Genomic DNA, 53,284 nt, shown 5'->3' on the forward strand with positions numbered 1-53,284 from the left:
ATTCAAATACTGTCATTTTAGTTTCCTCCCAATCCTAGCTCACTACGTGATACCAGGTATTCAGTGTTTAATAATGTTTGAGCCTGCATTTCTTCAAGCGTTGGTTGAGGTTCTACAGGAATAGGTTCTGGAATGTTAGGTGCTGTAAACTCACCTGTTTCGCTGTTGTAATCCCAGCCTTCTTTTACGTCAGGTTTGTTTGTAATATCAACTAAAATAATACTTGGTGCGAACTCTGGTTTTTCATCCACTTCAAAAATCCAATGTGCTTTATCGTATAAGATTTGTGCGTATCTTTTCATTTACTATTCCCACCACTCTATAATAAGAATTCCGTTACCTCCGGCACCACCACTGAATGTTGCAGAACCATTAGATCTATAACCACCTGCTCCACCTTGTCCGATTGTGACGTTGATATTGGTAGATGGAGTAACCGCTACAGATTGTTTATAAACGAATGCTCCTGCTCCACCTCCAGCTCCTGCACATCCGCCTCCACCTGAACACAGAGCTCCTTTACCTGCTGTACTATTCGTATTAGAACCTGCGACACTGCCTTTACCACCGGAGAACCAACCACCGTCCCCTCCGTTACCGCCCAAGGAAGCAGATTGCAAAGGTGCTCCTGAACTTCCTCCGACTCCACCAGAGTTAGCTGCTATATAAGCGCCACCTTGACCATTGGAATAACCACCAGAACCTCCTGCTAAAGAAAGTAATGCGCCGAAACTAGTAGTACCTCCTGAGTTACCGTTAGAATAACCAGCAACAGCGTCGCCACCTCCGCCACCCCCTGCTCCACCTCCAGTTATATAAACTTCAGTAACTCCTGCAGGTACTGTGAAAGTGCCGTTTGATAGGTAAGTTTTAGATTTTAATATTTTCCCTACGTTCTTATTTGCAATTTGATTGCTAACGTTAGCAATAGATGTTTTAATAGCTTCTTGCTGTTCATAACTCGGGAAATTTCCATCGATATTCATCTACATCACCTCTCGAATGCTAAATGTCATACAGCCTAGTGTCGGATTATAACCAAATCCAATCTGATGCAGTTTACCTTCATGCATAAATTGATTGTGTTGAGCCTTACCTTCCAAATGTGCAGTAAGTCGCCCATCCACTTGATCGATTTTCGATAAGTCGATACTACTAACGGCAGTTTTAATCGCACCATCCGTCGCTGTAGCCAGCGCGTTCATATCACGCACAACGTCTGCGGTCATATTTCCGCTAATTGTCGGCAAGTTATAATTAGGAGTCGCCACTCAATCACTCTCCATTCGTTATCAATTCGTTATAGCTAAATGTTGTCGCCACCACGTCGTTATACGTTGCGTATGAGCTTTTAAAAATGCCGTAAGTTACGAATTTAAACTCGTACTCTATCGCTAAATGTGCCGGAATAATCTCGCGTAATATCGCTTGTAAATCACTTAAATTCGAAGGTATGCCATAACTGCTCGTAAATTTAATAACGATGATATATTCGGAAAATCTTTCGGTAACTTCCGTCTCACCACCGTAATATCCGTCTGCTACATTCTTAATGTGTTGCTTTGTAACAACGCCGTATCCACGCAAACGAGCCTTTACGTTACTTCTGCGCTCGCCTAACGTCTTATTAGCATCAGAAGCAATTCCGCAAATACGTTCCCATTCCCACAGTCCCCAAGTCGCTGTACTTACGTTGAATTGCAGTAGCAAGTCGTCAATATTAGCATTAAGGCGAGCAAACTCGGCATCTTCTGCGTTTAATAGTTCGCTAGATTCAAGCAATTCCTCGTAGTATGACGGTACATAATCGAGTAATCTGCGGTCATACGGCATTGACATTCACCGTCCCTAGTACCGCCACTTGCTCGTCAGTAATTTCGATATTTGAAGTACCGCCATTTACGGTTAGATTGGCGTAGTCTACAACGCGAGGAATATCGAGTAAGACTGCAGCAATTCGTGTATAGCGGATTAGATTGTCTTTAAACGCAAGCGAATCTAAATACGCATGAACGCCTTTTTCAATATCCGCCTTTACTTCGTCGATTAACGCGCCACTTGCTAGCGTTAAATCTGCGGTAATATTAATCAGAACTTCTGCAGCGCCATTAACGGTCAATCCATCGCCAGGTCCTACAGGTCTTTCAGCATTAATATGCGCATAGGCTGCGTCAATTACTGGCTGTGAAGGCGCTCGTTTATCATCGCCGAGCAAGACGACTTTCACGGTGCCAGGTCCGTTCCATACTGGGTAAACTCGCGCAGCACCTACTCCGCTAACTTCTCTCGCCCATTGTTCGTAATGATAAACGTTACCACTCGTTGCGGGCTTGCGGACTTTGTCGTACACCCGTTGTAACAATGACTCGTCTGATTCTTCATCTACTCCGTTATTGAATGCTTTTTCATTCGTAGCTGATACAACGCCAGCTAAATCGCCAACTACGGTATTAATTTCGCCAATAGCTACGTTTCCACTGACGCCACCTTCGACTGCCTCAATGGTTACAGCCGCTGTTCCTATCGTTAAAGTTACGTCATTAAGTGTAATAAAGTAAACGCCGTCGTCTGTCCGTACTTGCGTGTCTTTCGGAACTAATTGACCGATTGGTCCGGTTAACTTTACAGGGTCTTTTGCCTTTACCGAAGGCTTACGATCAACCCCGAAGTCTGACGCAGCTAACGTTAGTAAATCTGATGGCATATCCTCGTTGAGAAATGCGTAACCGAGCGTTTGATCGAGTGCTATATATGCTTGCGCGAACTCTTGCGCTGCAGGGTCAGATAAATCGTGAGCTATGTCGCCTTGTCTTTTGCTGACATCATCTCGCATAGCTGTTAAAATACGGGTAAGTATCACTTCTTCTGTTTCGTTTGTAAATCGCGGTGTGATTGCCATTAAATCGCCACCTCCTCCGTTAGTAATTCACCGTCAGTCAATTCGACTGTTACTGAGACATGAATGCCGTCCGAACCATATTGTGATACATCTACGGTAGGTACTGACGCAATTCTGTCGTCATATATAATTGCTTCACGTACAAGTCGCGGGATTTCTACGTTCATTAATTGAGGCGTTAAATTATGTCCGATTAAATCTCGAATTTCCTCGCCATAATAATCGTCGTAGATAAGATAATGATTACGCGCAGTCATTAATGCTTTTCGGATATACTGGCGAATCGCCTCTTTTCCGTCAATGAACGAACCTATGCGGCCGTTTTCTAAGTCGAATTTCCAAGTCATCGATGGCTCCGCGTATATCTCTATTTCTTCGGTTAAAAGCTCGTCGTCGATTACTGCGTAATTAATAGGCGTCAATGCCACGTTAACTCACCGCCTTGTCGAGGACATAAATAAGTTGACCGTCATTAACTACTGCGACAATGACGCGGTCTCCTACTTTTAAATCACATTTAAACGTCAATTCTCCGTCAACGATGTTTAATGACGTTAGCTCACCGCCACCCGAATACGTGTCTTGCACTTGTCCCGTAACTGTTCCGCCCGTAATGCTGATGGTACGAGAATGCTCCGTTAAGTGCTCTGCGACGATAATGCCTTGTTCTGGCGTATCTACCGAATCTCCGTCGACTCGAACCGAGATAGGGGCGACCGATTGAATAGTCGCATTTGTGATTGTCGTCGGTTGCGTCTTATCTCCGTTAAATAGTTGGAGTAAGCGTGCTGCACCCGTTCCTTCTAATTGCGTCATTTCTTCGTTGCCCCTTTCTTAGTCGATTTCTTCGTCTTAGGTTTAGGTCTCGTAATCTCGTCCGAGTTAATTTCGATAGATGGTAAGTCGTATGTCCGAGTTAACTCTAGCGACATAGTGTGCAATCCTGCGCTATATTCGTGATTTATAGAAGTTACGTAATAGCCTCCGTTAGTGGAAGTCATTCCATTAACGATATAAACAGGAGTACCAACGTCTACTTCGGACACTCCAAGAACCTCAACGGATAATTGCTCGGACACAACTGACTGCTCTTTTAATAACGCTTGTGCTCGTTGCTTAACTTGTGCCGGCGTAGCCTTTTCGTCCATTTCTTCGAGCACTTGCAATACTCCGTACTTTTTGCGTTTAGCATCGTCTTTTGCTATAACCGTGGTCTCTTTACCAGACTTTCCGCCGATTACCTTTACTTGCGTTTTTGTATCTTCGATAGAACGCGAATAAGACGCAGAAATTAAATTCTCTCCGTCCTTAAAAAGAAATTTAGTATTCGAAGCGCCCTCAGTAAGTGTTAATTTACCGCCCTTATTACCGATGAAAAATCGTTTGTTTGTCTGTTTACGCGTTATTGTTAACGCTTTTAATATCATATCGTGTAGCGTATTATTACTGAGGCGTAAGTAGGGAATTACGTAACCTGTATCAGCGATGTTGCCCACCCATACTCCGAAATCAGTCGCTAAGATACGAATAATATCGCTTGCTTTCTTATTTACGAATATTCTAGTATCGTTGGACTTCGCAAAGTAGATATTACTATCGTGTGCGGTAACGCTAATCGAGCCATTTGACGATATTTCGTACGCAAAAATAATTCCGACAAATTGTAGCACACTGTCATATCTAAACGAGATTGGATCGCCTTCGTTAATTGTCAGCGATCGTTTTCGTCCATCTTCGGTTGCGACCAACTTTAGAGTGAGAGTACGATTAAATTTCGAAGTATCTCCGCTTAAAGAAACTGATTCGATATTTGTCGAGACATTAACGTTATTTATAATTACGCCAATACTCACGCTATCACCAACTTTTGTCCAGGGTATATTTTGTCTGGATTTTTGCCTATAACGGACTTATTAGCTTCGTAAATTTTGCGCCATTGATTTCCGTCACCGTAGACTGACTTTGCGATTTTAAATAACGAGTCACCTTTCGCAACTGTGTGCGTTTTAGGCTGCGCTTTATCAGTTTTTGGGCGCTGTTCCTGTTTCGGTGTATTTGCTGCGGTAACTAACTGCCTCGCCTTAATTGGACGGTACTCTTTCAACGTAATCGAATAATATACGTCACCTGGTGCGCCAGCTTTTTCGGGTTCGAGTGTAAATTCTTCGACAAATACCGGAATACTAATTGGAGTGCCAACGATAATCAAACGAATATTACGACGATCATCTCGCCAATCTTCGATTTTTTTAACCCATTCCCACGGTAATGGAAAGTTGTCATACTCGCAGTAACTTGCGTTATAATCGCGTGGAAAGAACGAGGAAAATGATACTTGCTTTAATCCTCGCTCTCCGGGAATTGCGACTTCTCCGAGATTTGCGATATTAACGGTATTTAATCCGAAAGGAGACGAATACTCAATCGATTCCGGATTGACCGGCAATCGCATATATACATTGTGACGATCTTTAAGCCAAAACTCTACGTGATTTCTAGCCAACTTGCATCGCCTGCCTTTCGATTAATTTCGCTAGACTATAGGCAATCTTTTCGATGTCCGCATCTTCCCGGACAGTAAAGTTGTTGCCGGTAATTACGACACCACTTGCTGAACTTCCGCCATTGCTTTGCGAATATTCCTTATTCTCTTGCGCGGTAAGCACACGTTCTCCTTTGTGAAGTCGCGCAGAATAGCCGTCATATGGAACGGAATCTAGTCCGCTGTAGTGCGATTTTTTACCGCCTTTGTCTCCGCCTATCATGTTTCCGACGAATGAGACTGTAGAGTTGATGCCTTCCGATAACCAGTCGGGCATCTTAACCGAACTTATAAATCCGACGAAATCCTTAATGTTATCGTAAACAGTCGAAATCCATCCGCTTAAAGACTCGAACCATCCTTGCACACCCGATAACGCTTCTGTAAATATATCCAACGCATTTTTAACGCCAGTTAATATAAACTCAACTAGAGGTCCTAGTGCATTATCCCATAGCCACTTTATGACATTAGTAAGTAACTCGAATCCCTTTGCAAGGGCATTAATAATCGGTTGTGCAATCGTCCATAAAGTTGAGAATAGCTGCGCGACTAACGAAAGGGCCGGCGCAATTACGTTGTTAAACACTAGCACTACGTAATCACCAAGAATTTGAAGAATGTTCCAGAGTCCGCTCAAATACGGCTGGATGACTGACCAAACATTCGAAATTATGCTAGAAATAGTTGTCCATATTTTTGTAAACGCCTCTTTCAGCCGTCCAAATACAGAGGAGAATTGCGTAACTTTTTCTGTAACATACGCTTTTACTTCCTCGAATTTCGCTTTAATATTTCCGGACGAGCCTTCGCCGAAGATTTCGTCAAATACTCCTTTAACTCCGCCTGTTTTAAACGAGGTCATCAAATCGGAGATTTTCGCCTTTATGGCGCCTATTACTGAGTTCACTTTTTTAGCGATATTGGGAGGAAAAATAGCGTCAATTAATCCGCTAGTGCCGCCAGTTTTAAATGCGCCTACTAACGATTTGACTTTCCCGATAATACTGCCGATAACACCTCGGAAAGTTTCGCTATTATCGTAGAGCGCCTTTACTCCGACTGCCGCAGCGGCAATTCCTGCGGCGATCAATCCGACTGGGTTAATAAGGGCTGCGATGACCCCTACGACTGCAAAGGCGCCTAATGCTGCGGTAATAGCTCCGGCTACGTATGCGATAGGCTCTTTCCACTTCCAGATGAATTTACCGAAGGCTATCGCTTTGTCCACGATGCTTGCAAGCTTTTCGTCTAGTTTCGCAGCAATCCCGTCTAAATCTGCGTTATCGAATGCGTCAACGATTTTCCCTAACGTGTCACCTAGTTTTGAATTTCCGAGACTACCTACTTGTCGGAGGAATTTTTCTACACGTTCCCCAATCTGCGACCAATACCCGAGAGTTGTCGAACCCATAGCATCGACTGTCTTTTGCGTGATTCCCATACCATCAAGCAACGAATTAATCTCTGAGAGTTGTTGAGGTATCGCTAGTTTTTTAATACGATTCAATTCCTTTTTATTCAGACCGAAACGTTCGACCATTGAGAGTGAATCCCCTTGCCAAAGCTCCTTCAAAGAGAATGCTGCTCCGTCAGTTCCTTGTGTCGGATCAAGCACCATTAGCTTTTCGATAATTGACCACGCTTTTCCGAGTTCGTCCACGTTTTTAGTCATCGCTACTAAGCCTTTTGAGGACGCTAACATCTCAGTGGAGTTGAGTAACGGACTATCAATCGCCATCTTATCGACTAACTTTAAATATGCGTCGGATTTATCGTCGTCATTAAATATCGCCTTTACTGCGACTTCCGACTGTTGATACCTCGCAGCAGCGCCGATAGTGGCGTCGAACGCTTTAGCAGCGCCTTGAGCAGTTAAGTAAGCGCCGGCTAATCCAATAAGCGTACTTTGCATGCCTCCTAACGATGCGCTAAGTCCACTAGAGCTAACATGTAACCGACTAACTCTCGCAGTAAATCCGCCCATCCGATTTGAAGTCGTTGAAACAGCGTTGCCTAGTCGATTTGTTGCTGTTTGTGCTGCTGTCATGTTTTGACTAGTTGCTCGGCTTGTTTGATTCATGCGATTCATCACTTGCGCTATCTGCCGAAGTCTTGAAGTGCCTTGATCGCGAACACGAAATATCGCTGTTAAATTTACTGCCAACTATTTTCCTCCTTTCTGACGCTCTCTTTCAGCCTTTTCTTCTTCTTCAATAACAACTATTTCTGACGCATAGATGAAGTTTTTATGTCGCCTATCTAGCGTGTAAATCTCATGGGGGAATTTGTGTTTGTCTTGCCATATGCGGTGCAGCAAGTATGCCTCGCCGCCCGCCTTTATTAGTTTTTTACTTCTTCGAGTTCTTCCTCGTCATTAAAGCCGGATAACAGTAAAATCTCATTCTGCAACGTAGAAATCTCGCCTGCCAACAGCGCTTTTTGTACGCATCCTCCTTCGTCAGTTGCGCCGAAATGTTTAAGTAAGTCAGCATTAGCAAAGTTCGGCTCAACTACTGCTTTTACGATAAGTAAGCGTGCTACTTCTTCTTCGTTAACTTTTAACTCCGTTTTCTTACCGTTCTTAACTGGGTATGTCGCTTGATCTCGAATTTTATCGATGTCCTCTCCAGTAAGCGCCTTAATGGTAAAATCCGTACCTAAACGTTTGATTTTTACTTTCTCAGTGATTTCAGATGCTGGCTTTGCGCCTAATAATGCTTGTAATGCGTCCATATATAAAACCTCCGTTGAGTTAGTTTTCGAATTTAAAAAGACGCTAAGAGCCGAAACTCTTGCGTCATGATTGCGTCATACTATATTTTGATTTCCTCGAACCCTTCGCAAACGAACTGCAATTCTTGTTCAAGAGGACTTCCATGTTCAAAATTAATTACCGGGATATTCGTAAATTGAACACCTTTAACCCGAATCTTTTCGCTAGCTAAGTCCTTCGCTTCGGGATCTTCTACTGAAACAATCAATTCCGTAAAATAAGCGCCTTTCGTATCATCCGATATTTGGCGTATCTTTTTCGTGAAATTGTTATTCATGTGATACGATTTGATTGTTCCACTATAAGAAACGCTCATAGCTTTGTGTCCTACAGTTCGCGTTCCAGAACGCTTAATTTCTTCGTAGTTAACTTCCCCGGAAATCTCAACGCCGTACACGTTTGTAACCCATTCGCCGTCTACTATCAATTTACCGTAGGAACCGCTGGCTACCGTTGTCGAGTTCATTGCCATACATTATTACCTCCTGCGTCATATTTGCGTTAAAAAGACAACTACTATACAGTAATCGTCAAGAAAATACGTTCCATACTATCTACTTCCGTATAAGCAACCGCTAAGAATACTTTGTCACCTTCGGACTTATATCGAGGGTCAAGCGTAACTACCGGATTCATTAGAACATTGTCCGTTTCCATTAGCTCAAGATACCCTTTGATAGCGCCGATTAATGAAGCCTGCCCATTCGGATTATTGTCAACTTTGCCGATATAAGAGTCGCGAGCAGTCGCTGGAATGTCCGAGGCCACCGCTTGTTTAGCGCGAGTTGTACGGATTTTACCTCGTTCACCTGCGTTTGAGTCCGTTGTAACCCCTTGCTCAATTCGGACTTTATTTCCGTCTTTAATGATTACAAGTGATCCGCTAATTAACGCCGTGTTTACTTGCGAGTTTTTAAGTCGTAAAGTAACGTTAGCAACTGGCATTTCCGTATAAGTTATTGACTTATTAATCGGAGTTCCGGCGATAAGTCCAGCGATGAAAGGCGTATACTCTGCCGATTGGACTTCTGTGCCGTCCGCTAAGACTACTCCAGTTACGAGATTGACGATATAAGGATCTTTTAAAAGTACTGAGCGTGCGTTACCCGCTGTAATATCAGCGTCACTTGCAGCATCTCCTCCTGCTACGTAAATAAAGTGCTTACCTTCTTCACGACAACTCTCTACCCAGGCTTTAGTCGCTGTTTGCTCCGAGGCGTCAATCGTAGTTGGATATACAAAGACGTTGAAGTCTTGAACCGAAAACGCGTCGCGTAGATTAGCGTATTGCTGCGTTGCTGTACCTTCGCCTACTGCCGGCACTGCGTAAACTAGCGCTTCTTTTGCACCACCTTGTAAAATTCGAGTAATCGGCGTCGCATTTGCGTTACCAACCAGTTCGACACCCTCTGAAACGGTTTCAATCGTGTAGAACTTGCCAGACTCCGCTGTTCCACCAGTGTACGTAAATATCGGAACTGCTACTGTCCCTCGAGTACCTCCCGCAATGGATGCGATAGCCGCGTCGCGGAAGTTAATGAAAAGTCCCGGACGTACCGGTAAGGAAGTAGCCTCCCACGTTCCCCCATTCGCCATAATTAAATTCCTCCTTTGTTAATAGCTGCATGAATTTCTTGCATTTTTTCGTAATGTGGTTGCGTATAAGCTTCAAGCAACGAAACGCTAAGTACACCAACAACCGCATAAACTCCGTCTGTGTCCGTCTTAAAGGGCGCAGACATAGAAAAAGACTCAAACGTCATAAAATCGTTAGAGTCTCGAATTTGTACTTTTTTCGTTAAGTAATCGCTTAGTTTCGAACGAATTACTTTCGTTTTATTTAAACAATCTATCTCGTTATTGCCGAAATAGATGACTTGATATGGTCGATTAATTTCGTAAGCTGCTTGCGTAAAATCCTCGTCACTATCGCCTTGCCATCGAATACCAATCGTATTGGCGACGTAAACCTTCGGTAGGTCTTGTTTATAGAAGCGAGTGACACCTACGGTCGCCAGTAAATCGCCAATTGTATTAATTTCTCCGATTATGTCCGCCATAGATTACCACCCCGCCCTCCTAAGTTCCGATCCGACTTCCTCTTCAATCCATCTCGCCCATTTTTCTTGATTTTGTTGCGCTGGTCTATCGAGGAATTTCTTCTCACCGTTTACGTTTGCGCCTCCTGCATCTTCTTCGTGAATATAAAAAGCGTAGTTAAATCGCCTTGATCCACGCGTCGCATTTGCAGAAATTTCAACGCCTGGTCCCGAACCTTCCGTGAATACTTCCGCAGTTATTTGTTGACGTAAATTGCTCGTATCAATTGGCGCAGCATCAACCGATTCAGCTTTCCAATCGTTCTTAACGTCTGTGAGTCCGTTTCGCAATCCTCGTGCCGTTGCGTCAACTGACCGCGCCATTGCTTGCGACATTATGTCAGAATTAAAATAAATTTCACCGGCCATTTCGTCACCTCACAAAAAAACGGATGTCAACGTTGCTTTACCGTTAATCATCCGTGTGTATTTAATCGAGATAGGCTTGCGCTCGATTGTGTGGCCAAGTTCGTTTGTATACGAGAACATGTCGTCATATCCAACGTCGGGCATTTTATCGAACATTAATTTAAGCGATGCTGTAACTTCTTCGCCTAGCTGATTCGTGACAACCTCGAAGCGTTCCGTAGCTCTAACGGCATATTCTACTGGCTCTGCGTAATCATCAGTCGCCCAACCATCGTTACTGTCTGCGATGTATTTACGTACTGTAACCTCCTGCTTTAATGGAATAATCGCCATTACAACGTCACCCACTTTATGCGTCCGTTATTACTATCCACATCCGGATTAGCTTCTGCGATTAAATCCCGAGTATCATCCGTAATTAAGTCGTCGAGTTCCTTCTTCGCCCAATCCTTAAACGTAAATGAAATTCCATCTACGCTAAATCCGGCAACCCCTCGCTGTGCCATAACTGTCGTATCGTTGAAATTAGCGTTAAGCACGCACGCAAATAAGTACGTAGCCTCAATCGGTATTACGTAGCCTTTAAAAGCCCGTCGTAAAGTGCGCTGTGAGACGTTTAAGAAGCGTACCTGTGCGATTGTGTCAGACGCTAGAAAGTCCTCGTTATCGACAGCGTTATAAAGGCAGTACGAAGTAGCTTCCGTTAGATTCCATTCGCCTACTATTACCGGCAATTCTTCCGGGTTGCTTGGCGCTATAGGATCGCCCCACTCGTCATATTGCGTCATCTAAATTCACCTCCGTTTTATTTAGCGGAGGCGGTACGTTTAGCTGGCGCCTTAGATGCGGGCTTTGCCTCCGTTGTTTCTGCTTTATCGATGCGTTTTGCATCTGTGATTGCGTCTAACACTGCAATTTCGTCAACATCTTCCGTTGTGTAAGTGCCGTTATTAAATCGTTTTAATTCGCCGTTGACGTAAAATCCTAACGATTTATATCGTGATTCGTATTTTGCCATTGTTGAGCTCCTTTCATATTAATTAGCGTTAATAGTGCGGTAAAGGCGGTGCAAGACCGCCACTTACGCTACTATTTTTTAAGCCCTTTAATACGAGCATGCGCTTTTTCTTCGTGGAACTCTAGCGTATATTCGCCTACGATAGCACCAGTGTAATTATCGCCAGTTTTACCTAGATACTCATGTGTAAATTGACGAGTCTGTAACGGGCGAATTTTAATGCGGTCAATGTCCACGATGAAAATTTCGTCGGCTTCTAAATTCGGGTTTACTACGATTTCAGATTCGCCGAAGTCGCCAACAAAGTAATCGACTACTTGACCACGGCCGTTGTCTTGACGTGTTAAGTTGATTTTGTCAGCATCCATACGTGAGATAGCACGTTTTTGCTTCGGAGAAACGATAATTTTATAGCCAGCACCAACGTTTTGTCCCGTAGCCTCTGCGATTGTTTGGAACGCGTCGTTAAGTTTCTCCGTATCAATCGCTGCACCGCCGCCAAGTAATACGTTCGTTTTGACGAATTGACGAATGCCGCCCATTTGACGAACTAGTCCGTTTTCAGACGTATATTTAACGCCGGAAATTACTGCCTTTTCAAGTTGTAGCGCTAACTCTTTCTCTTTCTTCGCCTTTTCGTATGCATATAGGTCGTCAATGCCGTGTTGAGAAACTGCTGCAGCCGTACCTGTAATTGTGATGGATCCGTCGAAGATTTGAGTTACGTTCGTATGTCGTGAACGCTTCTTAAAGCGAGCCTTACGCGCGTCTGCGCCCTCAACGCCTTCTACGAATTGGAACTCAACTTTGTCGCCGACAGCAACTGCTGCTTTCGTTGTGCCTGCGTACCCTCGCGTTACCGTTAAGTCGTTATCTACAACTGCAGTTACTAACATTAATTCCTCGCCGACTTTAATTACAGTTTTAGCTTCGAAAATAGAACCGTCAGCAACCGTTAAAGAAGTAGCTGAATCAGTCGCAATTGCAGACGCAGTTGTTTTCGTTGCATAAGTTTCATCCTCATACCATACGATTTCATCTTGCGTAGTTGCTTCACCATAACCTACTAAGTCGAGCATCGGCGCTTCTTGTGGCGATAACAATAACGTATTCTCGGTTACGTCCTCACGCTTACCTACGATTAACGTAGAGTCGATGCCTGCGAAAAATTGAATGTCTAATAGTAAAAATGCTTTAAATTCGTTAGTTTTCATAAAGGTAAAACCTCCGTGTATTTGTTTTGTTGTGCGGATTTTCCGCAATATAAAAAGCCGTCAACTTTACGTCAACGACTACTTACCGTACTGTTTGCGTGCTTTATCGTAAGCTACGCGATCCTCAATGCGTCCACTCTTACGAGCCTTATTGCGGAGTTCTTCTAAAATTTGTTCGGCTGGCTTATCGTGATATTGTTGTCCACCGCCGTTTGTAGCTGCTCCGATAGGTTGCTTCTGTTTCTTCGCCACCAGGAACGGTTTATTTTCAACAAGCGCTTTAACAACGTCATCCATTCCGACAACTTTCCCGTCCTCACCGATACTTACCGCGGATAAGTCTGCGAGAGCAATAGCGTCGTCAATGTATTCGATGTTTGCGCTTGATGCTACCTTAGTAAATTCGTTACAGATACGCTCTTGTTCGGATTGCTTGCGTAAGGCTTCGAGTTGAGCCGTTAGTTCGTTCTTTTCTTCCTCGAATTGTTTCGCAATCTCTTGCGCTCGTTCCGTTTCGGATAATTCGGCTTGACGTTTCGCTTCAAGTTCTGCAGCATACTCGTCAGCCTTCGCTTTTAACTCGTCATAATCAGCGAATTTCTTACGCTCACGTTCAAGACGTTTTTTCAACGCTTCCTCAAACTCTGTTTGCGTTAGCATCTTTTCTTGCGATTTATCTGCGCTCTCAGACGATTCGACTTGCGTTTCTGCGGATGATTGTCCGTCTGGAGTCGTTTCAGACGCTTCTTGCTCGCCTTCTGCAGCGAAGAATTGCAAATTAAGCGTTAAAAATGCGTTAAATTGTTTAATCATCATCGTACTACCTCCGTTTGAGTGCCGTCGCACGTAGATTCCGTTATTATTTAACGTCCTTTCCGTTTGGACATAAAAATACCGCAGCTCATTCGAATTATGAGTGCGGTTAAGAAATATAGGATTCTGCAATTTCAATTTCAAGTGACATATCTACGTTTGGAAACTTTTTCGCTAGACGCTTTATAGCCTCTACGTAATTTCCACTTGGAAACTTATACGCCAAGTCATCGAAGATTGAGGATACCCAATAAATCGCTTCTTCGGAACAGGATTGTAGAAATTCAATAGTTTCAGATTCGTTAGTGAACTCTACTACGAGTTGTTTCCAACAATTCTCAATCTCTGGATCGTTTGGGTCGAGCATCTTCAACTTATCTACAATGTTCAGTACATTGTCATTGTTAAGCAATTTATTCATCCTCCTTTAAATGTGTTTGTTTGTTAGTTGGAAATATGGTATTGATTTGTTTATTGTTCTCTACACTTAGGAATACACCAATCTCAATGTTCTTATATATGCCAAAAATTTTGAATCCATCTACTAACTTGTTGTTTGGATCATTTGCAACAAACAATCCCGCATCATTTATATCTTTTGGTGTCCAATCCTCTGGGAACCATGACTGTCCTATCCCATCTTTCTTGACTCTAGTTTTATGAATAGGAACATTCCCAATCCTAACTCCGTTAGAAAATGTTTTTTCGATATTATATTCGATTTCTTGCGCAATTAAAAATTCGATATTATCTTCTCCGTGTCCTCCGCCAGTCATCCTGGAGATTTGCTTTGTTCTCGGGTTCCTTGTAAACTCACCGAGAGTTGCGTGACTATAAGTAGATTTTGTAGTATTTTTTTCATAAATAAAATTAGGTTTACGACTGTCGAACCTTTGCGGATTACGTAACGGTGTAATTATATGCTTACATCTAGGATGCCATATCTGTCCCGACGTTCTAACTTCATTATACGTCAAATAGTCGCCGGGAGCATCATCAACTAACTTTATAATCCGCCCTTCGTGAAATCTGCACGCATCTTTAGCGCCATGACTTGAAATTCTTGCGTAATAAGATTCTTCCGAAAGAGCTTCGGTTATACTCGCCTCACGATGCGCATTCATCATATTTGTTCGAGCAACGACGTCAGCATAATTTCCGACTTTCCAACGGTTGCCTTTAGCATCAATAATCGCTGCGTCTGTCGCTTGAACAATTCGCTGACGGATTTCCTTCGCAATGTCCTGTGTTGCGTTATTTCCGCGGGTAAGTGTATGTCGCATAGCTTCTGCGGTTGCTTTACGAATAGCTAACTTTGCCTGGCGCTCGATATTTTGAGTAACCGCAAGTAAATCTGCCTGTGTATCGGCTATTGCTGCAGCGACTAGTCGTTTGTTTAATGTATTAAATCGAGCAATCTTTAGAGCATCTTCGTATGTTGGCGCAAGACCTAGCGAATAAATCGTCGATGCGACGCCTTCAATTGCTGATTTAGATACGGCGGCGGAAGCCCATTCATCGCTAAATTTGGTCATGTCGGATAATATGTTACGAATATTTCGTTCTGTAGCGATTAGCTGTGCGCGTTCGAAATCCGTAAGAAATAAATCGTTAAGCTCTCGCTGCACATCCTTTAGCGCATGTTCGTACGCTTTGACTACTTTAGTTACATCGTAATCGTAGTTTGGTTGCGGAGCTTCTCGCATTAGCCGTCAGCCCCTTTGTTAAATATGGAGGCATCTACGGTTCCTAATTCGCGCTCTGTGTCTGCGTCGATTCTTTCGATAATCTGCGCAGCTTGTGTATCGTCCAATCCGTCCAAGCGCTTAATTGCTGTCGCCTGGTCAATCGTCGGTTTATTGCCAGAACGTATCGCCATTATCTCCGCCTGCTCTTTTTCGTTGTGCGGTAAGCCGTCTTGCCACTGAATTACCGGGTATACTGGCTCGAACGTTTTCTCTCCGTGAGCAATATCGATTAGCTGGCAGTTATATAAAGCGTCACGTAAAGCACGGTCGTAATGCGTTCTAATACGCGCAACCTTCGTCAGTATCGGCATGAAGCGAGCTTTAATAGCAGCACCATCCGTATGTGACGTTCCTGTACCTCCGCTATTTTGGTCGCCGAGTACAGTTCCGAATAGCCATTGCGGAGTCTCTGCGATTTGGAATGCCATTCCGATTAACGTTTCGAGTTCTTTAAAAGCGCTGTTTAATTGGCCGTCCCATGTCATATAGCCCGGCGTTTTATCTTCGTTAGTGACCGGAATATATGCGCCAGTTAATCTTGCTGAACTTCCACTACTGCCAAGTTCGGGACCATACGCTGTCGGATCGCTGTGTTTCCAAAGTACGTAATCTAGCTGTGCAAGGCGGTCGTTAATCGCAATTAATATCGTCTCTAACGCTTCTAACGTTCCTTTACCTTCCCACTGATCGTCTGTAGATTTATACGGGATATGGTGAACCAGTAAATGCGGAACTCCCGTTGCTACTACGTTGCTTTCTCCGACTTTTTCTGCGATTTTAAATAGCTGCACCGCGTAACCGTAAGTGCTATCTACTCCACCTTCGTACGTTATGAGCTTGTAGCGTTCATTTATAATGTAGCCTGGAAGATGATGCTCGACGTTTAAGTACGGAATATCTTCCTTTTGCGACACAACCCATTCGACGCTTGCGATAACTATCGACTTGAATTTCTTAACGTTACCGTTGCTCGTAATCGGGAATACGCAGTCTGCAGCGACGTGCTCGATGATCGGTTCCATTTCGGCATCTTCCGGAATTGGCCATCCTCTCGATGTTAGTGCGCCATAGTCTTGACGGTAATCATAACGAACCTTAATCCAAGAGTCTCCGCGGTATCCGTTAGCAAGCGCTGATTCGTGAATGAGTTTAACTAAGTCGTTTTCCTCAACGTAGGAATTAATCGCCACTTGCTGCTCCGTATCGTCGGCCAGTCCGCTATCGAAGATTGGCGGTTCACCTACGAGCAGATCGCTAGGTTTTGTACAAATTATATCTGCGATATTTGCTGCGATATATAACGTTTGTAACTGTTTTGCATGCGGAGTATCTTTTAATAACGACGTAGTGCGGTCATATAATTCGGCTTGCTTGCCGTCATACAGCTTTTTCATTCGTCGATACTTTGCAATACGCTCAATCGCGTTAGCTGGCGGAAATTGTTCGCCTGGCTTGAAGGTGTCATACGTATATGTGACGGTTCCGACTTCGTTCATTTCTGCGTCGGTTTTGCGTCCTAATTTGCTCCACATTACCACTCTATTGTCGCCTCCTTTGCGTAATCTACAGCCATGCTGGCTTTTGTATTAAGTCGCGTTTAGCGTTTTTGCTTACGCGAATTGACATCTCGGTAGCGTCGGGCAAATCATCATGTGCGCCTTGTCCGTATCGCTCAAACTGTTCTAGTAGCAACGAATGACTTCGCTTGAACCGAATTTTTCCGCTTTCTATGTCCGGCAACATCGACTCGATACGCAAGTCTTTTCGTGATCGTTGCTGAATCTTCTTAACGCGGGCATGGGCCGGATAGCCTTCGTGCGATAACTGCTCCTTTAATATGTCAACGAAGAACTCTTGCGCCATTTGCGCCTCTGCAGCGATAGCATCCGGCGTATATGCACGAACCTTATCGCTAATTACGTCCAGAAACTTATCGGGGGTGATTCGCGCGCCGTAAGCATCGATTATATAATGAACGCCAGTCTTACGTTCTGTGGCCGTAGTTACACAGGCGCTGAAATCTCCGCGCTGCTTGCCCATCGCAAAGTCAATACCCATCGTAATGACGTAATCACTGCGAGGAAACGTCTTATTCGGCTCTGCGTCGTCCCAATATACGAAGTTCTCCGGAGCAAATACGCGAGATTCTTCGTCAATTGGGTTGTTCATATATTCGGTATTGAACGCTTTAGAGCCGTTGTTCCATTTCCACGTCATCAACTTCCATATCGGCTGAAACTCTTGCCACAGTACGCGAACTCCTTCGTCCATAGCGTCTTTATTCGTTTTATAAAACGATTCTGCGTCTGCAGCACGGTTAGGATTATCGAAATCTACGTATATCTCTCGGCATTGCTCCCAAAGATGTTCGTTAACTGGCGGATCGATTATCGCTCGATATACTTTTGATTCGAAATCCGAACGCTTATACAAGATATTAAGCAACAAACAGTCCAACGCTACAGCCGTTCCCATGTAAACAACCGCAGTCTTAGCGCCTTTCGGATCTCCTAACGGCATAACTACCGAAGCGAACCAATCACGCAATTTAGCACGTTGTTCCGGAGTTGCTGCATTCGTTTTTGCGTCCTCTAAGTCATCACATACGATTAAATCCGGACGAACACCTTGCCAATTTCGTCCTCGTAGCGCTTGTCCTGTCGATGCTGCCTCAACCTTCGTTAATTGGCGCTTACCACCATCCTGCGTCGGCTGCCATGCGATAAACTCCGAACTATTATCCTTATCGTTCTCCTGCTGACGAGGCGATAATAATGGACCGAAGTCCTGGCGCAACTTTACGTTATGTTTAAGCTGTGTAGCGAGCCATTCGAGGTTAGGTCCGGATACTGACGGCGTTTCCGATATGATAATGATATATTTTCGCTTACGGTAAACGACCTGGTGCAACGGAAAGCCCTTCGTTAAATACGTTGATTTCGCGTGAGAACGAGGTGCGGCTACAGCAATCTTAGCGTTTACCTTATCAGTTGATACGACGTTAAGTATATCGGTAATCTCACGATGAAACTGTGGCGACTCTGACGGCTTAGTAATCGCAAATCCGTCCCAATTTCCGGCATTGCCAGGATTCTTAGCTTCGCTGAAATATTCGATGTCGAACGCTAATGTATCTAGTTCGCAGCGATGAATGCGTTCTAAGCGCTTTAATTCGGTTAATCTTGCGTAATAGTCATCGATAAGTCCGGCGCTAATAATGTCGTCAATAACGACTTCGCCGGTGGAATCCGAATACTTAGCGTCGATCGTGTCGATATATTCGCGATACACTGCGATTAGTGCTTCGCGTTTACTGCGATTTATCCATTCTCCGTCTACCCACGCCATATTAGCGCCTCCCTTCGTGTTTTCCCTATGTAAATGCGTTGATTTAGCGTTTGTTTTTGCGTACCGTACAATCTATCGTCTTGTTGAGTTAAACGGCGTATAGGCTGCGTTAGTAAAGCGAATTAAAGGCGACAGGCATTGCGTTGCTGTTCCGCAAAGTCAAAGTGAATTTTTGATACGCCGATTTATTCAGCGTCAGAACAGCGGTTTGCCAAAAACGGGCTTGGGGGATTACGAAAATTTACGCAATAAAAAACGATCAAGCGAGTTTGCTCAATCGTTAATAAGTTTATTTTCTTTTCGCTTTCTTCTTTCTCTTGCTAAAGTTGCAACTGAAATTCCTGTTGTTGCTTCAACTTCTTTATAACTATTGCTTTCGAGTAACTTCATTGCGTTATCTAAATGCTTCTTATCGAACTTCTTCGGTCTACCTTCTCGGAAATCTTCACGCTGCTTTGCTATCGCCTTACCTTCTTGCATACGTTCAACTATTAAGTTGCGTTCCATCTCAGCCACCGCTAATAGGGTAGTGAGGAAGAATCGCCCCATCGTTGTATTCTCCAGTAGCCCTACGTTTAGTACATATACCTTCACGTCCATAGAGAATAGGTGCTCTATTACCTCTATGCCCTCTTTGGTGTTACGTGCCAGGCGGTCCAGCTTCGTCACTACTAGCGTATCTCCTGCTTGTATTCTCGACATAAGCTCGTCAAATACCGGACGGCTAGTAGTGGTGCCCGTAAACTTCTCCGTTAGTATTACGTCACAATTCTCGTCTTGTAGCGCTTGTATCTGCACTTCTAATTCCTGCGTAATAGTAGATACTCGCCCGTAGCCGTATTTCGTCATATATTCTGCCTCCATTTATGATAATTAGTTATGATAACGTATATAGCGCTATCTTATCACGTTGGATTAGCTTTGTCAAAACTACATAGTTATGATAACGGAATATATGGCGATCAGCTACTCAAAGTGTTTGAGGTGCGCGTCCATTTCGAGCGTCTGCCCGATAAATCTCCGACACAACGTAAACCTACGGCAACTTACCGTTATGACTTTCTACTATTAAATGGCGTAATATCTCGCTACTGTCCGCCACGCATTCGTTCAATATCCGCCCTAATCGCATCAATGTCATTTCCGTTAGCTTGCGCAGTAACTTCGACTTTCTCCGTCAGTAAACCTTGTGCTTGCAATAGCGTCCTAAACATCGCAGCATTGCCGTCATTAATAATGTGGTCCGGAATAGACGCCATTACCTCCGGCAACCTTTCGATTGTATCACGCATAATCTGACGTTTAAGTTCGTCATTGAAATCGTCTCGCTTACGCCATTCCGCTAATGTAGTACGGCTGACTCCGACTTCTTCCGCAACTTGTTCGTAAGTAAGTCCGCCACGTTTCGGCTGTGATAATATCGCAATAGCTGCGTATTGCTTATCGTTTAATTTCGCCATCTATATCGCTCTCCTTTCGTTTTATAGGTATTACCGTTATTCTTTTACAGCGTTATATCTTTAATGTATTAATGATATTCATTGGATTTTCGATAGAAAAGACAATAGAGGACTTGTGAAAACAAGGACTCGTAATCTTTAAAAGACAAAACCTTCCGGGCTATGCCCTATGTGCCGGCAAGCCGTCCCATGATTATCAATATGATTACAATAAATAATCTCACCAAGCAGTATCGTCTATTATCTGTATTGGCGAAGGTTTCCGTTATTCCTTATAAGATAAAGAGGTCGTAGACGCCTAAAATCGACTTTACGCTTACTCCCCGTAAGGTTTATCGATGTTTTTAACTATGCAATATTCGTGCCAATATACGCTCTAACTATGCAATATTCGTGCCACTCCGAAATCAGTACGGTAAGTCATCGCTATCAATTCCCGGCAATTCTCCGTGCAGTTCGTAGTTTCTGCGCAATTGAGCGAAGTCCTCACGTACACTTTCCGTATACTCATCATACTCGTTCTTTTTGCGGAACATCACGTCCGGATTAATACGATATAGCTGGTTGCCGTACGATTCAACGGACATTATAAATCCGTATCTGCGTAACTCTCGCATAGCCTCATTGATCGTATTTCGACTAACGTTGACCATTTCGGCAAACTTGCGGTGTGATAAGTGCCGTATCTTACTTGCGTCAATCTCGTTAGGATTTTCGCTTAAATAATAGTGTGCGTAATTAAAAAACGGTAGCATCTTATATAGGATGCCAGCCGAATGTATCGTTAAGTTGGTGATATCCGTGCGTGTCTTCGTTTGATACAGCTTAGTAAACGCTGCACCTTTCACAACGTTACCCATCGAATGGTAACGATCATTGACGCCATAAACAAAAGAACGTCCGACTTTTTCTCGGAATAGAATGTCATGCGTAACCAACGTAGCTAATATCGTCTGAGTTTGACGTAGCTTTCTTCCGATTGCTTTAGCGACTAGTTGCGCTGTCATACGCTCTGTTCCGTAATATAAATGACCATCCGTATGCATACGCATATACGGAATTAGTTTCATCATTGTGCCGAGTTCTTCTACGCTAAGAATGTCGTTTAGCTCTGCGATTGGTTCGTGATAACAGTTAACGTAGTATCTGTTCGGACCAACCGATAATTCTCGACGCTTTTTATCTTCTCGCCATTCTTCTAACTGTTCGTGCGTTTGTATCGATACTTCGTCAGAATAACCGTAAACTACTTCGCGTCCATGTTCGTCAATGTAGCGTTGAATTGCCGTATTCATTTGTGACTACCTCCGATACCTTTTGCACGTACCTCACTCCGTAATCGAGTAATTATTGTATGCATATGGTACGCAAGAAACGCATAACTAGCGTAAATGCGGTTGTCACTATTTGAGTACATAAATGCCATTTTACGAGCCAGGCCTTCTACTTTTTCCGGTTTTAACCGTGAGACAGCTTGTAAATCAACGTTTTTACGAGCAAACTCTCTCATAGGCTCGTAGACGTCCTTACCGTCCCATTTAGTAGTATAAGCATTGACTAATTTACGTGATGTGTTACAGAATAAGCCGACTTCGTTAGTACTGTCTTTCGTTACGCTAACCACGTGCTCTATCTTGCAATGCGTACAATAAACGATTTTCTCCATATGAAAACCTCCAATTTGAATTTAGATTTAAAACGACTCGGCGTGCGGAACATTATGCTTGCGCAGCAATTACCCGTCACATGCGGTTACCAAGCGAATAATAAAAGGCGCAGCACTCGTAAGTAACTGCGCAATTAATGGCGAAGTGCTCGTAAGCTATCTCCGCGCGATCCTTTAATTTCGGCTCCCTTATACTCACCGCCGTAGTGAGTGCTTTATCGCGTTTAAAGTCCGGTATGCTTGGACTGACTATACGTCTAACCCTCGGAATGTCCTCCGGATAGACCGCCGTCACGCTCGATAGTTAATTCAGACGATACAACTCCGGCAGACCTCTTGGTCAGTAGTAAAACGCTCGATATGGCGCTGAATTGTCCGGTTATTGTTCGTCATAGATTGGAATGGACGTAGCAGCAATCGCCTTAACTGCGCCTCTTACTTCCCTAAATAGCGGTTCCTAATAACTAGGATACAAACTCACCCGAAATGTAGGTTATTACAGGCTGTACCGCAGTAAATTCGTTATATTTGCGTCGTCTTTCCTTGTTGCGAATCATCGCCTGTTCATCCCGTAGCAAATCTTCGTGGATCGAGCGCTTTCTACGCTTCGGAACGGCATAATTTCGCCCATTTGTTGCGATAGTTTCCGCATTTATGAACGGAGCTTCGCCTTTTTGCACACCAGTATTCCTTTCATGTGCGCCTTCTGAACGCCTAGCTAGTTGCATATCGCTAAGAAACGGATACTCCTCCTCGCGGACCTTATATTGCGACTTATCGGTTAGTTCCTCATGTAGCGCTAGATTCGTCAATTGTTCGAGTAACTTAGCGTCATACTGTCGCAATGGGCGCTCTGTGCTCTTTTCTTCGGCTAATCGACGCTCTCTTTCGTATTGTGTAGCGTGAGCTAGCGCGTACTGATCGCTCGCCTTCTGTATGCGGATAAGGCGCTGCTCGCGCAGCAATAAGCCTGCTCGCGTTTCCTTGCGAATTGCTTCGATTTCATTGCGTAAATCATCTACGTAGTTCATGCTGTTACCTCCGTTTCTTCTTTGAAATCTTCCGACGTCAATTCTCCGTCCATCCACGCCCACATTTCGTAAACTTCGTCCAGTTCCTCGGTAGCCTTGCGAATATGCTCCGTGATTACTTCGCGCGCCACGCCCATCTCCGCAGCAGCTTGCTTTTGCGTCAATCCTACGTCATATACCAACCGAATAGCCTCCGACTGCCTTTTCGTTAACTTCGCTAAGGCTAGAGCGCGCTCAAAGTCGATTAGCGTGTCGCTGGCGTCTAAATCGCCGACATAACGGCGTTCCTTTAATGCGTGTAAGTTCGATAATATTGCTTTAGCGGTTGATTTTCTTTTCATTTCTATTCCTCTTTTCTTTTGCGTTGATTTTGCGTTTCTAATCTGATATACTTACCGTAATAAATAACGTAAATTTAACGCTAATAAACGGAGGTGTTACGCATGACTGTTGCGAAATTTTATACGCTTGAAGATTTACTGCCGATAATCGACGAATCTGCACGCTCATATTGCGAATCTGTTGCCGATACTTATGTCGCAGGCATCGAATTTAATAACGAATTGTATCCGATGATTACCATAGACGAGCCTGGCGAAGCTGACGCATATTGTGCGGAGCTTGATCGCTCGCTAGAATATCACTTTAAGCCCGTACCTACAGCGGAATTTGACGATGAAGAAGCGCAATTACTCGCTGGCTTTACGTTTGTTCCGAATAAAGGTATGTCGCAGATTTACGTCGGCAAGCGTAATCGACTATATTTGAAAGGCGACGTACTGTCGCAGCTAGGCATCAAGCCTCGCTCTCGCGTCCTTATTGCGTTCAATCCTGCGGAAAAGGCGTTTGCTGTGGTTAAGCCGACTGCTCCGTCACTTAGCGAGGAAATGCGATCCGCAGGCTACTTCGTTAGTGCGAAGAAAGACGTCACTGCAGCGAAGTTATTCCGTCAATTTAAGCTAGATAAGTACGAAGGTAAGACGTTTTACGCTGATACTGCGTCACTTAGCGGTAATGTCGTTATCTTTAAGCAGTAGGCAATCGCTTGCTGCTTTTTCGTTATAGATACGTTAGTAAGCGCTCTCCAATCGCTGTAATTACGTTTGTTGTCAGCCCGTTGCCCGCGAATTTGTATAGGCGACTATCGCTGAATTGCGTTGAAAGTGCGTCGATAACGTCATCCGAAACGGATTGTAGACGTAGACATTCTGTTGGAGTTAGTTTACGGATGCGATATTTAGGCGATATACCAATTGCTACACCATGACGATCTTGTGTCGTAATCGTATGCGACTCGGCATCGTTCCCTTTGAAGCGAGGACCGTTCTGGCGCTTTTCTTCTCGGAGTGGTGTCAAACATGGTCGGACTTCTTCTGCAATTTTAGGCTCGCGATGACCTCCGCCCATTGTCGTTAATGTCGGGCCTTGCCCTGTCGGGCCTTGCCCTGTCGGGCTATAGACCCTTCTAATAGCGTCATGACCTTTTAATTCGATGTGACCGAGCATATTTGGGTCACGTTCATCTACCGCTGGATAAGTTTTTTCTAATTGTGCTACTAACTTAGCTGTTTTCTCCTCGTCAATATAGTACTTCTCGTCCACTTCTGACTCTAAGAAATCGCGCAATCGCTTTCTGACTTCCGTCTGTTCTGGCCAATCGAAGTTAAACGTCTTTGCGCCTTCTTCCTGGTAGCGTTTCTTCGCTTTCGGTAGCATCGTAGTTCCCTTTACGCCACTCCACGGCTCAGGCATAATCAAATCGTCTCTTACTGCGATAAGATATACGCGTTCGCGATTCTGCGCTACATCGAAGTATTTCGAATTTAAAACGGTAAAGTCAACGGTATATCCGATTTCATTGATCGCGTGGATAATCGTGCCCATCGTATTTCCTTTATCGTGATTGACGAGGCCTTTGACGTTCTCCATAAAGAGAATCTTCGGCTTCTTCGCTTTCGCGATTCGCAGCGCCTCGAACGTCAATGTACCGCGAGTGTCATCGAATCCACCACGTTTGCCTGCGACTGAGAACGATTGGCACGGCGGAGTAAAGCAGAATACGTCAAAGTCCGGCAGCTCGTCCGTATTAGCCTCGCAAATATCGCCGTGTACTGGAATGCTCGGATGCAATAGTTTATGAGCGTCCTGTGCATATTGACGTCGTTTCTCCGTTGAGTCGTATTCCCAAGCGATAACTCCCTCGCCACCTAACGGTTTAAGTCCAAGTGTCATTCCTCCGATTCCTGCGAATGCTGATGCGTATGTGAACGATTTTATTTCGTAAATTTTTTTCGTTGGTTTTACATTAGTCAATTCAATTTCCTCCGATTCCCCTTCGTAATGTAGCTCCAAAATCGTCTTTGGCGCTTTGTAGTCCGTAGCAATTAAACACGGAACTAAATCGTCAAAGAAGCCTTTAAATTCGTATTTCTTCGAAAATGGATGATGCCCAACTCCGATAACTTTTATCGTCAATATTTTCGCCTCCTAAACGTCAAAACTCGCCTATCTCAACGGATAATTCCGAAGGATAGGCTTATTTGCTATTCGAGTGTATAGCGTTATTTCTTCTTCGACTCTACGTAAGCTAGGAGTGCGTAGCCTGCTAAATCTTGTAACGTATCGCCTACGCTTTCTGCCACTTGCGCTTGCTCTCCGCCTCGTAACGTCTCTAATCGTCGCATCTTATCGTCCATGCGGATTAAAGCGCTCATAAGTCCGTATTTATCGTACTGCTGCGAAAAGCTGTCGCCATAATCGTGGTTCTTGCGCACTAACAAGTCGGCTAATTCCGAGCACGCTAAACGGATTAGATTCTCTTGCGTATCCGACCATTTTGACGGCTCTAATTGCGTTGGATTCGCGGCATCCTCCTCGCCAGCTTTGCAGTGGATTTCATACTGATCGTCATAAACGTAACAACCAACCGCACCTACCAGCATTTCAGAATGTACGAACTCAACTCCTCCATTTTCATGACTTCTTGAACCAGGTTCAAACCGTTTAATCACTTCGAAAATATCTCCGACACTAGAACCTTGCCCCCCTTTCGGAACATTTGTAATTCGAATCAAATCGCCTACTTGCGCTTTTGCCATATATCATCACTCCTAATATGTTATTGATTAGATATAGCTAACATCGTACTTTCCTAGTAATTTTCTAGATTCGTTAATAGCCCGATAAACAGTATTTCTAGAAATATCAAAATGATTAGCAACTGCGGATGCAGACGAAAAAATTTCATCCGTTCCGTCTAATGTGACAAGTACTCTGCTACGTCCTACAATTTTGTCTTTAAATTCATATTGCATATGTTCTTGTCCTGAAAACCTCCACCTAAAACCTTTATGAGTATCCTTATTTAAGTGACAACACCTCAATATTGCAGATGAATCGTATTTATCCCCTAATACTCTTTTCGGATCTTTCGAACTGCTCCATATTTGTATGACTTCACCTGTATTGACGTCTATTTGTGATATTGGGCGAGCATTTTTCATCCCATTATCTCTCAAAGTATCAACATCAGCTAAACCAGTCCTAATAGCATGCTCTTTATTCTCTTTGGCAGTTACCCACTCCAAATTTTCAAGCGTGTTGTTAGATTTATCTCCATTTATATGATTTATTTGAGGTTTATTTAGCGGATTCGGTAGGAATACTTCTCCAACCAAACGATGAACAAGTTTTTGTTTAGACTTACCGTCGATAGATATAACCACGTAAAAATATCCGTATTTGTTTTTATAAACAGTTAACTTTCGCTTTGAACAGGATTTTTCGCTGAATACTTCTCCGGTTCTAGATACCAAATAATCCGGTGCGTAAGGTATACGTTCCCACAAATCGTTATTCACCATAATATCCAATCCTTTCTACCGTTACTAGCTGACGACCTAAGTGGTACGCTTCACTATTTGAAGCTACCAAAATATCTAACCGAGCACCTTTAATGGCCCCACCTCTGTCTGCTACTATCCCATTAATGACAGTGCCTCCATTCAAGGTAATGCGTAGTATAGTTCCAAATGGAATTGAGCGATCAGCAGCAATAACTCTATAGCCTTTATAAGTAATGGTACGTGTTATTTCAGTTCCATTCGCAGTAATTCCCGTACATCCGTTACACTGCGCTGTGTAAAAAGTAGCAATCATCGTAAATTGCGTCAGTTTAGCGTTATTGCCCCGACTAATTTGCTTATGTTGCGCTATCTTAGCAAGCTTCGCATCATAAAGCCTCTGCGCTTCTTCTAACGCTTGTTTACGCTTGATTTTCTGAGCTATCTCAGCTTGCTGCCGTTCATTTTCGAGGTATTGCGTGTATATTGCGTCATATCCATTAACGTACGGAATTATTTCGTAGTACCTTTCGGTGGGAGATTCCGCTAAGTGTTCGTGGTCTGACGGCTTATGTGCGTTGATGAATAGCGTTAATGCTAAGAGTAAAGCGAGTAGAATGCGTTTTAGCATCGTCATTTAGGCGTCCTCCTTTGCATTAACGTCGCTTTGACATCTCGCCAATAGTCTGCAGACGCCGTTTTAAAGTTGAATTTAGCGCCTAGCGTCGTGCTTTCTCCGTACCATTCTGCGAAGATTACTAACGGGTAAACTGGAACGCAGAATATTGCGCATAGGATTTTAACGATGATTAAGCGCATACTACACCGCCTCAAATAGTTGCGACGTCCAAGGCTCGACACTTTCGACAGCTTTGCGTAAATCCTCTGCCAGTCCTGCGATTTCAGACTGCGCACCCCGTCCTACTTTCCGTTTAGCGTAGAAGTCGAGTAGTGCACGTAAGTTTACGGTTAATACGAGATTGCACGCTGCAGCATTCGGTAGGACTGCGCGAGTATCTTCGGCTGGAACGCCTGCTTTACGTAACAAATCGTAGGAGCGTTGTGCTTGCTCCATTGCTTCGTAAAATAGTCCGATAGGAGTAACTGCGCGGTATTCCTCTCCATCTTCGCTTAATCGTAATAATTTATCGTCATCAACAGTAACTGGCACAACGTAATCAAATCCGCCACTACGATCGTCGCTACCGAATTTAACGTATCGTTGCGACTGCACGCTGAACGCGAAGCCGACGCGATGGCGTGTTAACTGAGCAAGTAACGCTCGACTGACGCCCTCTACTGCGAATGTGTACGATAGGTGCTCCAAAGTACTAACGTGTCCAGACGAGTGAATCATGCGGATTAAACGGTCAGCATCCGTACCTTTACCGCCGTCTGTCGCTTTCTTGCCGAAATAGCGAGCGCCTTCTTTAGCGACGATTTCGCTAGGTTTGCCCGGTGAATAACAAGTGCGAATGGCTGTCAGTGCTACGGCTTGTCCGTCTGAGACGTCTAAATCGTCCAATTCATTTCCATCGTATGAGCCGAACGGATACTCATCGAACCTTTCTCGAAATCCCTCCGATAATTGCGTATGTGCTAATAATGTTACTTTGCGTTCAATTTGCGTCATTTAGTTTCCTCCTTAAGTCGTTGTGTAGCTTCGCGTGTGTTGAATTATCCATCAGCTGTAAGTTCGAAACATCGTTATTTTCTTTATTGCCATCAATATGGTGAACTATTTCGTCTCTTTCAAGTGGCCTACCCAAATAATTTGCCATCACTAATCTGTGTTCTCTTACATATCCTCTACTATTCGCCATTGCGTTTTCTGGAGCATGAATAAACACGTAACCTGTTTCGTGGACAAACCTACCGCCTTTCCACTTATGACACGACTCACCTCTAAGTCCTTTTGCTTTGTGATTTTTCGCTATTCGTAGGTACTTACAAGATCCTCCACAAGTAAACCGTTTTGAAAAATGCGATTTTTTGACCTTAAACAATTCTCCACAAATTTCGCATTCTTTTTCTAAAGACGTTGATAAAATCTGCTTAGAATACCCGCCTCTGCATTCTAATGAGCATGTTTTATATCGGCGAGCGTCACAAGGATTCTTATTTTCGACTTTGTTACATATAGCACATGTAACTTCTATTTTTGACATAATGAATATCCATCTTTCTCACTTATACCACTTTGCCTTGCGTGATTCTCCGCATTCTTCTCCATATAAATACGGTGAATATCGTTCGGTGTAAGCCCTACAGTACGAGATAGCGATAATAAGAAGTGCCACATATCTATTACCTCGCCTTGCAACGCTTCCTGGTCGATAGGCTTCGGATTCTTCCACCATTTCCAGCTAACCTCGCGCCTAATCTCGTCAATCTCCGATTCCATTGCGATAGTTAATCCGACTACCCATTCGTCAGTCGTTTTAGCGATGCCTCGCTCGGTAGTAATGCGATGATCCAGTTTCGTTTGCATGTCGTACATTTCCGTTAATTTATCGTTAGTGGGCGACATTTGCGCCTCTTTCTCGATTTGTTGTGCTTGCTGTCCGTTCATTGTGTAGCCTCCTCCGAAATTACCTCGTATTCTTCTGCGACAAGCCATAACGGAGTAGCACCGTTCATGTCTATATAAACGTCACCATCATCGCAAGCTATTGCAACTTCGTGAATATCTCCGACATTTAAGCGTTTCTCGGCGTCTTGAAGTTGAATCTCGGTAATACGAATCGTATCGCCTTTTCGCGCTTTCATCACATCTCCTCCTAATCGCTAAATACGTAATTGAACTCGAAGCCTTTCTTATCCTCCAAATAACGCTGCAGATTGCGATGCAATATCTTATAGCCTGTCGGAATCACAACGTAATGATCGTTCGCCAAATCGATAATGTCTCCGTAGTAATCTCTAGGCGATGATTCCGTTGGTTTTGCATTATGGATATTGCGCCATGTTTCACGGTCATAGCCCGTTCGTATTGTGTGAGTTACGTCGGGATGCTCCACGCTATCAACCTCCGTTTATAGTAAAATGGCGCCAAGCCAATTAAGGCTCGGCATTGTTATTCGAAATAAAAATCGCTATCTTGTATCTGCTCGACTGTTGCTTTCTTATATCCGTTCCCTTTCATCGAAAAGAAGTCGTGTGATTTCGTTTTAGTTGATAAGCCGTTCAGCACTATCGGATTGACTGGACTGTGCTCATATAAGGCGTCAAATCCGAGATTAGCCAGCGCCTTATTAGCGTTGTATTGTACGAAGTTAAGCACATCATGCGTTAAGCCTACAGGATCGTAAATGTCTGCAGTATATAGCGCCTCGTTTTGATATAGCGTTTCTAGCGTTGAGTAAACCCAATCACGAATCTCATCTTGTATTTCGTCTGTTTGACGATTAAATATTTCTTGCGCTAACAATCCGATGTAAACTCCGTGGATACTCTCGTCGCGGATAATAAGATTAATGATCTCGCCAGATTGCATCAAGCGCCCTTGCCCATACATATATAACGGATAGTAAAATCCACTGTAGAATAAGAACGATTCCAGGAATACCGAAGATACTAACGCCTTGAACAGCGATATATCGTCGGAATCCTTAACTGATTTGTAATGCGATACAATTACGTCAGCTTTGCGTTGTAAGTAAGGATTATCTCGTACCCAATCGAACACTTCTGCGATTTCCTCTCGACTGGCTAACGTTAAGAATATATTCGAATATGATTTCGCATGGACCGAGTTTTCCATCGCAGACATGAACGTTAGTAACGCCTGTCGCTGATGCCCTTTGATGTGCGGAATCAATCTCGGAATGCCGACGCCCTGTTCCGTATCAAGCAATGTTAGTCCGCCTAAGACTCGCATGTAAGCCGTTTGTTCCTCCTTTGTGAGCGATTTCCACGTTAGTAAATCCGGCGTGAGTGAAATTTCTTCCGGTAGCCAAAACTGCGATTGATTCTGCTTAATGAACGCCTGTGTAAACGAATCATCGTCTACTGCGTAGTTTGCTGCGGTATATACTGCCACCTAATCCCCTCCTAAACTTGGCACGCTAGGCAAGCGTCTGCACCCGTATCTTTTGTTCGAGCGTAATATAGCGTTTTGATTCCTTTGTGATGTGCATATAAGTCAATCTTCGTTAAGTCTCGCGTCGACATCGTATCTTTTAGGAATAGCGTGAAACTAATGCCTTGATCGACATGACGCTGAATAGTTGCGATTAAATCGACAACGTTGTGCATATCCATGTCGTATGCCTCTTTATAGTAGAACCACGTTTTCATCGATAGTCCTGGCATAGGATAATATGTTTTTGAGTTGCCGTAAGTTCGCTCCTCAATACGTTCCATAATCGGCATAACGCTCGCTGTAGCAGACTGTACATAAGAGATTGATCCAGTCGGCGCAATTGCTAGACGGTAAGAGTGATATAATCCGTACTTCGCAACGTCTGCAGAAAGCTCTATCCAATGTTTGCGAGTAGGTAGCATAAATCCTTCGAATAATTCAGCGATGTAAGCGTCTTTCGGTAAAAAGTCGTCACTTACGTATTGCTTGAAGTACGTTCCGTCCGCATACGATGATTCGTTAAATCCGCTGAATGTCGTACCAGAACGTTTAGCCATTTCGCAAGAATGCTTTAACGAATGGTAATTAACTGCAGCGAAGAATACGTCAGCAAATTCAATAGCTAACGGCGACTCGTAAGCGATACCGACTGACGTTAAATAGCCATGCAGATTCATCGCTCCTAATCCGATTGAGCGCATTTCGCGATTGGCTCTCGCGACTGCCGGTGCATTTGCGATGTTAGTCGCCTCTGAAACGACTGTTAGGGCGTCTGTAGCTAGTGCAACAGCGGATTTAATATCCTTATGTCGCATCACATTCGCAATATTTAGCGAGCCTAAGTTGCATGAAACGTCTCTCCCAACGACATCTGACTGTCCGTAATCTGTATACTGCGACAAATCTATTCGCTGTAGGATTTCCGTACATAAATTTGACTCGTCTACATCACCGTCTAACGGATGCGCGGTATTAACGTTGTCACGGAACATAACGAACGGATAGCCGGATTCGAAGCGTAGCACAGAAATCTTTTCTAGTAAGGCGCGTGGGTCAATCTTGTCTTTACGGACTAACGGATTTGCGACTAAATCATCGTACATTTGCGTGAAATTAATCTCCGTGAAATGCTTGCCTGTCGCTTTGTGAACGGTGTGCGGATAGAATACGTAAGCTGGCTTATTCTCGCGAGCTAATTCGATGAACTTGTCGGGAATTACAACGCCAATGCTCAACGTCTTTACTCGTACATCTTCGTCAGCACTGATTTTCTTCGTATCTAAGAAATCGTGTATGTCCGCGTGGAATATGTTAAGATATGCTGCTCCTGCGCCTGGACGTTGCCCCATCTGATCTGCATAGCGGAATGAGTGGTCCAGCATCTTCATAACGCCAACAACACCCTTTGCTACGTTTGCGATATCTTTGATTGATTCGCCTTTTGCTCGAATATTCGAAAGGTTAAGCGATACGCCTCCGCCAATCTTCGATAGCTGTTTCGCAGTAGATTCGGCCATGTTAATGTCGTTCAAGCTGTCGCCAACTTGCGTGATAAAGCACGACACTAATTCGCCTCGACGCTTACGCCCAACGTTTAAGAATGTCGGTGTAGCCGGCTGATATTGTTGTGTAATTAATAGTTCGGCAAATTTAAGCGCATTTGCTGCGTCACCTTTTCCGAAGAACAATGCGTTGATTGCTACACGATCCTCATAACGTTCTAAGATGCGCTCACCGTCGTTAGTTAATAGCGCATAATCGTTATAAAACTTGTACGCAGCCATGAATGACGGGAATCGGAATTTCTTAGCGTAAATAAGCTTATATACCGCCTTAATATCTTCAAACTTATATTGGTCGAAAAGTTCTTTCTCGTAATAATCGTTCTCTATTAGATAGTCGAGCTTTTCGCGTAATGAATGGAAGAACACCGTATTTTTATTAACGTAATCTAGGAAGTAAGCGCGAGTCGCTTCTTTGTCTTTATCGAACTGCAATAAACCATCAGAATCTCGCTGCATTACTTCGTTGTTTAATTCGTAGTAGCGCAAATTATCGCCAACCTTTCTTTAAATAGTCGCACATCTTCGGAATTGCCTGCTTGTTCGAATTTAAGGATCAGCGGTACGCCGTATCCGCGCGAAATCTTGTCGCCGGCTATTCCATAATTATCGCCCCAATTTCGATTTCCACTAACAGCAACTCCTCGTAAAAGCTTGTAATTATGCGTTAACCATGCGTCAACTTCCGCAGGAATGTCGCCGAATCCGAATGTGTACGTAACAAGCACAAACGGCTCGTTCGGCTTTGGCCTTTCTGAAATGTCGAGGGCTTCTACGCAAGTCTTAGAGAGGAATCTCCGTACATTACCTGTCATACTAGCGTAGTAGACTTTCACGATTCGTCGCCCTTACTCGGTAACTTTACTTTAAAGAACACAGCAATCAGCGCCAACAATCCGAATACTTTCGGCAAATCTCCCGAACCTACCTTCGTCAGCCCCACGTAATGGAAAGCCTGCACTACGTAATCTCCCGTGAATAATTCGAGCACATAGCCGAAGCTCATTCCGACTAGTAGTGCTAGTAACGGCAATGCCACGAATGATCCTACGATAAATAGCAGTAATCCGATAATAGCGAGGCTAGTTGCGATAATGCCTGCTGGCTTGCGTTGTTTTGGCGTCATTCAGTCGCCTCCTCAAACGTATAAATTGAATTTTGCGTTGCTAGGACAACTTCCTTACCTAGCGTAATAATTTCTTTTAATGGCGATGCACGGTACGCTGAATCAACGTCAGTACTGACGATTATAGCCGGAGTGCCTACGACTGCTTTCGATAAGAAATATCGTTTACCTACCGGAACTACTTGCGAACCTTGCACCGAATTTAGTTTGTATGGTTTCATTAATCAATCGCTCCCTCTCGTTTTAAATAGCGCCTTCGCGCTTAAGATAGGCAATACCAATAGCCGCCGCGTCCGAGGCGTCCCCGCCTTTGTTATTCGGAAATACGTAATCGTCCGGCAGATTTAGCGCCTTCCTTACGCCTTGCTCTACTTCTGCCTTCGTCGCCTTGCCCGAAATGCCGACCGCCTTTTTGACGGTGGTTGGAGGTATTTCATTATCGCTGTCGATCGTATAGCCGAAGGCTCTAAGCGCCATATCAACGGCAGCCCATCCCCCGAATACTAACTGCGTACCGCGCTTGCTTCCGCCTTTGATGAAATGCTCGCGGACAACGACGTCAAATGGAGTTGCAGTACCGTATTTATAGCAGATTAAGGCGGTAGCTGATCGGACGACTTCGTAGCGCTCGGCGTCTGAGAGCGAAGTATCCGTCGGAAATGCGTCAGTGTAAATGAGGCTTGCTGGCTTGCTTCCGCCATATTCGATTACTGCGAAGCCTGGCGATGCTGACGTGTCGATTGCTAGTAAGCGCTTTGGCTTCGGTTTGGTTGCGCGAGACATTAATATTGCGCCTTTGTGTCGTCGGTGATTTCGTAAAGAGACGAATGCGTACCGTTATCAAACGCTGGGTACTCTCCGTAGAATCCCGTAACAAATATCGGGCAATGGTCGTTATAACCCCCGCCTAAAGTCTTTGTGCGTACGTGCATCCCTAAAACAACCTCGCTAGGCTGCACCGCCTTCTCAAACTTAGAAACGTCTAGCCCAAGCGCACGACCTAACGCAATAGCCTTGCCGATGTCGGCGTTGAATACGTCGTCTGGTGCGCATTTTGCGACTGCATTAGCGTAGACTTTACCGTTGTCAATATAACCGCCTTTCATTAGAACCGTGACTGTGCGCTTTTTACTGTTAATACGAAACTCCGGCTTTAATACGTAAGTGTAGCCGACATCGTTTAAGCGCCCGAATTTTTTTTCTCGCTTATGCGTGCCTTTGATGATGTCCGATAGTTCCTCAACAAACGTCTTAGCCTCGTCAATGATCGCTTTGCGTTGCTCATTCGGTGATTTAGGCACATGCTTCTCGAATGCTTTCGCAAGACTTTCCGCAACTTTAGCGACGTCAACGTCTGCTTTTACGGTCATTGTTGGCGGGCTAACCGCAACCTTTTGCGCAGCCTTTAACGCCGCAACTTCGGCTTGTAACGTTGCTACCGTTTGTTCTAGTGAGGTAATGCGTTGATTCTTCGTCGGTTTTGGCGTTACTGGCTCGACGTCAGAAAGATATAACCAAAACGCACAGCGTCCGTTGGTACATTTTAACGGCATGTGGTTGGATTCATCGTTAATTTCAATCGTCACCACTTCGCCTTTTTCAAAACACGAGCTGTTGACAGTACGTACTTTATCGCCTACTTTGAATTTCGCCACTTGCTCCGCCACCTTTTCGATGTATTTTAGTTCGTCCGCCGTGATTAGTAGTTTGTAGTCGTCATCATCTTTAATGCGAATATCTCCGTCAGAATCAGTGCTCATTGTAACTTCGTACACTTTACCGTTTGTTAAATCGTCGCCAGCGTAAATTCCGTCCTTATTTAAAATTCGCACCTTGTCGCCCACTTTATATGTTGTTTTCGTCGTCATATTTACGTCAACCTCCGTTATAATAGATTAATTTCGTTGCTTACTATACATAGCAGACCAAAATTCTAATTTGATATCACTTTCCGTTAACTTTTCGGAATCCTTGCGATTAAGTCCGCCAAAGCCTCCGCATATTGCCGTTTTGTATAATCTTTGAGTCCGCTCTTTTGCGCCAGCTCGACTTGCTGTTTCAGTTGCGTCAATTCAGCGTTAGTAATCGACTGTGCTATCGCTGTCTTGAATCCGTTAAATGTCCACTTCGTCAAGTCCGGCATTGGCGGTTTACGTTCGTTAATCAGTCGTTGCACACCGGCCAAATCTTCGAGCAACTTCGCTTTTCGATCCTCTGTACAATCGATGCCAAATGCTCGAATATCCGGCGTTGCTGCGAAATCATCGTCCGATATTTCCCACGACTTGTGCGAGGTATTTACGTAAAGTACGATATAGTGCGATAATCCAAACATGATCGAGTAAGCAATCGTCTGCAATTCGTGCTTTTCGTCTGGCTGACGCATGGAATAAAGCGATGTGCGCGCTGCAGACGTTTGCTTCGACTTAATTTCGAGTCCGATGCGATGCTGTTCGCCATTTTCGTCGGTGTAAATTAAGATGCCGTCCGGCGCTCCGTAAAGACTATAGTCGATTCCACCGACATTAACCGGAACATTACGTTTAGCAAAATCTTCAAACATCGGAGTACCGTCAGCATTGCGCTCGAATCGGAATCTTGCTCCTGGCATATGCTTTTCGATGAATAGTAAATCACGCTGAATCATATCACCGATTGCCGTTCCGATGCCGGTCCATCGCTTCTGGTGCGGTTGCTGTCCGCCTTCGTCACGTTTAGAGCCGATGCCCTTTTCGTATAATTCACGTTTGCACGCGCCTGTTGCCGATGGTGAGAAGTAAGGTCGTTTCGGAAACACCTTCGGAGGCTTTACGTACCATGCGTGTATTTGCGAATCTATGGCGTCATCCCACTTTTCCGGACGGCTGTGCCAATCGTTAAGCGTGTCGATCAATTCCTGCGCTACCTTGTCGATGAAGCCCGGCTGTTTAGCGCCAGGAACGTAGCTTTCAGCGTATAGTATTTCTAGTGCGTCGTTATTTTGCGTCAATTATTCGTCCTCCATTTCGTCTTTACATCGACAATCAAAGTACTTTATTCCGCCTTTTCCAGACCGATTATCCGTAACTACGATAGCGTATAAAAGTTCTTTACCACAGCTTTTGCACTTCATATTATCGTCTCCCTACTTCTTAAATTTCGCATATTCAATCGCAGCTAATACGTCGTCAAAGTTGACATTACCGTGAACTCGCGTCATTTCTACGCCATTTCGTTTGAATACGAGGACTGGCACGATAGTAATCTTGTATTCGTCAATTAACGATGGATTCTCGCTAATGTTCATCGTTGTTAGCGTTGCGCCTTCCGATTCGAGGCGTGCTGCGTTATCTTCTAACGTTCTGCCTAGCCATTTGCACGGTGGGCATCCGTCCTTTTCGAGTTTGATGATTTCAATTTGCGTCATTTATGAGTTTCCTCCATTAATTTAAATGCTTTCGTTATAGTAGAAGGAGAAACGTTATATTTCCTAGCTAATATAGCCTTTTCGCCTCGCCTGCCACTATAATTCGTTGTTATTTCGAGAATTTGAGAATATGTTAATTTGGATTGCGGGTTATCGTCCCCTTTAGGAAAATTATATTTCCTATGATTTTCTAATGCTGTTACGGTTTCTAAGTTACACAATCGATTATCTAGTTTGTTTTCGTTGATATGGTTTACGGTTAGATTTAATAATTCTAATCCTCCTACGTAAGATACTATTTCGTGAACACGGTAACGTAGAGTCTTACCTTCGTGCCAAAATGCAACGGTGAGGTACCCTTTATGATTCAAAAAATTTTTCAACCCCACGACTGTTCCTTTTTCTACGTCGATCGTTAATTTTGATTTATATTTATCTAGCAAAAACGGAAGTAACTCTAGTCGTTCAACGTTCAAACAGTTCCCTCCTTAATTGATAATTGACCCAATTCATCAAATTTCACACGACTTTCGGACACTCCGTCGCCCCATCGGTATGGAAAGAACTCTAAATCTGTGCCATTCTCGATTTGTTCGAACTTGTACGATTGTGTCATAACTCTCTTAATCTCATTGATTTGATCGCTAGTTATATTGTCGGCAACTTCCATAATCAATTCGTCGTGAATCGGAGCTACGATAAATCCGTCAATTGTTTCGAGATATTCGTCCATTTTCAGCATCGTAGCTTTCGTCATAATCGCAGCTTCACCTTGCACTCGCGCATTAGTTGCCTGGCGTACCGCCTTATTGACATCTGCGTTATGCAATCGCTTTTCTTTATATTCGTCGTCCCAATACTTGCCCCACGGTATGTTATGCGTCTTTTCCCTCGCTTTTGGCAGACGACGTTTACGCTGTTCTCGTCCAATCCATACGAAACCGTACTTCTTAACGAACGCTGTGTTAGCGTTGATCCATTTCACTAATTCCGGCAACCCTTCGTCAAAACTTTCGCTGAATTTCTTCGCTTCTTCTTTCGACGTGCCGAGCAGATTCGCGAGACTTCCGATTCCCATTCCGTACATTTTCGCGAGATAAATGACTTTCATATCCTTGCGGTATTTCGTGTCGCTGCCATCCGGATTCTTGTAACATTCATCGTACGGCTTTTTGAACGCTTTGCTCGCCATCATTGCGTAGTTATCAAGCCCTTGCGCAAATGCGTTAATGATTACAGGCTCATTCGATAAGCTGCCGGCTACGACGATTTCTTGCGATTTAAAGTCGGCTGAAATCCATACACGACCTTCCGGCACTTTGAACATCTTTCGTGCTTCATATGGTTGATTCTGAATGTTCGTGCGGTCACCTTCGCTTTCTCCGTCCTTGTCTTTACCGCTGGAATAGCGTCCTGTCACCGTTCCGTTACTATCGAATCGCGAATGTAACTTGCCCGTTTTCGGATGAATCTTCTGCGGTAAACCTTCGATATAAGTGCCGGACATTTTCGTCTGTTCCTTATACGTCAAGAATGCGTCAATTACTTTGTGCGTTTTCCGTAATGGCTTTAGCGTACGTTTTGCATCGAGATTAGCGAGCGATTGTCCGACTGCTTGGCTTAATAACGGTAACATCTGTTTCGGAGAGTTAAGGTTGATTTCCGAGATGTCTCCGTCGTAGTATTTCGCACATTCCGAGATAACGAATTTCTCCGCCTCTGCAGCAATTGCGTGAAGCTGTTCACCGTATCGTTTAGCGAAATCTAAGTCTAAGTCGAAGCCCTTGCGTTCCATCTTAAGGTTAAGTCGAAGCAACGGCATTTCCACTTCGTAAAGGTAACTCATAACGTTCGGCAACTTTTCGAGATGCTTACGTTGGAACAAATAGAAGTCCCACGTTACGTGCGTATCCTTGCATCCGTAGATATAAAACGGATCAAGCGCAATTTTCGTAAAGTCCTTTTCCTTTCCGAATAATGTTCCGAATGTGTCTGCCGGACGTTTAAGGTATTTCTCTATTAACGGTTTAAGCTGATAGTTTCCGCCAACTTCACGCTCGTTTTCGTTTAATAAGTGCATGGCCGTCATTGTATCGTGATAAAGGTTAGCGACAATAATCCCGTAGTTTTCTAATATCGCAATATCGAACGGCCCATTATGAGCGACCTTCTTAACGTTAGGATTTTCGAGGCACGGCTTCAATAGCTGTAGCGATTCAATCGGCAACGCTCGCGGATCATCCATCGGCTGTAGTGCTATATAATAGTGCTTATCGACGGAAGGCAACGTAAACGATATTCCGATAATTTCATCAGTAAATATGTCCGTGCCCGTCGTCTCAACATCAAATGCTACGATTTCCTCTCGCTGGACCATTTCGTTTAATTTGCGAACAGCGTCATCGTCCATCAGCAAGAAGTAATTATCCGGCTTATTATCGAGTAGCTCCTGCAGCTTACGTTGTCTTCCCGATTCTTCTAATACCGCATACAACCGGATAGCCTCCGCCTTGCTAAATCGCCCTAACTGCTTAATATTGCCTCGCTTATCCGTTTTAGGCTGTTCGCGACCGATTAGCCCTGCGTCCATAGCACGCTTAACCTCTCGCAATTTCCGTAAGTCTGCGTCAGTATTCCGTTGATTGAATATCCGAACCCATGCGTCCTCCATCGTTTCTGTTGCGTCCTTCTTACGTTGTGCTGCCTGCGCCAGTGCGCTGGAGGCGGAAACTTGCCCGCCTATTTGCGTGTTTAGCTTAACTTCGAGCTTCATTTGCCCGCCTCCTTTTGCGTTGATATTGCGTTATTGTGCGACTGTTGATTCGACTGGCGCGATTAATTTGACGCTTGACCAAGTACCTTGCGAAATACCATTCGCAATAACTGCTGTGCTGCCTGTATTTCCGTCACATCGAGCGATTCCGACCGTTCCTATAGCGTGACGACCTTCGTCAGAGATAACTTTAACGACGTCGCCCTTTCGAATCTCGCCAACCTTACGTCCAATCTTCGCCCATTTTGCCGTTTCAGCATCGACAATTTCGTATCCTCCCGTACGCTCAATCGAACACCAATCTCCCGAGTCATCCTTAAACGCTAAGTATCCGCCACTAGGTTTAGTTTCGATTAGATACGGCTTGCCTGCTTGTGTGTCCGCAATACTTCGCTTAAATTTCACGTAATCGCCCACCTTTAACTTTGGCGCTGTTGCCTTCGCAATTTCTGCGTCAGTAGCTTTGACGATTTGATCAGCATCAGCAACTAACGTCTGTCCTGCGTATTTGCCCGTTAAATGTTCGATTTCAAACTCGCAAGTAACTCCGGCATCGCTCGGATATTCGCCGATTTCTGTAATCTTGGCGATGCTTCCTTCTAGTCCACGATATGACTTAACGATTTTCACGTAATCACCTACGGCAAATGACGCTTTGTGCGCAGCCTTTTCGTATGCTTCGACTTCTGCTGGCGTTGCTTTGCGCATCTCAGAGAAGTACGTCCAATTTACGTAATCTGCTCGTCCTACAACGTGAACACGCGCATCGCTAGCACTTTCGTCAACTTCGGTAATTTTCCCGATGTCTCCTACGTCGTTATCCGAACCATTCGTATTGCCTGTAACCACGACAATATCGCCAACTTGCAGAATATATTGCGCCTCATATACGTCGACTGTTTTGCGAGTTCGTCCTAGCGATTCGTTATATACAGCAAATAGGTCGCCATCAATATCCTTTATACGTCCGTATTTTTGTACCAGGTACGATTTACCTTCCGTATAGTTGTACTCGCTGTATTTCGTTAAAATCACGACATCACCTTCGCGAGCCTCACGATCAACCTTGCGGTATTGTACGCCTTCAAATTCGATTGTTTCGTTTGCTTGCGATTTAACAACGTTTACGACTTCTGGCTCGTCGACGAATAAATTACGTTCATCTCCTACGTCGTCAATAATATTAAGTCCATCCCGTCGCTTAATTACTTTATATCGTTTACCTTCCGTTAAATCGTCTAGTATTCCGTGCTTTTTCCACACTGCAAAGTTAACGGTAACCTCGTCTCCTTCTTTTATAGCGAAAGGCTTTTCCGTCTCAACCTTTTCGCCTTTCAACGAAGCAACGTCGCTTTCTAGGCTCGACACGCGCTCCTCTAATGTTGGCGCGGAGATTTTGCGGAATACTGCACACTCTCCGTCTGCTACATACATGTGAAAACGGTCGCCTTCGTCGTCAATTGCGTGAATATCACCGTCACTATCGACTTCTGTTACTTCGTAAAATTCGCCTTTTGTGAAGTACGTAACATCGCCAGTACATAACGCTAAATCGCCCGCCTCTGCGCTATCGACCTTCGCATACTCCGCGCCATCGTACGCAACCTTCGTAATTTCACCGTTTACCATATCTACCGTCTTTACATTCATTAATTTCGCCATTAATTAATCGCTCCCTTTTCCGTAATTTTCAGCGGCAAGTACCGCCATTTCTCGTTAGCCTCGTCGACTTTTACCCAGTAATCCGTAATTTCTCGATTCTCCGTTAAATAAACGTGCTCACCAACTACGCCGATAAATGCGTCACAGTCCGATTTCATGTACGTTGCTCCACTGTTTTTCAGACCGCGAATGACGTAGTATGGAACGCCTTCTTTCTCTCGCAGCTTAATCGTCTTAACTTGGATGCGAAGGCTTTCGTCGCCTCTTACCGCAATCAAGTCGTGCGCTTCGGGAACGGTCGGCTCTGATACCGACCATCTGTCCGCTAATAACGCAGCCATTGCTAGTAATTCCGAGTGTCGTCCGATTGTGCTTGTGCTTAATACCGTTGTATCTTGCGTCATAGTTGCGTCACCTCCTCGGACTAGAACGGTAATGGTTCGGTACCGTCGTCCTCGTTAGGGATATCGTGGCTAGTTTCACCAGCGTCCGCAACTGCGCTATATCCGATTTGCGTTACATCGAATCCAGCTTGACGAAGCAATGTGGCCATTTGCGTTTCATCTTGTTCGAACCAAATTCCGTTAAAGATAGCGTGATCGAACGTCTCCATTGTCGGACCTTTTGCGAAGTTAGCACGCTCAACGTCCGTCAAGTCCTCGTCCATATCGATAATCGGTGTCAGACTCACCTTCGTATTAGTCGACGTGCCTTCTTTCGATAGCTCGAACGCTAATTTGTCGAGCTTCTTCTCGTACTTCGTAATTGCGCCAGATACTGCGAGTGCTTGCGCTTTTGACAAGTCGACAATAATCGTTTCGCCGTCTGCTAAGTTTACGAATGCCGTCGCGAATCGCGGTTTGCCTGCGTACTTATACGCTTCTTGGCTCATAGCGTCCTGGAACTGCTTCGACTGCTTGCGGTAAAATTCTGACGCTATATCCCACGGAGTAGGATTTCCAGTTACATATCCGTTTTCATCGCGAGTTGCCGGATTCTTTGCGACGAACGAGTTGACCTTCTTGTAAATCGAGTAGCCGTACGCTAACTGCACCGCAGCTTTTCCGATTACACGGACTTTGAACGACGTTCCACTGCTGAATGACGTAAACTCTGACGAATTACCTCCGCCACCGTCATTTGTTGCGTTTAGTGCTGCGAGAGCGTCTGCACCGTTTGTGTAGTTTGCCATTAAAATACCGTCCCCTTTTGCGTCATTAACGCGTTATTGTTTTCGAACAGTGACCGTCACCGTCCGTAAATGCATCGAAGGAAATGCCGGCTACTTTTACGTCGAGAACCATACGCCAATTAGCGATATAATTCCGGAGCAACCTTCGATACATTCACCGACGTTGATTTATTTAACCAACGCCCTGCGGAAGTAATTTTTGCGTTAATATATCGTCAATATTCTTAAATTCCCAGTACGGAATTCTTATTAAGTTAATATTTCTAGATAGGCAATATTCTGTCTTGATTTTATCGTGATACTGCGTGAGTTCCAATCTCTCCTGCCCACCTCTACGTTTTGATGATACGTAATGCAGCGAGCCGTCATACTCTATCAATGTGATTAACTTTCCGTTTTCATCATAAACACCAAAATCAAAACGCAACGGAAGTATATCCCGACAATCATTGAATTTAACTTCGCGATTGAAAGAGAACTTTCTCGTCTCTAACCATCTACTAATTTGCGCTTCACCTTTAGATAATTTACATATAGAGCATCCGTGTCCTCCTAAAATAGTATCTGGTCGGGTCATAAATGTGTTTCCGCAAATATTATGTTTTACTTCTACAGGAATTTTACTTCCTTGATACTGCCCGACTACTTCATACTCACCATTACCTAAGAGTTCTACCTCTTTAACAAATTGAGAGGGTGTTTTTCTTAAGGCACTCACTTGGGCATTTCTAGCGCACCTTAAACACCTACTCCCTCCCAAAAATATAGAAGGTTTCATTTCAAAAGAATGCCCGCATATGTTATGGAACATCTCAACTTTAACTTCTGAACCGCCATAATTACTTAAAACCTTATATTCATCGCCAACAAGCGCCTTAACCTCCGCAACAAACTCCTCATGCGTTTTTCTACGTCCCATACTCTGTTCCCCTCCTAGTAATCTAGCGGACTATCACCGCCTTTCTATTCGCGTTTAAATACATTATTTACGCTTCTTCCCGTGATACGTAACTGCTTTCGTCGCAGCAATAATCGCCTTTTGCGCGTCTGTCATTCGCCAATCACCGCCTTAACTCCACCCATTACTGCTGAAATCTCACGGTAATCTCTTCCGTTGTATAAATGCGCTATTTGATACGCAAAATCGACTAATTTTCCGTCTAAAAATAGGTAGGCGATATAGTTTGCTTTCTCCCGCTGTTCCTCGCTCATTCGCCAACCACCTCGCTAACTTCACGCTCTGCAACTTTAATTTGCGTTAATTTTGCGTCAACCTCTTGCGCTAATGAATCAACTTGCGTTATAATAGCGTCAATACGAGTTTGAATTAGCGCCTGCGTATGCGGAGCTTTGCAACGAACCTTGTTAAGCGTCAGTTCTGCGATGCTTACGTTAAGTTGCGCTTGCTGTTCCGTCAGCTTGCGAATTTCGCGTCGAAGTTGCGTCGTCATTCGTGATAACTCGCGCTTGATTGCTGCGGAAATTCTTTCTACCGTTAGTTTAGGCGCCAATTTCTGCGCTACGTAGTCATCAACGGTGCTTAGTCGGTAAGTCGTAATGACCGTTTGGCAAGTTTCGTCTAAGATTAAGCGAACATCTTTCGCAATATTATCGAAGATGATTCCGCCAGTGCCGTCGCGTCCTTTGCGGACTGATCGTGTATACCATTGGCGGAGGGTGTGCGCTACATTTTCGTTAGTACCTTTAACGTCAAGGCGTTCCTTAGCGCGGTCGATTGCGTGCATACTTACGTGTAATTTTTGCGTCATTTTTACGTCATTCCTTTCGTGTTAACTAACTTTTGTTGCGCGAATTGATAGTCCGTAATGATCCGCAGCGTCGTCATCTGATGGTAAGCATCCGTTGTAATCTAAGTGTGTCCGTGCGAATGTCGTGTAAAATTCGGAAATTGTGGTAATTTCCTGTGAATCATTGTCGTGTAAAGCGTCATATGGTCCCATTTTTCACTCTCCTTAGTGGGTTTTTAAGCTTTTTCTGTTTAAAAATTACGAGTTCATGCTATAATGCGATTAAAGGCGGTTTTGACAATAGTCAATATAGATAGAAAATAATACATAAATAAACCGGCCGTTTAATAGTATTAATATAGGGTATACATACGACGTACTTAAAAAGTCGCCTGTATGTGCGCTTGGTTAAGCGTACTGACAGTCATAGTACTTATATAGGACTAGGCTGCCAGCAAATTAACCAATCAGATTTTTAGATAGCTAAATATTGCGATACGTCTCCAAAACGTGAATAATCGTAGTTTTTAGCTAAACGCGTTATACAACGTGTTACTTTTGAGTGATGAACGCCCATTTCCTCAGCAATGGATCTCATGGATGCGTTCGGTTTTTCTAGGATGAGGTTTACGGCAGCAACCGTAAATTCGTCCGCTTTATTTGTAAGAGCCTGGATAAGCAGCAACTTGTCCGGGCTTTTTTCTATGCGCTCTAGCGCGACATCTTCCGTAATGTTATCGTCAGCAAACTCAAACATTGCGTTGCCTTCTTCGTCTTGTAAGCCCTCAATATGGATGACGTTGTCGTAAAACTTGCGCTCTTTCCGGGCAGCAACCCTCTGTGCGCATTGGTGAAGTATCGGTTTGATATACGCATCAAACGATATTCTTCCGTCATACCTCTCGTACTTCTTAGCAAATTCCTCGCACATTGCACTCTCGTATTCTTCAACTGGAATGTTTGTTGCTCGCGAGAATCGCTTAGAGAAAATTGAGATAGTCTTTCTCGTTCTATTAAATTGTTTTTCAAATTCCAATTCTATCGCCTCCTTACCCTCTTATATACACGCTTTTTTGTTTTGGCGCACTTTTTTGAAACTTTTTTTAACTTTATTTCGTAAATTATGATTAAATAGTTCAATTAACCATTTTTAGATAAATCTAGCTACATATTTTGATTATACCTAACATAACAATCACTGTAAACGTTATTCATGCGGCACAATTTTCGTTCCACTAGTAAACTCCTATTGTTATAGGCTTTATCGTAGGAGGATTATATACATATGGCTATTTCATACGCACCATTGCGTTATCTAATGGAGAAACATAACGTATCATACCGCCAACTGCGCGCAGAACTCGATATACACTCGACGTACACAACCCGCATGAAAAACGATACTGGCTACGTCTCTCTCGAAACAATCGACTTGCTCTGCGAATATTTTGACGTTCCTGTGGACGAAATTATCGAATACTTTGATCCGTACGAATACGAGGAATAATCGTAGGCAAGTCGTACGCATTCTCAAACGCTTCTATTAGCCCGCCTATTCCCTTCGCAAGTAAAACTTCGTTCGCATCCTTATAAACGCTACCACGCCATTGTATGACGGATATATCACGTCCTACCAACGCTTGTACTACCTGTGCGTTAAATCTAGCGCCAGCCTTATCGTTATCTCCCGCAACCATTAACCTTTTGAACGGAAGTCTCCGTATTATATCTGTTTGTTGCTGCGTAAATGAAACGCCTCCGATTGCAATTGCGTTGTAACCAGCGACACGCCACGACAAAGCATCTATCTCCGCCTCGCATATAATCAAATCGTCATAGGAACGATTGTACAAATCTGCTCCGAAAACTAGCTCCCGAATAGGCCTTGCATTACGTTCGTAGAAAAACGTTTTTCCCCTTGTAGCTCGATATTTTATGTTAGACAACTTGCCGTCCGAAGAATGCCAAGGGATGGCGACAAAGCCGTAGTGACGCGACTTTCCAACATTTGCCTCTACTTGTACTTCTTCGGAAATACCACGCTTAGTCAAATATGGAGATGGTTGTCTCTCGATAATATCACGATGCAAAACTCTTTTAAATGCATCTCTCTGCAATCTTGGCAAAATAAGCACTAAGTCACCGTTATTCGACGATTCGCTATATTTCGACAATAAATACTCCTGTGTTTCTTCGTAAGTTTCGTTTCGTAAGAATGTTAGTAGCTTTACTATGCCTCCGGACTTCCATTCGTTGTCATAAGCGCCCGAATCACCCCACGAACCAGCCGGGTAATCTCCATTACCTTCAAGTAAGACAAAGAACGAAGGGGAACGGTCATATCGAAATGGACTTGCCGCAATTAATTTATCATACATCCATTTTGGACGCGTCCAATCAAATACTTCTAATTCTTCGCGAATATCAATATCAATACTTTGCCCATGTACAGTTATAGCCCCCAAACATTTACAACTCCTCTCGTGATTTTGACTCCAAACACTATATATGGTGTATTACTGTTTATTTTAATGTTTGTAACACAATATGTAGTGGTTGTTATACCTTCTTTTAAATAAAACACATCATATAGTGTTGTTTACCCATTTAGTTACACTACATGTAGTGTTTGTCTTTATGATATTCCACGAAAATTTATTAAACAAGGGGTTGATTTTTTTGAAATTCTGTAAATCTCAGTAGTATCAACGGAAAATAACGGTAATTTTTTTTTGAAAACGGCTCTATAGCGCATGTTGTCTACGTTTTTCTAACTAACATGGCGTATTTTTAACCGCCTTTTCCGAATTTACCTCTCACACGCCTACCTAAAAATCGAATTGATCGACTGAACCTTCTCCCGTTTCCATTTCGCGAACAACGCCAATTTGCGGAACATAAATAATTTCAACGGAATCTCCTTCGCCGCCATTTCGCCCTTTGTTAATTCCGACAAGCCCTCGCCCCTGTTTATAATCCGTATCAACCGCAATTAACATCGCAGCATCTTCGAGCAATGCTTTCGTTTTCTTAACTTCGCTACGGTCTGGCAACGCTAATTCGCGCGTTCCGTCTTCGTCTTTTTCTTCCTTCGATTCGTCAGCTTGCGTTATGGCCAACGTTACCACTTGCGAATTTCCCGTTAATCGGCGCAATTTCATCGAAGTGTTCGCAGCATCTCCGCCAGTTGTTCGCGAAGTATTCTTTTCGTAATCGAGGTAATAAAATGGATCGACGATAACAACGTCAGCTTCCGTTTTTAAAATATCCGCCTCTAATTGGCGTAATGATCGGTCACGGAAATCTGCGTCGTCTACTCCGCGAACAATAATCGTCCCAGGTAAGTAATCGTTCACGCCCTGCAGAAAGTTGCGAAAGGCTTCTTCGATTTCTGGCGTTAAGCTTCCTTTTCGTAAAGCATCCGAATTAAAGCCGGAATCGCCTTCGTAGATTAACTCGTTCTTTACGGATTCCAATTTAGCGTGCGTGATGCCTAATCGTCCGCTGATTTCCGTATACAAGCGCACCATGACTTCATATGTCGGCATTTCCATCGACCATTCCAGGACTGTTGCGCCTTGCATCGCGAGTGTTACCGCCTCTTTAATCGCAGCAATGACCGATTTACCTCGTCCAGATTTACCGTAAACAACGTACATGTTTCCGCTAATATATTCGCCAATGTTCGAAAATGAAGATTTCCACGTTTTGAACGACTTACCTTCTTTGCGTCGCTCGAACTCCGAAAGGAACTGCGTTGTATCGCGTTTTATATCTGTTCCCACTTTTTTGCGAACGTCTGTTCGGTGTTTTATATTATCAAACTTTTCCTGTAATTTGTCAATGAGCCGTGGGACATCATTTTTATACTCGTCAAATAACGGTTGTATGCCCGTTTGAACCAAATCAATAAACTCTTTTTGTCCAGCGTCATTTAACAAACGACGCGTTAACCATTCGTAGCTATCACTCACTTGCGGTACATAAAAGAAGTCTGGCACATGTTCGACAACTGTTGCATAACTCGGAGCTTGCCCACGATTCTGTTCGGCATATTGGCGAATAAATTCGTATGCTTTACGGTCTGCTTCAACGGTGAAATGGTCTGCCGTTATATTGTGACGAGCGAGCGCTTGTATGTCGTTATCATCGATAATTTTCGATAATAGAAGTGTTCCGTTGTTACTCATTCGTTTATCTCCTCCTTAACTATATCGGGCTTCTTACTTCCTTAACAGTCGCAAGTTCAGCGTTTTAACGTTTTTTCCAATCCTCATAATTCACGTACTGCTCCGCCACAATCAGCGATATTCCAATTACAACAATCATAATCTATATTACGCTACTAATCTGCGTCAAAATAATGTCGAACCTCCTCGTCTGTTGCTAGGCGCCAGTACTGCGCCACTACTATCGTAGGCTCGTTTGTTGTTCTCCCATATCGTCCGCTCATATTTCCGTAATGGACAGATACTCCCTCGTTCGATACTTCGCAAATTCCGATATAGCCAATTAAGCGATGGACTACAACGTTTCCTTCTGCGATATAATCCGTATTCACGATAACTCCGCCAATTCTAAATGGATTTCAGATAAACGTTTCTTGCTACGCTCAATATGCGTTTGGTCGTCTGCCTGCATTGCGTCATGCAACGAAGCTAACTCGTAATCCTGTTCGGCCAACAATGTGCATCTCATTTCGTTATCTGCGTCAATCTTGCGAATGATTTTAACTGTTCGATACGTCATTTCCGTTTCCCCCTTTTCGATTTGCCTACGAAATTAACTAACTCGCAATTATCGCGCACACGATCGAGTAACCTTACGTCAAATACGTCATATAAATCATACGGTTTATCAGCCGCAATTCGTTTATCTGGCGGTGTACTATTAACCATCGGAATATTACTCGTATAGACCGTCGGCAATCCGTTCGTCACACGGTAATTAATAATCGTATGCAAGTCGCCTCTAAAAGCCTCGCTTGCTGACCTAACGCCAATATCATCAAGGACGGCAAATGGCGCATGCTTAGCACGTTCCATCATCGAATAATACGGACGGCTATATTGCTCGGCTACATCTTCCGGAATGTTCTTTCGGTTGAATCCGTTATACAACGTCTGCCACTCGTTCACATCGAGGAAATATGCGGGCTTTTGCGTTGGTTGTTCGCCTCGCTTTAATGCTCCGAGATAATCGCGAATTATATATTCGTTAAGCACCGCCGAAGCTGTCGTCGTTTTTCCTGTGCCAGTCGCCCTGCTAAATAGATATAGCGAGCCGTTAAATTCGCTGACATATCGCTCTATAATTTCGTACGCTTTCGCTTGGTCCTCGCGTGCTGCCGAATTAGCTATCGTTACATTTCGATATTCTGCCGGTACGCCTGCGCTTGCCATCCGTCCACCTTTTCCGTTTAAGCCTTGCATTGCAATTTTGTGCGGGCATGTCGGCGGACAGCTTGCGCAGCCATTGCGATTGCGTTCGTTTAGCAAACATATTTGCGTCATAATTTCGTCATCCTCCTACCTTTTCTAGCTTTTTCTCCGCCTTCTTAGCTTTGCGTTCTAGTTCGGCGAGTTTATAAGTCTGTTCACCACGCCTTGCTCTTGCGTGAAACTCCGGCGTGCAAACCGTTAATCCTTTAACTGATAGTTGCGTCATATTATCGCTCCTCATAATAATCGTTCATATCTGCGCCTAATGCGTCACAAGCTGATTTTAGCCCGTTTTCTAAGCGTTCTACTTTGTCCATAAGCGCAATCATCATCTTACTACCTGGCGGATTATTTACCCATTCTTCGCCATGTCGTAAATATTTAACGTGATAGTCGTGCGTTAATACTACGTTATATTTGCCGTTTTCTACTGATATATTGTAGATATGTTCACTCATTCTTGTTCCTCCTCGCCATTTTCTTTCGCATATTCAATACAAGACGTTCTCAAACGATCAATATCCACTAATAATTCTGCTATCATTGCGCCTCCATACAAAGCCTCTCCGTGTTCTACTGTATTTGCGATATCGTGCGCCATATCCACTATTCGACTTTTACTTAAAGCCATTCCGCCACCTCCTCGGTATTATCTTCAATCTCCGTCCTCTTACTCGCCAATTCCGCCTGTTGGAGCAATCGCGTCATATAAGTCGTCATAAACCAAAACGATAAGCCCGGATATTGTTGCGTCGGCTTATATTGCGTAAAACATGCGTCAATGAACGCTTTAACGACTTTCGTCGGATACATACCAGGCTTGCGTGCTGTTCCGATATACTTTGCGATTAAATTGCGCTCGGCTACGATACTGCCTGCGCTGACGTATTGGATTTCGTAGCGTTCGACGTGTTGATTGATTAAGTACGCTTGAAAATGCGCCGTATTCCACTTTTCGATTGGTGTCTCGCTATAGTGCGTTGCTTTCTTCGCCAATTCTAAGCGCCTCCCTTGCACGTTTTCCGTTGTCCATATCAGCGATTGAATAATCGCATATCTCCGTACCGTCCTCCTCAATCCCCAACGTTGGCATATCGTAGTTTCCTTCATTAGCATAAAATTCGAGTACTTTGCGCAGTCGTGCGTTTTCATCTCCAATTTCCGCCAATTGCTTCAATAATTGCTCCGAATATTTTATGCGGTAATCTGCATATTCGACCGCCTTCGCATGTTCTTGCCGTAGCCACTTAGTCTCGCGTACCATTTCGTAAATAACGTACTCGGGCGCATTAATCATTTGCGTTTCAACCATGCGGTCATATTCGAAAAGTTCTCCGCGAGCATCTGCTAATTTGCTGACTAAATCGTCCGTTGATTCAAATGTCAACCCGTTTCCTCTCCTTCACATAGCGCCGCACTCGCAAAATTCTCAATACATTTTAGCGACATCTGCGCCTCTAATACGTTCTCCTGTCCGTTCCTTACGCCAATCAAACAGCAAGTCAATGCGAATTTATAGCGTTCGACTTGCGCGGCTAATTCGTATATTGTGCGTTCTGTTGATGTGCGTTCAGTCATTTTAATGCGCTCCTTGCTATTGCGACAATATCGTCATAGCCGTTATCATGCGTTATGCTTGACGCTTCTTCGGTTGCTACTACGATAATGTCCGTTAATTCTGCACGTAATCGCTCAATTTCCGCAACTAGTGCCGGAATATCTTGGCGTGCATGTGCGATGAATGTTGCGTCTGAAATATCTGCAATATCACCATGAATAAACCATTCACCATGCTCATAGTCGAAATGTTCAACGACTGCTGGACGCCTATCTTCTCGCAAGTTATCTCCTTTATCGAAACCCCACGGACCAGGCGTCGCCTTCGCTAAGCGCTCTTTGATTGCGTTTAGTTGTTCTGGCGTCATCATACGTTCACTCCTTCGATTTTTAGTCCATAAGCTTCTGAGACAAACTCAATTCCTCGCATTGTAGCTAAATCACTATCGCATCCGAACTTCTGATATAAATCGCTAAGATTCCGGTATTTCTCCGCAACTTTCTCGGCCGGTGTTTGTTCGATTTCGTATCCGAAGAATATAGCATCTATTGCTTCTTCCTTCGTCAGTTCCGAAAATATCTTACGGTGCTTTGGGTGAGACGAAACCTTTTCATTGTCTAAGAAAGAGCATAACGGACCTATTTGACACGTTCCGCTCTTTAAAAACTCAATAGCCTCCGCAACCTCTTTCGACACTTTCACCTTTGCGTTAATCATGCGTCAGCTCCTCGAAAATTCGATACCAATTGTCGTGAATATAACGAATACATTCAAATGAATAGCTTCGTGGATTATACGCTTTTATACAATCGCCAGTAAACGACTTGACGTCAACTACTACTAACTCGTCACCAGCGCGATACCCTCTGACGTTTTTTACTGCTACTACCGTATCGCCAACCCTCGGCTGCCTATCGTGATAAATCCGTTCTGTATATCGCATAATTATCCCTTCCTTTTCCCTTCGTTTTAGCCGTTTTAAATACGCCCCTTACAATTAATCCATTGTGCGTAATAAACCGCTAATCTCACGCCTAAACAAAGCGATTTCATTGCGTAGCTCTCCGAGCGTCTGCGCATCCGATTCGAATATGCGCTGTCTTGCGATTAATTCTAGCGCCTGCTCCGGCTTTGCGCACCACTTCCAATCACGCCATTCTGTACGCTTCTCTGCCGAGTGTTTCTTCGGATCAAATGCTGGCGATAGCGTCGGGTCTACCGTGTGCTTGCGTTGTACGATGATTTGGTGCTCGTCGGATTTGATGCGGTATTTATCGGATATTTCGATGTTTAGTGACATTTATTCATCGCCCCTTCGTACAGTCTTTTTAAATTATCGTAAGTATCATCAGCGAAAATTGTGTCGCCTTGCTTCGGCACTATTATCGTATTCGAACGCCCGTTATTCCGAAGCTCTCCTATTGATACGATTTCTGACGTTTTAACCATTCGCCTAAATCCGTTAGTTGTTACGATTTCAATCATTCCGTTCATTCCTCCTTATAATTCCGTTTGATTTAGCGTCGAAACGCCTCGCATGATAAATACGTCAACTTGCGAATTAATACCGTTTTTAGCCACGTTTATAAAGGCGATTTGATGTTGCTATGTTCTGCCAGCTTGCTATCACCAGTGAAGCGTTGTTCTAGCGGACAGTTTTCGCATTTGAAGATATGGACGCCATCTTGTGTTGTATAGCTGAATACGTGGTCGCAGCGTGTTTGTTGTAATTCCGTGTGATTACGATTAATTCCGATCATTACGATAAATACCTCCTTATTATCTTTGGCGTAATTCTTTTAGATTGCGATTATATCGTTAAATCAATAGTTGATATGGAGCGATAGCGACATAGAGGATTTATGCGCTAGCATAAAGACTCGTTAATCTTTTAAAGATAGTAGTTT

General features: G+C 43.9%; 77 protein-coding genes. 2 read left to right on the forward strand and 75 right to left on the reverse strand.

The window, feature by feature from the left end:
• Window positions 1-17: 17 nt before the first annotated feature.
• The 30 genes from ACQKNX_RS24190 to ACQKNX_RS24335 form a co-directional block, all read right to left on the reverse strand.
• Window positions 18-302, reverse strand: coding sequence for a hypothetical protein (locus tag ACQKNX_RS24190; protein WP_427431108.1), 285 nt, complete (start codon window positions 300-302; stop codon window positions 18-20).
• A gap of 3 nt (window positions 303-305) precedes the next feature.
• Window positions 306-986 carry a hypothetical protein gene (locus ACQKNX_RS24195; RefSeq protein ID WP_427431109.1) on the reverse strand — a complete coding sequence of 227 codons (681 nt, stop codon included), beginning with the start codon at window positions 984-986 and terminating at the stop codon, window positions 306-308.
• Complete coding sequence (locus tag ACQKNX_RS24200) at window positions 987-1,271, reverse strand: hypothetical protein (RefSeq protein WP_427431110.1); 285 nt, start codon at window positions 1,269-1,271, stop codon at window positions 987-989. It abuts the gene before it with no gap.
• Between the two features lie 4 nt (window positions 1,272-1,275).
• The gene (locus ACQKNX_RS24205; protein WP_427431111.1) at window positions 1,276-1,839 is read right to left on the reverse strand and encodes a putative phage tail protein; all 564 of its coding nucleotides are present in this window, start codon (window positions 1,837-1,839) and stop codon (window positions 1,276-1,278) included.
• On the reverse strand, window positions 1,823-2,899 hold the full coding sequence (locus ACQKNX_RS24210) for a baseplate J/gp47 family protein (RefSeq protein ID WP_427431112.1): 1,077 nt from the start codon (window positions 2,897-2,899) through the stop codon (window positions 1,823-1,825). Before ACQKNX_RS24210 ends, ACQKNX_RS24205 begins: the two co-directional genes overlap by 17 nt.
• The gene (locus tag ACQKNX_RS24215; protein WP_427431113.1) at window positions 2,899-3,327 is read right to left on the reverse strand and encodes a DUF2634 domain-containing protein; all 429 of its coding nucleotides are present in this window, start codon (window positions 3,325-3,327) and stop codon (window positions 2,899-2,901) included. The genes ACQKNX_RS24210 and ACQKNX_RS24215 overlap by 1 nt, the downstream gene beginning before the upstream one ends.
• 1 nt (window position 3,328) lies before the next feature.
• The gene (locus ACQKNX_RS24220) at window positions 3,329-3,715 is read right to left on the reverse strand and encodes a DUF2577 family protein (protein ID WP_427431114.1); all 387 of its coding nucleotides are present in this window, start codon (window positions 3,713-3,715) and stop codon (window positions 3,329-3,331) included.
• A complete protein-coding gene (locus ACQKNX_RS24225; protein ID WP_427431115.1) occupies window positions 3,712-4,752 on the reverse strand; it encodes an XkdQ/YqbQ family protein in 1,041 nt (346 codons plus the stop codon). Before ACQKNX_RS24225 ends, ACQKNX_RS24220 begins: the two co-directional genes overlap by 4 nt.
• Entirely contained in the window at window positions 4,749-5,402 is a 654-nt protein-coding gene (locus tag ACQKNX_RS24230) for a LysM peptidoglycan-binding domain-containing protein (protein ID WP_427431116.1), read from the reverse strand. Before ACQKNX_RS24230 ends, ACQKNX_RS24225 begins: the two co-directional genes overlap by 4 nt.
• Window positions 5,395-7,608, reverse strand: coding sequence for a phage tail protein (locus ACQKNX_RS24235; RefSeq protein WP_427431117.1), 2,214 nt, complete (start codon window positions 7,606-7,608; stop codon window positions 5,395-5,397). The genes ACQKNX_RS24230 and ACQKNX_RS24235 overlap by 8 nt, the downstream gene beginning before the upstream one ends.
• Before the next feature lie 176 nt (window positions 7,609-7,784).
• Window positions 7,785-8,177 carry a phage tail assembly chaperone gene (locus ACQKNX_RS24240; protein WP_427431118.1) on the reverse strand — a complete coding sequence of 131 codons (393 nt, stop codon included), beginning with the start codon at window positions 8,175-8,177 and terminating at the stop codon, window positions 7,785-7,787.
• 80 nt (window positions 8,178-8,257) lie between these two features.
• Window positions 8,258-8,689: a phage tail tube protein gene (locus ACQKNX_RS24245; protein ID WP_427431119.1), complete on the reverse strand. Its 432-nt coding sequence runs from the start codon at window positions 8,687-8,689 to the stop codon at window positions 8,258-8,260.
• A gap of 44 nt (window positions 8,690-8,733) precedes the next feature.
• Window positions 8,734-9,813: a phage tail sheath subtilisin-like domain-containing protein gene (locus ACQKNX_RS24250; RefSeq protein WP_427431120.1), complete on the reverse strand. Its 1,080-nt coding sequence runs from the start codon at window positions 9,811-9,813 to the stop codon at window positions 8,734-8,736.
• 2 nt (window positions 9,814-9,815) lie between these two features.
• Window positions 9,816-10,277 carry a hypothetical protein gene (locus ACQKNX_RS24255; RefSeq protein WP_427431121.1) on the reverse strand — a complete coding sequence of 154 codons (462 nt, stop codon included), beginning with the start codon at window positions 10,275-10,277 and terminating at the stop codon, window positions 9,816-9,818.
• A 3-nt stretch (window positions 10,278-10,280) separates the two neighbouring features.
• Window positions 10,281-10,685: a hypothetical protein gene (locus tag ACQKNX_RS24260; RefSeq protein WP_427431122.1), complete on the reverse strand. Its 405-nt coding sequence runs from the start codon at window positions 10,683-10,685 to the stop codon at window positions 10,281-10,283.
• Between the two features lie 9 nt (window positions 10,686-10,694).
• Window positions 10,695-11,018 carry a hypothetical protein gene (locus ACQKNX_RS24265; protein ID WP_427431123.1) on the reverse strand — a complete coding sequence of 108 codons (324 nt, stop codon included), beginning with the start codon at window positions 11,016-11,018 and terminating at the stop codon, window positions 10,695-10,697.
• Window positions 11,018-11,419, reverse strand: coding sequence for a hypothetical protein (locus ACQKNX_RS24270; protein ID WP_427431124.1), 402 nt, complete (start codon window positions 11,417-11,419; stop codon window positions 11,018-11,020). The genes ACQKNX_RS24265 and ACQKNX_RS24270 overlap by 1 nt, the downstream gene beginning before the upstream one ends.
• Window positions 11,420-11,490: 71 nt before the next feature.
• Window positions 11,491-11,703 carry a hypothetical protein gene (locus ACQKNX_RS24275; protein ID WP_427431125.1) on the reverse strand — a complete coding sequence of 71 codons (213 nt, stop codon included), beginning with the start codon at window positions 11,701-11,703 and terminating at the stop codon, window positions 11,491-11,493.
• A gap of 71 nt (window positions 11,704-11,774) precedes the next feature.
• Window positions 11,775-12,917, reverse strand: a complete 1,143-nt coding sequence (locus ACQKNX_RS24280; RefSeq protein ID WP_427431126.1) for an SU10 major capsid protein — start codon at window positions 12,915-12,917, stop codon at window positions 11,775-11,777.
• 78 nt (window positions 12,918-12,995) lie between these two features.
• On the reverse strand, window positions 12,996-13,733 hold the full coding sequence (locus ACQKNX_RS24285) for a Clp protease ClpB (RefSeq protein ID WP_427431127.1): 738 nt from the start codon (window positions 13,731-13,733) through the stop codon (window positions 12,996-12,998).
• A gap of 106 nt (window positions 13,734-13,839) precedes the next feature.
• The gene (locus ACQKNX_RS24290; protein ID WP_427431128.1) at window positions 13,840-14,142 is read right to left on the reverse strand and encodes a hypothetical protein; all 303 of its coding nucleotides are present in this window, start codon (window positions 14,140-14,142) and stop codon (window positions 13,840-13,842) included.
• A gap of 1 nt (window position 14,143) precedes the next feature.
• Entirely contained in the window at window positions 14,144-15,436 is a 1,293-nt protein-coding gene (locus tag ACQKNX_RS24295) for an EndoU domain-containing protein (RefSeq protein ID WP_427431129.1), read from the reverse strand.
• A complete protein-coding gene (locus tag ACQKNX_RS24300) occupies window positions 15,436-16,392 on the reverse strand; it encodes a portal protein (RefSeq protein ID WP_427431130.1) in 957 nt (318 codons plus the stop codon). The genes ACQKNX_RS24295 and ACQKNX_RS24300 overlap by 1 nt, the downstream gene beginning before the upstream one ends.
• A gap of 649 nt (window positions 16,393-17,041) precedes the next feature.
• Entirely contained in the window at window positions 17,042-18,826 is a 1,785-nt protein-coding gene (terL, locus tag ACQKNX_RS24305; RefSeq protein ID WP_427431131.1) for a phage terminase large subunit, read from the reverse strand.
• A 273-nt stretch (window positions 18,827-19,099) separates the two neighbouring features.
• Window positions 19,100-19,675 (reverse strand): recombinase family protein, encoded by a 576-nt coding sequence (locus ACQKNX_RS24310; RefSeq protein ID WP_427431133.1) that lies wholly within the window; start codon window positions 19,673-19,675, stop codon window positions 19,100-19,102.
• A gap of 239 nt (window positions 19,676-19,914) precedes the next feature.
• Window positions 19,915-20,286 (reverse strand): phBC6A51 family helix-turn-helix protein, encoded by a 372-nt coding sequence (locus ACQKNX_RS24315; protein WP_427431134.1) that lies wholly within the window; start codon window positions 20,284-20,286, stop codon window positions 19,915-19,917.
• Between the two features lie 407 nt (window positions 20,287-20,693).
• On the reverse strand, window positions 20,694-21,581 hold the full coding sequence (locus ACQKNX_RS24320; protein WP_427431135.1) for a hypothetical protein: 888 nt from the start codon (window positions 21,579-21,581) through the stop codon (window positions 20,694-20,696).
• Complete coding sequence (locus ACQKNX_RS24325; protein WP_427431136.1) at window positions 21,578-21,952, reverse strand: hypothetical protein; 375 nt, start codon at window positions 21,950-21,952, stop codon at window positions 21,578-21,580. The genes ACQKNX_RS24320 and ACQKNX_RS24325 overlap by 4 nt, the downstream gene beginning before the upstream one ends.
• Window positions 21,953-22,416: 464 nt before the next feature.
• Window positions 22,417-23,040, reverse strand: a complete 624-nt coding sequence (locus tag ACQKNX_RS24330; RefSeq protein WP_427431137.1) for a hypothetical protein — start codon at window positions 23,038-23,040, stop codon at window positions 22,417-22,419.
• A complete protein-coding gene (locus ACQKNX_RS24335; protein WP_427431138.1) occupies window positions 22,980-23,324 on the reverse strand; it encodes a sigma factor-like helix-turn-helix DNA-binding protein in 345 nt (114 codons plus the stop codon). The genes ACQKNX_RS24330 and ACQKNX_RS24335 overlap by 61 nt, the downstream gene beginning before the upstream one ends.
• A 231-nt stretch (window positions 23,325-23,555) precedes the next feature.
• On the opposite strand from ACQKNX_RS24335, the gene ACQKNX_RS24340 reads away from it, so the two are divergent.
• Window positions 23,556-24,020, forward strand: a complete 465-nt coding sequence (locus ACQKNX_RS24340) for a hypothetical protein (protein ID WP_427431139.1) — start codon at window positions 23,556-23,558, stop codon at window positions 24,018-24,020.
• Window positions 24,021-24,042: 22 nt separating this feature from the next.
• On the opposite strand, the gene dcm is transcribed toward ACQKNX_RS24340, so the two are convergent.
• The 29 genes from dcm to ACQKNX_RS24485 all read right to left on the reverse strand — a co-directional run bounded on the left by dcm (window position 24,043) and on the right by ACQKNX_RS24485 (window position 45,414).
• Window positions 24,043-25,260, reverse strand: coding sequence for a DNA (cytosine-5-)-methyltransferase (dcm, locus tag ACQKNX_RS24345; protein WP_427431199.1), 1,218 nt, complete (start codon window positions 25,258-25,260; stop codon window positions 24,043-24,045).
• Between the two features lie 284 nt (window positions 25,261-25,544).
• Window positions 25,545-26,081 (reverse strand): nucleotide modification associated domain-containing protein, encoded by a 537-nt coding sequence (locus tag ACQKNX_RS24350; RefSeq protein ID WP_427431140.1) that lies wholly within the window; start codon window positions 26,079-26,081, stop codon window positions 25,545-25,547.
• 27 nt (window positions 26,082-26,108) lie between these two features.
• A complete protein-coding gene (locus ACQKNX_RS24355) occupies window positions 26,109-26,846 on the reverse strand; it encodes an HNH endonuclease signature motif containing protein (protein ID WP_427431141.1) in 738 nt (245 codons plus the stop codon).
• Complete coding sequence (locus ACQKNX_RS24360; RefSeq protein WP_427431142.1) at window positions 26,836-27,462, reverse strand: 3D domain-containing protein; 627 nt, start codon at window positions 27,460-27,462, stop codon at window positions 26,836-26,838. Before ACQKNX_RS24360 ends, ACQKNX_RS24355 begins: the two co-directional genes overlap by 11 nt.
• A 183-nt stretch (window positions 27,463-27,645) precedes the next feature.
• Entirely contained in the window at window positions 27,646-28,458 is an 813-nt protein-coding gene (thyX, locus tag ACQKNX_RS24365) for an FAD-dependent thymidylate synthase (protein ID WP_427431143.1), read from the reverse strand.
• Window positions 28,445-28,993, reverse strand: a complete 549-nt coding sequence (locus ACQKNX_RS24370; protein ID WP_427431144.1) for an HNH endonuclease — start codon at window positions 28,991-28,993, stop codon at window positions 28,445-28,447. The genes thyX and ACQKNX_RS24370 overlap by 14 nt, the downstream gene beginning before the upstream one ends.
• Window positions 28,981-29,397 carry a dUTPase gene (locus ACQKNX_RS24375; protein WP_427431145.1) on the reverse strand — a complete coding sequence of 139 codons (417 nt, stop codon included), beginning with the start codon at window positions 29,395-29,397 and terminating at the stop codon, window positions 28,981-28,983. Before ACQKNX_RS24375 ends, ACQKNX_RS24370 begins: the two co-directional genes overlap by 13 nt.
• Window positions 29,394-29,594 (reverse strand): hypothetical protein, encoded by a 201-nt coding sequence (locus ACQKNX_RS24380; protein ID WP_427431146.1) that lies wholly within the window; start codon window positions 29,592-29,594, stop codon window positions 29,394-29,396. The genes ACQKNX_RS24375 and ACQKNX_RS24380 overlap by 4 nt, the downstream gene beginning before the upstream one ends.
• A gap of 11 nt (window positions 29,595-29,605) precedes the next feature.
• Window positions 29,606-29,845 (reverse strand): YqaI family protein, encoded by a 240-nt coding sequence (locus ACQKNX_RS24385; RefSeq protein WP_427431148.1) that lies wholly within the window; start codon window positions 29,843-29,845, stop codon window positions 29,606-29,608.
• A gap of 56 nt (window positions 29,846-29,901) precedes the next feature.
• Window positions 29,902-30,867: a class 1b ribonucleoside-diphosphate reductase subunit beta gene (gene nrdF / locus ACQKNX_RS24390; RefSeq protein ID WP_427431149.1), complete on the reverse strand. Its 966-nt coding sequence runs from the start codon at window positions 30,865-30,867 to the stop codon at window positions 29,902-29,904.
• Between the two features lie 11 nt (window positions 30,868-30,878).
• Entirely contained in the window at window positions 30,879-32,930 is a 2,052-nt protein-coding gene (gene nrdE, locus ACQKNX_RS24395; protein ID WP_427431200.1) for a class 1b ribonucleoside-diphosphate reductase subunit alpha, read from the reverse strand.
• An 11-nt stretch (window positions 32,931-32,941) separates the two neighbouring features.
• Window positions 32,942-33,307: a class Ib ribonucleoside-diphosphate reductase assembly flavoprotein NrdI gene (nrdI, locus tag ACQKNX_RS24400; protein ID WP_427431150.1), complete on the reverse strand. Its 366-nt coding sequence runs from the start codon at window positions 33,305-33,307 to the stop codon at window positions 32,942-32,944.
• The gene (locus ACQKNX_RS24405; RefSeq protein ID WP_427431151.1) at window positions 33,304-33,597 is read right to left on the reverse strand and encodes a hypothetical protein; all 294 of its coding nucleotides are present in this window, start codon (window positions 33,595-33,597) and stop codon (window positions 33,304-33,306) included. Before ACQKNX_RS24405 ends, nrdI begins: the two co-directional genes overlap by 4 nt.
• The gene (locus tag ACQKNX_RS24410; protein WP_427431152.1) at window positions 33,594-33,818 is read right to left on the reverse strand and encodes a hypothetical protein; all 225 of its coding nucleotides are present in this window, start codon (window positions 33,816-33,818) and stop codon (window positions 33,594-33,596) included. Before ACQKNX_RS24410 ends, ACQKNX_RS24405 begins: the two co-directional genes overlap by 4 nt.
• A 22-nt stretch (window positions 33,819-33,840) precedes the next feature.
• Entirely contained in the window at window positions 33,841-34,380 is a 540-nt protein-coding gene (locus ACQKNX_RS24415; protein ID WP_427431153.1) for a crossover junction endodeoxyribonuclease RuvC, read from the reverse strand.
• On the reverse strand, window positions 34,380-35,465 hold the full coding sequence (locus ACQKNX_RS24420) for a hypothetical protein (RefSeq protein WP_427431154.1): 1,086 nt from the start codon (window positions 35,463-35,465) through the stop codon (window positions 34,380-34,382). The genes ACQKNX_RS24415 and ACQKNX_RS24420 overlap by 1 nt, the downstream gene beginning before the upstream one ends.
• 86 nt (window positions 35,466-35,551) lie before the next feature.
• Window positions 35,552-36,586 (reverse strand): hypothetical protein, encoded by a 1,035-nt coding sequence (locus ACQKNX_RS24425; protein ID WP_427431155.1) that lies wholly within the window; start codon window positions 36,584-36,586, stop codon window positions 35,552-35,554.
• Window positions 36,587-36,709, reverse strand: coding sequence for a hypothetical protein (locus ACQKNX_RS24430; protein ID WP_427431156.1), 123 nt, complete (start codon window positions 36,707-36,709; stop codon window positions 36,587-36,589).
• A 12-nt stretch (window positions 36,710-36,721) separates the two neighbouring features.
• On the reverse strand, window positions 36,722-37,003 hold the full coding sequence (locus tag ACQKNX_RS24435; RefSeq protein WP_427431157.1) for a thioredoxin family protein: 282 nt from the start codon (window positions 37,001-37,003) through the stop codon (window positions 36,722-36,724).
• Complete coding sequence (locus tag ACQKNX_RS24440; RefSeq protein ID WP_427431158.1) at window positions 37,000-37,479, reverse strand: HNH endonuclease; 480 nt, start codon at window positions 37,477-37,479, stop codon at window positions 37,000-37,002. Before ACQKNX_RS24440 ends, ACQKNX_RS24435 begins: the two co-directional genes overlap by 4 nt.
• The gene (locus ACQKNX_RS24445) at window positions 37,476-39,776 is read right to left on the reverse strand and encodes a DNA polymerase (RefSeq protein ID WP_427431159.1); all 2,301 of its coding nucleotides are present in this window, start codon (window positions 39,774-39,776) and stop codon (window positions 37,476-37,478) included. Before ACQKNX_RS24445 ends, ACQKNX_RS24440 begins: the two co-directional genes overlap by 4 nt.
• A 30-nt stretch (window positions 39,777-39,806) precedes the next feature.
• Window positions 39,807-41,438, reverse strand: a complete 1,632-nt coding sequence (locus tag ACQKNX_RS24450) for a hypothetical protein (protein WP_427431160.1) — start codon at window positions 41,436-41,438, stop codon at window positions 39,807-39,809.
• Entirely contained in the window at window positions 41,438-41,842 is a 405-nt protein-coding gene (locus ACQKNX_RS24455; RefSeq protein ID WP_427431161.1) for a group I intron-associated PD-(D/E)XK endonuclease, read from the reverse strand. The genes ACQKNX_RS24450 and ACQKNX_RS24455 overlap by 1 nt, the downstream gene beginning before the upstream one ends.
• Before the next feature lie 20 nt (window positions 41,843-41,862).
• Complete coding sequence (locus ACQKNX_RS24460; RefSeq protein WP_427431162.1) at window positions 41,863-42,330, reverse strand: hypothetical protein; 468 nt, start codon at window positions 42,328-42,330, stop codon at window positions 41,863-41,865.
• 472 nt (window positions 42,331-42,802) lie between these two features.
• Entirely contained in the window at window positions 42,803-43,549 is a 747-nt protein-coding gene (locus tag ACQKNX_RS24465; RefSeq protein ID WP_427431163.1) for a hypothetical protein, read from the reverse strand.
• A 131-nt stretch (window positions 43,550-43,680) separates the two neighbouring features.
• On the reverse strand, window positions 43,681-43,842 hold the full coding sequence (locus ACQKNX_RS24470) for a hypothetical protein (protein ID WP_427431164.1): 162 nt from the start codon (window positions 43,840-43,842) through the stop codon (window positions 43,681-43,683).
• The gene (locus tag ACQKNX_RS24475) at window positions 43,839-44,399 is read right to left on the reverse strand and encodes a hypothetical protein (RefSeq protein WP_427431165.1); all 561 of its coding nucleotides are present in this window, start codon (window positions 44,397-44,399) and stop codon (window positions 43,839-43,841) included. Before ACQKNX_RS24475 ends, ACQKNX_RS24470 begins: the two co-directional genes overlap by 4 nt.
• Before the next feature lie 21 nt (window positions 44,400-44,420).
• The gene (locus ACQKNX_RS24480) at window positions 44,421-44,591 is read right to left on the reverse strand and encodes a hypothetical protein (RefSeq protein WP_427431166.1); all 171 of its coding nucleotides are present in this window, start codon (window positions 44,589-44,591) and stop codon (window positions 44,421-44,423) included.
• A gap of 262 nt (window positions 44,592-44,853) precedes the next feature.
• Entirely contained in the window at window positions 44,854-45,414 is a 561-nt protein-coding gene (locus ACQKNX_RS24485) for a hypothetical protein (protein ID WP_427431167.1), read from the reverse strand.
• Window positions 45,415-45,696: 282 nt separating this feature from the next.
• Between ACQKNX_RS24485 and ACQKNX_RS24490 the strand changes: the two genes are divergently transcribed.
• Complete coding sequence (locus ACQKNX_RS24490) at window positions 45,697-45,885, forward strand: helix-turn-helix domain-containing protein (protein ID WP_427431201.1); 189 nt, start codon at window positions 45,697-45,699, stop codon at window positions 45,883-45,885.
• On the opposite strand, the gene ACQKNX_RS24495 is transcribed toward ACQKNX_RS24490, so the two are convergent.
• From ACQKNX_RS24495 to ACQKNX_RS24570, 16 genes are all read right to left on the reverse strand, one after another.
• Window positions 45,848-46,843 (reverse strand): toprim domain-containing protein, encoded by a 996-nt coding sequence (locus ACQKNX_RS24495; RefSeq protein ID WP_427431168.1) that lies wholly within the window; start codon window positions 46,841-46,843, stop codon window positions 45,848-45,850. The genes ACQKNX_RS24490 and ACQKNX_RS24495 overlap by 38 nt on opposite strands.
• A 363-nt stretch (window positions 46,844-47,206) precedes the next feature.
• Window positions 47,207-48,568 carry a DnaB-like helicase C-terminal domain-containing protein gene (locus ACQKNX_RS24500; protein WP_427431169.1) on the reverse strand — a complete coding sequence of 454 codons (1,362 nt, stop codon included), beginning with the start codon at window positions 48,566-48,568 and terminating at the stop codon, window positions 47,207-47,209.
• A 155-nt stretch (window positions 48,569-48,723) separates the two neighbouring features.
• Window positions 48,724-48,939: a hypothetical protein gene (locus ACQKNX_RS24505; RefSeq protein ID WP_427431170.1), complete on the reverse strand. Its 216-nt coding sequence runs from the start codon at window positions 48,937-48,939 to the stop codon at window positions 48,724-48,726.
• Window positions 48,936-49,127, reverse strand: coding sequence for a hypothetical protein (locus ACQKNX_RS24510; RefSeq protein ID WP_427431171.1), 192 nt, complete (start codon window positions 49,125-49,127; stop codon window positions 48,936-48,938). Before ACQKNX_RS24510 ends, ACQKNX_RS24505 begins: the two co-directional genes overlap by 4 nt.
• On the reverse strand, window positions 49,124-49,891 hold the full coding sequence (locus tag ACQKNX_RS24515; protein WP_427431172.1) for a DNA replication protein: 768 nt from the start codon (window positions 49,889-49,891) through the stop codon (window positions 49,124-49,126). The genes ACQKNX_RS24510 and ACQKNX_RS24515 overlap by 4 nt, the downstream gene beginning before the upstream one ends.
• Window positions 49,892-49,898: 7 nt before the next feature.
• Window positions 49,899-50,045: a hypothetical protein gene (locus ACQKNX_RS24520; protein WP_427431173.1), complete on the reverse strand. Its 147-nt coding sequence runs from the start codon at window positions 50,043-50,045 to the stop codon at window positions 49,899-49,901.
• Window position 50,046: 1 nt separating this feature from the next.
• A complete protein-coding gene (locus tag ACQKNX_RS24525; protein ID WP_427431174.1) occupies window positions 50,047-50,277 on the reverse strand; it encodes a hypothetical protein in 231 nt (76 codons plus the stop codon).
• Window positions 50,274-50,450 (reverse strand): hypothetical protein, encoded by a 177-nt coding sequence (locus tag ACQKNX_RS24530; protein WP_427431175.1) that lies wholly within the window; start codon window positions 50,448-50,450, stop codon window positions 50,274-50,276. The genes ACQKNX_RS24525 and ACQKNX_RS24530 overlap by 4 nt, the downstream gene beginning before the upstream one ends.
• Complete coding sequence (locus ACQKNX_RS24535; protein ID WP_427431176.1) at window positions 50,441-50,815, reverse strand: hypothetical protein; 375 nt, start codon at window positions 50,813-50,815, stop codon at window positions 50,441-50,443. The genes ACQKNX_RS24530 and ACQKNX_RS24535 overlap by 10 nt, the downstream gene beginning before the upstream one ends.
• Window positions 50,790-51,206, reverse strand: a complete 417-nt coding sequence (locus tag ACQKNX_RS24540) for a hypothetical protein (protein ID WP_427431177.1) — start codon at window positions 51,204-51,206, stop codon at window positions 50,790-50,792. The genes ACQKNX_RS24535 and ACQKNX_RS24540 overlap by 26 nt, the downstream gene beginning before the upstream one ends.
• Window positions 51,203-51,397 (reverse strand): hypothetical protein, encoded by a 195-nt coding sequence (locus ACQKNX_RS24545; RefSeq protein WP_427431178.1) that lies wholly within the window; start codon window positions 51,395-51,397, stop codon window positions 51,203-51,205. Before ACQKNX_RS24545 ends, ACQKNX_RS24540 begins: the two co-directional genes overlap by 4 nt.
• On the reverse strand, window positions 51,394-51,747 hold the full coding sequence (locus tag ACQKNX_RS24550) for a hypothetical protein (protein WP_427431179.1): 354 nt from the start codon (window positions 51,745-51,747) through the stop codon (window positions 51,394-51,396). Before ACQKNX_RS24550 ends, ACQKNX_RS24545 begins: the two co-directional genes overlap by 4 nt.
• Window positions 51,744-52,094, reverse strand: coding sequence for a hypothetical protein (locus tag ACQKNX_RS24555; protein WP_427431180.1), 351 nt, complete (start codon window positions 52,092-52,094; stop codon window positions 51,744-51,746). The genes ACQKNX_RS24550 and ACQKNX_RS24555 overlap by 4 nt, the downstream gene beginning before the upstream one ends.
• Window positions 52,087-52,320: a hypothetical protein gene (locus tag ACQKNX_RS24560; RefSeq protein WP_427431181.1), complete on the reverse strand. Its 234-nt coding sequence runs from the start codon at window positions 52,318-52,320 to the stop codon at window positions 52,087-52,089. The genes ACQKNX_RS24555 and ACQKNX_RS24560 overlap by 8 nt, the downstream gene beginning before the upstream one ends.
• Before the next feature lie 54 nt (window positions 52,321-52,374).
• Window positions 52,375-52,677, reverse strand: coding sequence for a hypothetical protein (locus tag ACQKNX_RS24565; protein WP_427431182.1), 303 nt, complete (start codon window positions 52,675-52,677; stop codon window positions 52,375-52,377).
• Window positions 52,668-52,862: a hypothetical protein gene (locus tag ACQKNX_RS24570; RefSeq protein WP_427431183.1), complete on the reverse strand. Its 195-nt coding sequence runs from the start codon at window positions 52,860-52,862 to the stop codon at window positions 52,668-52,670. The genes ACQKNX_RS24565 and ACQKNX_RS24570 overlap by 10 nt, the downstream gene beginning before the upstream one ends.
• Window positions 52,863-53,284 lie beyond the last annotated feature (422 nt).

It is taken from the genome of Lysinibacillus sp. NPDC093712, assembly GCF_050280025.1.
Lineage (GTDB): Bacteria > Bacillota > Bacilli > Bacillales_A > Planococcaceae > Lysinibacillus.

Coding starts and splice junctions, on each gene's coding strand:
- ACQKNX_RS24190 (WP_427431108.1), bottom strand. CDS start 302: ATGAAAAGATACGCACAAATCTTATACGATAAAGCACATTGGATTTTT.
- ACQKNX_RS24195 (WP_427431109.1), bottom strand. CDS start 986: ATGAATATCGATGGAAATTTCCCGAGTTATGAACAGCAAGAAGCTATT.
- ACQKNX_RS24205 (WP_427431111.1), bottom strand. CDS start 1,839: ATGTCAATGCCGTATGACCGCAGATTACTCGATTATGTACCGTCATAC.
- ACQKNX_RS24210 (WP_427431112.1), bottom strand. CDS start 2,899: ATGGCAATCACACCGCGATTTACAAACGAAACAGAAGAAGTGATACTT.
- ACQKNX_RS24220 (WP_427431114.1), bottom strand. CDS start 3,715: ATGACGCAATTAGAAGGAACGGGTGCAGCACGCTTACTCCAACTATTT.
- ACQKNX_RS24240 (WP_427431118.1), bottom strand. CDS start 8,177: ATGGACGCATTACAAGCATTATTAGGCGCAAAGCCAGCATCTGAAATC.
- ACQKNX_RS24245 (WP_427431119.1), bottom strand. CDS start 8,689: ATGGCAATGAACTCGACAACGGTAGCCAGCGGTTCCTACGGTAAATTG.
- ACQKNX_RS24250 (WP_427431120.1), bottom strand. CDS start 9,813: ATGGCGAATGGGGGAACGTGGGAGGCTACTTCCTTACCGGTACGTCCG.
- ACQKNX_RS24255 (WP_427431121.1), bottom strand. CDS start 10,277: ATGGCGGACATAATCGGAGAAATTAATACAATTGGCGATTTACTGGCG.
- ACQKNX_RS24260 (WP_427431122.1), bottom strand. CDS start 10,685: ATGGCCGGTGAAATTTATTTTAATTCTGACATAATGTCGCAAGCAATG.
- ACQKNX_RS24265 (WP_427431123.1), bottom strand. CDS start 11,018: ATGGCGATTATTCCATTAAAGCAGGAGGTTACAGTACGTAAATACATC.
- ACQKNX_RS24275 (WP_427431125.1), bottom strand. CDS start 11,703: ATGGCAAAATACGAATCACGATATAAATCGTTAGGATTTTACGTCAAC.
- ACQKNX_RS24280 (WP_427431126.1), bottom strand. CDS start 12,917: ATGAAAACTAACGAATTTAAAGCATTTTTACTATTAGACATTCAATTT.
- ACQKNX_RS24285 (WP_427431127.1), bottom strand. CDS start 13,733: ATGATGATTAAACAATTTAACGCATTTTTAACGCTTAATTTGCAATTC.
- ACQKNX_RS24295 (WP_427431129.1), bottom strand. CDS start 15,436: ATGCGAGAAGCTCCGCAACCAAACTACGATTACGATGTAACTAAAGTA.
- terL (WP_427431131.1), bottom strand. CDS start 18,826: ATGGCGTGGGTAGACGGAGAATGGATAAATCGCAGTAAACGCGAAGCA.
- ACQKNX_RS24310 (WP_427431133.1), bottom strand. CDS start 19,675: ATGACGAAATACGGCTACGGGCGAGTATCTACTATTACGCAGGAATTA.
- ACQKNX_RS24315 (WP_427431134.1), bottom strand. CDS start 20,286: ATGGCGAAATTAAACGATAAGCAATACGCAGCTATTGCGATATTATCA.
- ACQKNX_RS24320 (WP_427431135.1), bottom strand. CDS start 21,581: ATGAATACGGCAATTCAACGCTACATTGACGAACATGGACGCGAAGTA.
- ACQKNX_RS24325 (WP_427431136.1), bottom strand. CDS start 21,952: ATGGAGAAAATCGTTTATTGTACGCATTGCAAGATAGAGCACGTGGTT.
- ACQKNX_RS24335 (WP_427431138.1), bottom strand. CDS start 23,324: ATGAAAAGAAAATCAACCGCTAAAGCAATATTATCGAACTTACACGCA.
- ACQKNX_RS24340 (WP_427431139.1), top strand. CDS start 23,556: ATGATTACCATAGACGAGCCTGGCGAAGCTGACGCATATTGTGCGGAG.
- ACQKNX_RS24350 (WP_427431140.1), bottom strand. CDS start 26,081: ATGGCAAAAGCGCAAGTAGGCGATTTGATTCGAATTACAAATGTTCCG.
- ACQKNX_RS24355 (WP_427431141.1), bottom strand. CDS start 26,846: ATGGTGAATAACGATTTGTGGGAACGTATACCTTACGCACCGGATTAT.
- ACQKNX_RS24360 (WP_427431142.1), bottom strand. CDS start 27,462: ATGACGATGCTAAAACGCATTCTACTCGCTTTACTCTTAGCATTAACG.
- thyX (WP_427431143.1), bottom strand. CDS start 28,458: ATGACGCAAATTGAACGCAAAGTAACATTATTAGCACATACGCAATTA.
- ACQKNX_RS24370 (WP_427431144.1), bottom strand. CDS start 28,993: ATGTCAAAAATAGAAGTTACATGTGCTATATGTAACAAAGTCGAAAAT.
- ACQKNX_RS24375 (WP_427431145.1), bottom strand. CDS start 29,397: ATGAACGGACAGCAAGCACAACAAATCGAGAAAGAGGCGCAAATGTCG.
- ACQKNX_RS24380 (WP_427431146.1), bottom strand. CDS start 29,594: ATGAAAGCGCGAAAAGGCGATACGATTCGTATTACCGAGATTCAACTT.
- nrdE (WP_427431200.1), bottom strand. CDS start 32,930: ATGCAGCGAGATTCTGATGGTTTATTGCAGTTCGATAAAGACAAAGAA.
- ACQKNX_RS24405 (WP_427431151.1), bottom strand. CDS start 33,597: ATGACGCCAAAACAACGCAAGCCAGCAGGCATTATCGCAACTAGCCTC.
- ACQKNX_RS24410 (WP_427431152.1), bottom strand. CDS start 33,818: ATGAAACCATACAAACTAAATTCGGTGCAAGGTTCGCAAGTAGTTCCG.
- ACQKNX_RS24415 (WP_427431153.1), bottom strand. CDS start 34,380: ATGTCTCGCGCAACCAAACCGAAGCCAAAGCGCTTACTAGCAATCGAC.
- ACQKNX_RS24420 (WP_427431154.1), bottom strand. CDS start 35,465: ATGACGACGAAAACAACATATAAAGTGGGCGACAAGGTGCGAATTTTA.
- ACQKNX_RS24430 (WP_427431156.1), bottom strand. CDS start 36,709: ATGAAGTGCAAAAGCTGTGGTAAAGAACTTTTATACGCTATCGTAGTT.
- ACQKNX_RS24435 (WP_427431157.1), bottom strand. CDS start 37,003: ATGACGCAAATTGAAATCATCAAACTCGAAAAGGACGGATGCCCACCG.
- ACQKNX_RS24445 (WP_427431159.1), bottom strand. CDS start 39,776: ATGAAGCTCGAAGTTAAGCTAAACACGCAAATAGGCGGGCAAGTTTCC.
- ACQKNX_RS24450 (WP_427431160.1), bottom strand. CDS start 41,438: ATGGCGAAATTAATGAATGTAAAGACGGTAGATATGGTAAACGGTGAA.
- ACQKNX_RS24455 (WP_427431161.1), bottom strand. CDS start 41,842: ATGACGCAAGATACAACGGTATTAAGCACAAGCACAATCGGACGACAC.
- ACQKNX_RS24460 (WP_427431162.1), bottom strand. CDS start 42,330: ATGAGCCAAGAAGCGTATAAGTACGCAGGCAAACCGCGATTCGCGACG.
- ACQKNX_RS24465 (WP_427431163.1), bottom strand. CDS start 43,549: ATGGGACGTAGAAAAACGCATGAGGAGTTTGTTGCGGAGGTTAAGGCG.
- ACQKNX_RS24470 (WP_427431164.1), bottom strand. CDS start 43,842: ATGAGCGAGGAACAGCGGGAGAAAGCAAACTATATCGCCTACCTATTT.
- ACQKNX_RS24475 (WP_427431165.1), bottom strand. CDS start 44,399: ATGACGCAAAAATTACACGTAAGTATGCACGCAATCGACCGCGCTAAG.
- ACQKNX_RS24480 (WP_427431166.1), bottom strand. CDS start 44,591: ATGGGACCATATGACGCTTTACACGACAATGATTCACAGGAAATTACC.
- ACQKNX_RS24490 (WP_427431201.1), top strand. CDS start 45,697: ATGGAGAAACATAACGTATCATACCGCCAACTGCGCGCAGAACTCGAT.
- ACQKNX_RS24500 (WP_427431169.1), bottom strand. CDS start 48,568: ATGAGTAACAACGGAACACTTCTATTATCGAAAATTATCGATGATAAC.
- ACQKNX_RS24510 (WP_427431171.1), bottom strand. CDS start 49,127: ATGACGTATCGAACAGTTAAAATCATTCGCAAGATTGACGCAGATAAC.
- ACQKNX_RS24515 (WP_427431172.1), bottom strand. CDS start 49,891: ATGACGCAAATATGTTTGCTAAACGAACGCAATCGCAATGGCTGCGCA.
- ACQKNX_RS24520 (WP_427431173.1), bottom strand. CDS start 50,045: ATGACGCAACTATCAGTTAAAGGATTAACGGTTTGCACGCCGGAGTTT.
- ACQKNX_RS24525 (WP_427431174.1), bottom strand. CDS start 50,277: ATGAGTGAACATATCTACAATATATCAGTAGAAAACGGCAAATATAAC.
- ACQKNX_RS24530 (WP_427431175.1), bottom strand. CDS start 50,450: ATGGCTTTAAGTAAAAGTCGAATAGTGGATATGGCGCACGATATCGCA.
- ACQKNX_RS24545 (WP_427431178.1), bottom strand. CDS start 51,397: ATGACTGAACGCACATCAACAGAACGCACAATATACGAATTAGCCGCG.
- ACQKNX_RS24550 (WP_427431179.1), bottom strand. CDS start 51,747: ATGATGACGCCAGAACAACTAAACGCAATCAAAGAGCGCTTAGCGAAG.
- ACQKNX_RS24555 (WP_427431180.1), bottom strand. CDS start 52,094: ATGATTAACGCAAAGGTGAAAGTGTCGAAAGAGGTTGCGGAGGCTATT.
- ACQKNX_RS24560 (WP_427431181.1), bottom strand. CDS start 52,320: ATGCGATATACAGAACGGATTTATCACGATAGGCAGCCGAGGGTTGGC.
- ACQKNX_RS24565 (WP_427431182.1), bottom strand. CDS start 52,677: ATGTCACTAAACATCGAAATATCCGATAAATACCGCATCAAATCCGAC.
- ACQKNX_RS24570 (WP_427431183.1), bottom strand. CDS start 52,862: ATGATTGAAATCGTAACAACTAACGGATTTAGGCGAATGGTTAAAACG.